The organism is bacterium (assembly GCA_014360495.1).
In the GTDB taxonomy this organism is placed as follows: domain Bacteria; phylum Armatimonadota; class JACIXR01; order JACIXR01; family JACIXR01; genus JACIXR01.
Genome location: JACIXR010000003.1, coordinates 1 through 57,671, shown reverse-complemented (window position 1 = coordinate 57,671; position 57,671 = coordinate 1). Strand labels below are relative to the sequence as shown.

The window sequence follows — 57,671 nt, the reverse complement described above, 5'->3', positions numbered from 1 at the left end:
ATCTCCATAAGTTTAGCTCCCTTAAAGAGGGTAACCTGCCCCGGTAGCCTTACCTCTCCAATAACCGATACAACTGCCGTGGGCACTATAATGGTATCTCCCGGGTTAAGCTTCATGTCTTCCCCACCCATTAAAATTTCGTCAAAATTTATTATTTCCTTTTTGCCTTCCTTATTTAAGAGGATGAGGGAACTCGTGTCGGCCTCGGGTTTCAATCCGCCAGCTAAGGCTATTGCTTCTCTCAAACCTATGCCGGGCACTAGGTCATATTCCCCTGGCTTAGCTACCTCCCCTAATACATAGAATTTATTGAAGCTGAATTTGACGATTGAAACAGCGACATTTGGCTCCTTGATGAATTCCTTAAGCCTCTCCCTCAACTTATTAGCAAGCTCCTGAGTTGTTAGACCAATAACATCTATTTCACCAATAAGGGGATAGGTTATCTTCCCGTCTGGAGGGACGACAACTTGCTTGGAGAGGTCAGGTTCACCCAAAACAGTGATGTCTATCACATCCGATGGCGATATTCTATAAGGCTCAACAGCGAACGCTCCGCCAAGAACCAAAAATAATAAGATAGATAAAATAAGCTTCTTCATCAAATAACACCTCCTAAAACTTAATAGTATTATTGTTGACAGTGCTAATAAAGTCAAGCGTAATTTTAGTTGCATTGGTTTTATATTTTCACAGAAGCATACGAATGGTGTTATAATTTAACTTGATGGATGTATACGAGAGAAAGCATCTCTTTAGAAGCTTATCTTTGGTACTGTTTGTCCTTTTGATAGGTACGCTTGGATATCATTTCATAGAAGGATGGGGTATTGGGGATGCCTTTTATATGACTGTTATAACCATAACAACCGTAGGATATAAGGAAGTTGCTCCTCTATCCGGTTTGGGCAGGGCTTTTACTGTTTTCTTAATATTCAGTGGTATGGGGGCGATATTTTATTTCGCCACTCTCCTTATTCAATTCACGATTGAGGGCGAATTATATGGAAGCATTAGAAGAAGGAGGTGGTTTAGACAATTGATGGAACTCAGAAACCATTACATCATCTGCGGTTTTGGTAGAGTAGGTAGCCACGCGGCGGAGGAATTAGCAAGAGCCGGTATCACCTTCGTCGTCATAGATACCTCCTCAGAATCTATCTCTTTAGCTCGTTCGCTTGGTTACTTGGCGATTCAAGGGGATGCAACCGATGAGGAAGTACTGAGATTGGCGGGAGTAGAGAGAGCAAAAGGAATGATAGCTTGTCTTCCTTCCGACGCTCTTAATCTTTACGCCATCCTCACTGCTCGCTTAATGAATCCAAACCTATACATAGTTTCCCGAGTGGAGCACGAGGAGGCAGAGGAAAAGTTCATCAAAATCGGAGTTAATAAAGTCGTGAGCTTGCACTCAACCGCAGGAAGGCATATGGCACGCCTAGCTCTCAATCCCTCAATAGAGGGAACAATGGATATATCAATCGGCCCAAATGTGAGAATCCTCCTTGAGAGAATAGAAGTCTTCCCTTCGTCATCATGTATAGGAAAGACAATTAGCGAAATTAAAAAGGTCTGTGGGAAAGATGTTGAGGTGATAGGTTTGAAGAAGGCAAAAGATGACAATGTCATTTGGAATCCACAACCTTCCACAAAAGTTGAGGCAAACGACATCCTCATAGTTGCAGGTTCAACTGAAGAATTGTTAAAATTTATGCAGGCGAAAGGTTAAAATGGGAAAGGAGTGAAAAATTATGGCTAAAAGCGCTTTGTTGGTTATAGATATGCTAAACGATTTTGCCCATCCCTCGGGCGTGCTTTATGCTTCCTCCGTGCGGGATATCATCCCTCGCGTAAAGGAGAAAATAGAAAAGGCGAGGGAGGCAAATACATTGGTTATCTATATATGCGATGCTCACCGCCCAGACGATAAGGAATTTGAGACTTTCCCGCCCCACTGCGTAGAGGGAAGCTGGGGAGCTGATGTAGTAGAGGAATTGAAACCCAAAGATGGAGATTACATAGTGAAAAAGAGAAGATATTCTGGCTTTTATGCCACTGACTTAGAGCTTTTATTAAGGGAAAAAGGTATAGAGGAACTCCATCTCACAGGTTGTCTCACGGACATCTGTGTGCTTTTTACCTGTGCAGATGCTTATTATCGTGGATTCAAGATATTCGTTTCAGAGGAAGCAACGGCTGCACTAACCCCTTCTGACCACAAAAATGCTCTCAATCTTATGAAGAAGGCTTTCGGAGTGGAGGTGGAAGAATAAGATGAAGCTTTTCCATACCGCAACAGACGAGGAGATAAGGAACGGCGAAGTCACGGATGTATATTTTGCCCGGACAATAGAGATTTTGCGGGCAAAGGGGATAAAAAAGAGGGTTGTGATGGAGGTAAAAGCGAATAGTTTGCCTGATGGATATGAATGGGCGCTTTTGGTGGGAGTGGAAGAGGTAGCTCGTCTTCTGGAGGGCATCCCGGTGGATGTTTGGTCTATGGAGGAAGGGGAAGTATTCAAGGGCGGGGAACCAGTGATGTTCTTAGAAGGTGAATACACGCAATTCGGGCATTACGAGACCCCTGTGTTAGGAATGCTTTGCCAAGCTTCAGGTGTGGCGACGAAGTCCGCGCGTTGCAAGAAAGCGGCTGGCGATAGACTCATACTCAGCTTTGGAGCGAGGAGAATGCATCCTTCTCTTGCCCCTATGATTGATAGGGCGGCATACATCGGTGGTTGCGATGGGATATCAGTGATAAAATCAGCCCAAATGTTGGGGCTAAAACCCTCTGGTACTATGCCTCATAGCCTTATTTTGATAATTGGAGAGCCCGTCAAAGCCTTTCTTGCATTTGATGAGGTTATGCCAGAGGATGTAAAACGAGTATGCTTGGTTGATACACTTTATGATGAGAAGCAGGAAGCGATAGCGGCTGCGGAGGCGCTTGGAAAGAGATTGTATGGGGTTAGATTGGATACACCCGAGTCAAGAAGGGGCAACATAAAGGAAATACTTAAGGAGGTTCGTTGGGAGTTGGATTTAAGGGGGTACGATTATGTTAAGATTTACCTCTCGGGAGGCGTAGACGAGAGGGAGATTGAAGAGACGAAGGAGTTGGTGGATGCCTTTGGAGTGGGGACGGCGATAAGCAATGCTCCCACAATAAACTTCGCTATGGATATAGTTGAGGTGGAGGGAAAGCCATTTGCCAAGAGGGGGAAATTGGCGGGGAAGAAGCAGGTGTGGGCTTGCAAGGAATGCGGAAATAGGAAAATCACAAGGTTTGATAGTCCCTCTCCAATTTGCTGTCAAAAGGAGATGGAACCCCTTCTTAAGCCTCTTTTGAAAGAGGGGAAATTGGTAAGAGAGCTTTGCTCACCTGAGGAGATTCGCTCTCGTGTCCTTGCTCGCTTAAAATCTATGAAAGATTGCTAAACTACAAATATTTACGAGGGTCGGTGATTTTTCCCTCTACCGCGGAGGCGGCGCAGGTTAAGGGCGAGGCAAGGTATATTTCAGCGTTAGGGTTTCCCATCCTTCCCTTGAAATTTCTATTCGCAGTGGACAAGACCCTTTCTCCATCGGCGGGGATACCTTGATGGGTCCCCACACACGGACCGCAGCCAGGCGGCAAAACAATCGCGCCAGCGGAAAGGAAAATCTCCACCAAACCTTCTTTTATTGTTTCCTGCAATATGCTTCTTGAAGCGGGAACTATTAGTAGGCGAACATCCTGATGAACTTTCCTGTTCTTGAGAATCTGTGCTGCGGAGCGGAGGTCGGATAGACGACCGTTGGTGCAAGTCCCTATGAGAACTTCTTGAATCTCCAAACCCTCTACTTCCTCAACGGGCACCACATTATCAACTCTATGAGGCTTAGCAACCACGGGTGTAAGCGAGGAAATATCAAATTCCCTTATTTCCTCGTAGATTGCGTCTTCATCAGCCCAAACGGGTGTGAAGGGACGAGAACTATGTTGTTTAGCCCATTCTATCGTTTGCTCATCCGGTGGTATAATCATAAATTTTGCTCCCATTTCCACTCCCATATTGCAGATAGTAAAACGTCCGTCCATATCAATATCCTTAATCACATCCCCATAGAGCTCAACTGATTTATAGGTGGCTCCGTCGGCTCCCATCTGTCCGATGAGATATAAGACCAGGTCTTTTGGTTGGGTTGTGGGTGGAGGATTTCCTTTCAAGATGATTTTAATCGTTTGGGGGACCTTGAACCAGAGCTTCCCACTGAAAGCGGCGGCAGCGAGGTCTGTTGAGCCTACCCCTGTTGAGAGAGCACCGAGGGCGCCATAGGTGCAGGTGTGGGAATCGGCTCCTAAAACAAGTTCTCCGGGGAGAACAAAGCCCTTTTCAGGAACCAATTGATGGCTGATTCCCTCGCCAGGCTCAAACAGAAGGCAGTTATGTTTTTTCGCGAAATTCCGCATCTTCTGATGGATATTGGCGACAGAAGCCAGCGGAGGCGGTGCATTGTGGTCTATGAACATAGCGAACTTTTGGGGGTTATGCAATCCGCCCAATTTGTTTAGTTCGTCTATGATGAGGGCGGAGGTGCCGTCTTGACCGAAGCAGAAATCCACCTCAGCAAGGATGACATCGCCAGCTGATACATCGCGCCCGCTTTTACGGGAAAGTATCTTCTCAGTTATAGTTTTACCCATGGGCGTCTATTTCAGCTTCCCTTCTTTGAATTCCTCGTAGATTTCAATGAGTTCCTTATCAAGTGGCATTCTCTTCAATTGAACAGTTTCCTTTCTCAGAATTGTGAGGAGAGCTCTCGCTTCCTCATCCGATAGATGGATGCCCAATAGGGAATATTTATATTTAACAGCGGCGATGCCGGAGTGCTTGGATATACCTATCTTTCTTTCAAACTCGCCGGTTTCACCGGGAAGGATTATCTCGTAATTGCGAGGATTCTTAATAACCCCATCGGCATGAATTCCGGATGCATGGCGGAAGAGGTTTTCGCCGACTATTGGCTTCCAAGGGGGGATATAACGTCCAGAGGCAAGCGCTACATATTCGCAAGCCTCCTTTAGAAGGGAAGTCCTAAACCCTAATTCCATACCAAAGGCAATCTTGAGAGCCATTATCACTTCCTCTAAGGGAGCGTTTCCTGCCCGTTCTCCCAAACCGTTGATGGTTACGCCCAACCATATATTTCTCTCGGGGAAATCCTCCGCCGCCTTGACACCCGCTAAGGTATTAGCGGTTGCCATCCCTAAATCGTTGTGGCAATGCATTTCCACATCTATCCCCTCGTTCATAATCATAGCAATGAGTTCTTTTGTCCTGAAGGGATGTAGGCAGCCCAAAGTATCGCAGAATCTTATTCTATCAGCGCCAGCGTCTCTCGCTGAGCGGACGAATTGAAGAAGGAATTCCTCGTCCGTGCGGGAGGCATCCTCAGCGTTGCAGGAAACATAAAACCCCTGACTTTTAGCAAACTCAATTGCCTTCGTTGTTACATCTATAACCCACTCGCGGGATTTCCTCAATTTCGTTTCAATCATAATGTCAGATGTTGAGATAGAAATAGCCACTGCATCAAGTCCAAGTTCAACGGAAGACTTTATTTCATCTACTATAGGTCTATGCCATCCCATAAGCAGGGCTTTTATTCTCCCCTTCCTTTTTTCCTCCACCAATTCCTTTATATATTCTCTCTCGTAGCCTGGTTCATCGGGGAAACCTACCTCTATCATATCTACCCCGATTTCGTCAAGGTAGCGGGCAATTCGTATCTTCTCCCTGTTTGAGAAGACGACACCATATGTTTGTTCTCCTTCTCTCAGTGTGCAATCGTTTATCTTAACCCTCTCTGACAATTGAGCCAAAGCTTTAAACCTCCTTTCAAATTTAATATTAATAATTTATACAAGTTTTTATTCCTTATGGCAAAAATCATATTGAAAGGAAGGCGTCTTTGATTTTTGCCAATCCTTCCTTAATATCCTCTTCCGAGACGGCGAAGGAGAGCCTCACATAACCACTCGCTCCAAAACCTTCTCCTGGAACGACAGCCACGCCAACTTTTTCCAATAGATACGAGGCTAATTCATCTGTTGAGCTTGCTCCCATCTTTTCCATATAATAGGAAACATTTGGGAACGCGTAAAAGGCGCCCTTGGGTGGCATGCATGAAACATTGGGAATTTTGCTTATTTCTTCCAGGAGAATCTCCCTCCTCCTCTTAAACGCAGACACCATTTCCTCCACTTCTTCCACCAAATCCAAAGCCTTGAGTGCTCCTATCTGGGCAAAGGAGGTCGGATTTGAAGTCGTGTGGTCTTGGATTCTACCCATAGCTTCAATTAGCTCTTTCGGTCCAGCTCCATATCCTATCCTCCAGCCAGTCATGGAATAGGTTTTTGACATCCCATTAACGACAAGGGTCCTCTCTTTCATACCAGGAAATGTGGCTATGCTTATATGCTCGGTATCGTAAACCAATTTCTCATATATCTCATCCGATATCACGAAAACATCGTTTTCTATACACCATTTCGCTATTTGCGATAGTTCATCTTTTTCATAAACTGCTCCTGTGGGATTGGAGGGAGAGTTGAGAATTAGGACACGAGTTCTATTGGTCTTTGCCCTCTCAAGTTCTTCTACACGCATTTTGAAGCCATTTTCCTCTTTAGTTTCCAGAATAACGGGTTTACCTCCCGCCATTCTTATTTGTTCGGGATAGGAAACCCAATAAGGGGAAGGAAGCAAGACCTCATCACCTTCATCTAAAAGGGCGAAAAGGGCGTTGAAAATGACGAACTTTGCCCCAGGAGAAACGATGACCTCCTTTTTATCGTAATCCAGTCCGTTGTCTTCCTTCAGCTTCTTGACTATCATTTCCTTTAGCTCCTCTATTCCCGTTGTTGGCGTATATTTCGTGAATCCCTCATCAAGAGCCTTTTTAGCTGCTTCTTTTACTGGCGATGGAGTATCGAAATCCGGTTCGCCGGCGGTGAAGCTTATGATTCTCATTCCCTTTTTTCTCAATTCCTTCACCTTGGCGGTGAGGGAAAGTGTAGGAGATGGAGCGATAGCTCTTGCCTTAGGGGAGATTTGCAAGTGGGTTCACCTCTCTTTAGGAATGAAATATTGACAAGGAACTTTATGTTGTTATAATATATTTTACAGCCTAAAAAAGGAGGTGTCAAAAAATTTGGAAGCAGTAAAGACAGAAGGTTTGACGAAGCACTTTTATGACCCCTTGCGGCGTCAAGAGGTCACCGCAGTTGATCACCTTGATTTAGTAGTGGAGAGGGGAGAGATATTTGGATTTCTCGGACCGAATGGAGCGGGGAAAACCACAACTATCAAGATGCTTTTAGGGCTTATTTTCCCGACCTCTGGACGGGCGTGGGTTTTAGGCAATCCCATAGGGGATAAGAAAACAAGGGAGAAAATAAGTTATATGCCGGAGAACCCCTATTTCTATGATTTTATGACGGGTGAGGATTTGCTGTTTTTTTATGGTAGCCTTTTCGGGTTGAAAGGAAAAGCTTTAAGGGATAAGGTGGATGAACTTTTGGAGCTTGTTGGGTTAAGTGAGCATAGGAAGAAGGAATTAAGGGGATATTCAAGGGGCATGTTGCAGAGGATAGGAATAGCGCAAGCTCTGCTTAACGACCCTGAGCTTTTGATATTGGACGAGCCGACCTCTGGGCTAGACCCGATAGCTCACAAGGAAGTGAGGGAGCTTTTCATCCGTTTAAAGGAAAAGGAGAAAACAATCCTGCTATGCTCTCACCAGCTTTCCGATGTTGAGATGGTGTGCGATAGGGTGGGGATAATGAATAAAGGGAAACTTGTGAAATTAGGTAGATTGGAGGAGCTTTTGAGGGTAGGGGAGATGGAGATAACTGTTGAAGGATTGGAACCTCAAAAGGTTGAGCAGATAGAGAAGGTAGCATCAAGGGTTTACAAGAAGGACAATGATTACCTTCTATACGCTGATGGAGACGAGAAGGCGCAGGAGATAATAGATTTTGTGCGCAATAATGGAGGCAAGGTCCTTTCCGTAGTGCCGTTAAGGCGCTCCTTGGAGGAACTATTTGTGGAAATAGTAAAGGAGGCGGGCTAAATGTCGGTTATTTGGAGTATAGCAAAAGCTACTTTCAAGGAATCAATGCAGAAGAAGATAATGTGGGTCTTCTTTGGCATCGCTCTTTTGATAATTGGTTTATCCTTTATCTTCTCCTATTTTTCCCCATCTGAAGAGTTGGTTCTCATAAAGTCAATCGGACTTGGAATCATTTATCTCTTTGGTGTTCTCATAGCTCTCATCATAACCGCAGGATTAATTCCCACGGAGATAGAGAGAAGGACTCTGCACACAGTTCTTTCCAAGCCGATTGAGAGATGGCAGTTTGTGGTTGGGAAATTTATTGGAGTTGCTCTTGTCCTTTTTATGAATATGATGCTGATGGCGATAGCTCTATTGATTGTGGTCATGAGCAAGGGGAGCGCGAGAGCGGAGGGATTCTTTAAAGCCCTCGTAACCAACTCAAGGATATTGGAGGCGACCCTCTTGCTTTTCTTCTACTTGCTCATCCTCTCCGCGTTCGCGATTCTTTTCTCTATCTTCTCAACTACGAACATCAGCATCACCCTTTCCGCATTCGTTTTCGTCATAGGTTCCCTATCAGATTATGTAGCGGATATAATAAAGCTCAGCCATAATCCCCTCACTAGCGTCGTCCTGAAAGCTCTCCATCTAATCGTTCCCAACTTTGGAAACGCCAGCATATACAACTCCGTCATACACGGCTACATCCCCGCAGGAGAAGCCTACTATGTTTTGATGGCTATAGCTTATTCCCTTGCCTATTGCCTCGTCCTTATGCTCCTTTCCACTTGGATTTTCGCTGGAAAAGAGGTTTAAGAAAAAAAATGAGCGGGACGGCAAAAAGAATAATACTGCTTGTTCTTTGTATCATCTTCATAATAATTCTTCAGACGAGGATAGATGTTTATCGCCAGCATTATAAACCCGGCGGGACAGCTTCTTTTGGCTATATTTCAAGAGAGGTATTGGCAACAGCTCTAATGGGCTTGAGGGAGGTTGCCGCTGGGCTGTTATGGTTGAAAATTGAGGATTATTTCCATAGCGGAGAACATGAGAAAATTCCTCCTCTCATAAGGATTATAACCTGGTTAGACCCCCATTTTATTGAGGCTTATAGCTCAGGCGCCTGGCAGCTCGCTTGGAACTCCGAGGATTGGCGATTGATTCCCTCAGCTGAGGAATTCTTGAAGGAAGGAATCAAGAACAATCCCGATAAATACGAGCTTTATGCAGATATGGGTTGGCTTTATTACGATAAGGTTAAAGATTACGATAAGGCTATAGAGTGGTATAGGAAAGCAGCCGCTTTGAAATCACCTCCTCAAGTGAGAAGGATGTTGGCTCATTCCTATGAGAGGGCGGGCAAGATTGACGAGGCAATAAAGGTTTGGAAGAGCTTAATAGAGGAAGGAAAGAAGGAGGTAGAAAGGAACCCCAACAATTTTGAAGCTATATTCAACAGGGATGTGGCAATTCATAACTATAATATGTGTATTATCAGAAAGGTTGATAGAGCAGCATTAGCGAAGAGACCGAAGCCTTATTATTTATCCTATCAAGTTTATCGCGTGTCCCCACGAATATTACAAGTGCGAGCTAAGACGAATCTCCCAGAGCTTTCCCGAATCCGTGTTTCTCTTGTGGACGCGGATATCGCTGAGAGAAAGAAAAAATCCCTCGGTTGGCAGCTGATGAATGTGACCGAATATATAGATGTTTGGCCACAGGTTAGGAAAGGAGAAATGAAGACCGATATAGACCTCTCCGATGCTTTGAAATATCCACTCAAGGGCGACCGATTCATATTGACTATTTCCTTGCTCCCCCAAACCCAACCAGTTGTTGTGCAGGATGTTTTAGGCTGGTTAGGGGAGGGCATGGCAGGGGGAGATGTTGTGCTTGTCCACTCCTCCCCTCTTAAAAAGAAGATAGAGAAATCCACAATATTAACTTTGGAGGATATAGCCGGTCAGCAAACTGCTCTAATAAAGGAAGTTAAATAAAGACAAAGGTTTAAAAAGCCAAAGTGAATCCCAGTGAATAAAATCCCCTTCCCATCAAGGGAAGGGGATTTTATTTTAGCTATGAGTCAAACAATTTTTATTAGAACTTTGGATTTTTGATTTTCGTCTATATTTATGGAGGTGATTGTCTATGAGGAATTGGAAACTTTTCCTTCTAACCCTCTGTTTGACGCTTTCGGTAATTTCCTCGGCTAAACCTCTCAGCGTAATCCTCATTGGCTGGGATGGTGTTCAAAGAAACCACCTTAAGGAGATGCTCTCACAAAACCAGCTCCCAAATCTCGCTAAGCTCATCAAGGAAGGGAAATTAATTGATATAGATGTGACCACGGGAGCTACGGATACTAAGGCGGGATGGACGCAAATCTTGACAGGCTATGCCCCGGAAAAAACTGGAGTTTACAGCAATGCACGTTATCAGGCAATCCCGGAGGGATTATCAGTTTTTGAGAGATTGGAAAAATTCTTTGGTCCCTCAAACATCTATACTGCGGCGATAATCGGTAAAAAGGGAAACGTTGATAACGACCCCGAAAGAAGAATACCCTATGAGAGGTGGCTAAACCAAAAACAAAAGGCAAAAGAGCTTGGGAAGCGCGGACCTGAGAAAGGAGAAATAATAGAGGAAAATGGAAGGAAGTTCGTTGTAATTCCTGCTAAGCCTTGGTTCAATGCAAGCAAGGTTATGGACTTATTTATCAATGGTCTTGGAGTAAACGCAAATGTTGGGAAAAGGGCTCTTGAGGAGATAGAAAAACACGCCCAAGAGAGATTCTTTTTCTTCATCCATTTCGCTGACCCTGATTCAGCGGGACATAAATATGGGGAGAATTCACAAGAATATAGCGATGCAATAAAATCCTGCGACTTATGGTTGGGGCAAATTATGGAGAAATTGAAGAAATTGGGAATCTATGAGCAAACTTTAATCTATGTAACCGCTGACCACGGTTTCGATGAGGGGAAAACAACCCATAGCTATGCTCCTTATATCTTCTTGGCAACCAACGATAAGAACATTATTAGAAATGGAGATAGAGCTGATATCGCTCCCACAATCCTTAAGAGATTCGGATTAGATGTAAAAAACCTTCAGCCGGCTCTGGATGGCATACCATTAGATGAACCAGCTCCAGAAAGGAAAGCGCCACCTCAGCCACCACAAAGAAAGGAAACAAAGCCGAGAAAAGTAAGGAGCGCCTCACTTATAACCGTGCAGTGACGATGGATTAGAATAGGGCTGGTTTTTGCTTAGCCAAGAACTCTCTAATCCTTCTCTCAGCCAGCCTTACATATTCCTCCTCTATCTCGTAACCGACGAAGTGCCTACCGCTCTTTAAAGCTGCTATAGCTGTTTGACCGCTCCCCATAAAGGGGTCTAAGATAATCTCGCCCTCAAAGGTGTAGAGTTGAATCAATCTATAGGGAAGCTCTATGGGAAAGGGAGCAGGGTGTCCAATTTTCCCTGCTGGTTCAGCAGGAAATCTCCAAACGCTCTTAGTAAACTCCAAAAATTCTTCCCTTGCATTAGTGCTCTTCCTATTTGTAGGTGTCTTTCGCGTGAACGTACCCTTAGAAAAGATGAGGATATATTCGTGGATATCTCTTAAGGTGGGATTTTTTGCTGACAGCCAGACATGTTCTCACTTGTTTTAAAGAAAATCTGGTCCAAAAGATTTGGTGGAATAGGATTTTCTACATATGTGATTTTTTCTTCTTTAGGAAGTCCTTCATATAGCCTACTTGAATAGAAAGGAGTGGAATCGTGATTTATCCTACCAGGTGAGCCAAAAGGGCTTGTCTTGGTTCTTTTCCTCCTACTATGTCTCATTGTCTTCCTCCCATAATTCAAGCCATCTTTTATATGGGTTAAACTTTATGTCAGATTTTTGCCAGTGGATTGAAATTTTTTTTCGTTTGAGGGTCGTGGGCAAGAAGTTCAAGCGGTGCTTTCTACTCCCAATTGATTTGTATTAATATAATATCACAGCTTGGATTATAAGTTTGTTTGAACTCTTCCGCTTTTTGGACATCCACAGTCCAGATGAGCTTGAGAACATTTCCTAAACCATCATCTTCAAAAACTGTGATAAAACGCGTAGGCATTTCCAAAATAAATCATATCATTCCCAAATGTATGGAACTTTTCTTGGGACCAGACATACTGTAGACGGTGCTTTTCAATATTATTAATTTTACGGAAGAAGCGACCTTGCGGATTTAAGCATTTCCCTGATAGGGAGTTTATAGGGACAACGTTCCTCACATACTCCGCATTCAACACATGAATCGGCTTTGACTGCTTGCTGAGCGTACATATTCTTTGCCCTTTCCATAAGATTAAACCGCTCAGCGTAAAGTAGAGCCTTTAAGATTGAGGGTATATCTATATTCTGAGGACAAGGCAGGCAGTAGCCACAGCCACGGCAGAATGGTTCAACGAGGATTGACTTCAACCTCTCAAAAATTTTCTTTTCTTCTTCCCTTAAAGCTCCGAATTCCTCTCCAGCTCTGACTGCTTCCTCAACCTCTTGAGGATTTCCAAGCCCGGGAATCACGCAGGAAACCCCAGGGAAGGAAAGTGCAAATTTCACGGAGAGCATTGCCATCTCTGCGGAGCTTTTCGCCCCTACGAGCGCCTGGACATCCTTATCACCCGTTACCAAGGAGCCTCCAGCAAATGGCTTCATAACTATAAAACCGATATTCCTTTCCCTGCAAAGGGGGAGGAGGTTGGCAGCATGACTTTGCTCAAGGAAATTCAGGGGAGACATAATCGTTGCAAAAGGATAACGATTTATCGCCTCTATGAGAACCTCTGCCCTATGCCCAGTTATTCCTATGTACCTTATATATCCTTTTCTTTGTGCTTCCTCTAATGCGGGAAGAGCACCGTCCTTAGACATCACTCTATCAAGGGTATGAATGTCATCCACGCTATGGATTTGATAGAGGTCAATATAGGAGGTGCGAAGATTTTTCAGGCTTTCCTGTATATGTCTCTCCGCCTCTTGCTTGGTGCGAAGGTGAGTTTTGGTGGCGTAGAAAACCTTATCCCGAACATCCTTTAGAGCATCGCCTATTTTCTCCTCGCTCGTGTTATAGGCACGAGCGGTGTCGTAAAAGTTAATCCCCAATTCGTAAGCTCTTCTAACAGTTTTCACGGACAGCTCATAATCTCTCGTGATTATGGGTATTCCTCCGAAGCTAACTATCGTTACTTCCATATCAGTGTTTCCCAGTCTCCTTTTTTCCATCTTGGATACCTCCTTTACAATTTTAATTACTTACTTCTCTTAAAATCTTCGCGGCGTCCTCTGGGGGAACAGTGTTAATATAAATTCCGCTCCCTAATTCGAATCCTGCAGGAGTGCTAATGCGTGGGATTATCTCCAAATGCCAATGAAATCCATCGTAGTTGCAGTTGCGAAGGGGAATGTTGTGGAGAGTGAAATTATAAGGAGGATTTTTAAGTGCTTTATCTAGCCGATGAATTATATCCCTTAAGAAAAAGGCAAATTCCTCAAGCATTTGCTCCGTTTCATCTGCGAACGAGGGATGATGTCGCTTTGGTAGAATGAGGGTTTCGAAGGGATATTTTGAGGCAAAGGGTTCAACGGCGAGAAAATTATCGCTCTCCCCTACCACTCTTTCTCCAAAGGATAGCTCTTCCTTAACCATATCGCAAAATGGGCATCTTTCACGGAAGGAATGATAGCGTTTCATCCCCTCTATCTCTAAAACAACCTCATGAGGAATGAAAGGCAACGCGATTAATTGAGAATGAGGGTGGCGAAGAGAGGCTCCTGCCTCCTTGCCTTCATTTCTGAATACGAGGATATAAACGAAACGAATGTCGTTTTTCAAATCTAAAATGCGTTCTCTATAGGCTAAAAGCACCCTCTTTACCTGTTCCCCTGGGAGGGTTGAGAAGCGGGCATTGTGAATAGGGGTCTCAATTATAACTTCGTGGGCTCCCACTCCATCCATATAATCAAACATACCCTTACCAAGCCTTTCAGTGTTTCCCTCTATTCGCAGGGCGGGAAACTTGTTTGGGACAACACGAACTAGCCATGTAGGTGACTCTTGTCCATTCCTTATTGCAAAAATTTCCGGTGGTGTTAGATGTTCGTTTCCCGGGCAGAAGGGACATTTGGGGTCATAAGCTGGAAATTCGCCGTTATCCCAGGTCTTGGAAAACTCGTGGGGGCGTTCTCTTCTTTCCCCTGCGATAATGACCCATTCAAAGGTAATAGGGTCTTTTCTCAGCTGGGGCATAGATTCTCAGCGAGGGGAAAATTTCTCGCAGATTTGTCCTTCTGCCGGGAGGAGGTATTTCCCTGCCCTCCCGTTATGCATTCTACAATAACCAAGAGAGCGATATATTTGGCTGGGGCAGAAATGGCGGCAATGCCCGCAAATCTCCTTCAGGATATCAACGTCCTTGTCCATGACCTTTGCTCCTTTCCTCTGAAATTTATAAATTTAAAAAATAGTATATCATTTAAAAGGCGATAGTCAAGTTTTCCAATCCTAAGGAGACCCCCCTTTTTCCTTTATCGGAGGAAGAGGAAAAAGGCAGAGTTGAACTGGAGGCTGAGGTTGTGGATGAGAGTCCTTTATATCCCTGTTTCCCTTGGAGGGAGATTTGAGAATGGAATTAGCAGTTGCAAGTTTATGGATTGTAGGGAAAAATTATTTAATAATTTTTTGGACATTCCAAACAAGTTGAGTTAAAATTAAATTGGAAAACACACTCTCCGGATTCCTCTGGGTGCCCTCTTGTGAGGGTTTGTGAGGAAATGAAGGAGAGGAGGAATAAAAACCCAAAAGGAGGTTGATATATTTGCCCGTCGTTACCATGAAGGAGCTTTTGGAAGCAGGGGTGCATTTTGGGCATCAGACGAGCAGATGGCACCCCAAAATGGCTAAGTATATCTATGGAGGTAAAAATGGCATCCACATAATAGACCTCCAACAAACGATAGAGCTCTTGGAGAAAGCCTGCGATTTTGCCAAGCAGGTAGTCCTTTCAGGAAAGGAAATTCTCTTTGTTGGAACTAAGAAGCAAGCACAGGAGCCGATAAGGGAGGCAGCGGAGCGTTGTGGGATGCCATATGTTGTTGAGAGGTGGATGGGTGGAACGCTTACAAATTTCTCCGTGATTATGGGAGGGGTAAAGCGGTTGGAGAAGTTGGAGAAAATGGAAGCGGAAGGAGAATTTGAAAAGCTCCCCAAGAGGGAGGCAAAACTTCTCCGTAAGCAACTGGAAAATGCGAGGAGAAACCTAAGCGGGATAAGAAATATGAAGGAGTTGCCCGGTGCGGTTTTCATCATTGATATCCGCAAGGAGGAGACGGCTTTAAGGGAGGCAAAAAGGTTAGATATCCCTGTGATTGCCCTCGTTGACACGAATTGCGACCCTACGCAAGTTGATTATCCCATTCCGGGAAACGATGACGCGATAAGGTCTATAAAACTCGTCGCGGATAAGCTGTCGGAAGCGATTCTGGAGGCGAAGGAACTCCTCGAGCAAGGGGCAATTGTGGTGGAGAAAAAGCCGGAGGTAGAGGAGGAAACTGAAGGGGAGAGAAGAGAGCTGCTCCAAAGGGCAATGATGTCTGATGAGGATTTTAGAGAAATAGAGGTAATGGAAGAAGAGATAGATAGATAAGAAAAGGAGTGATAATTTATGCCTATAAGTGCTGAATTGGTTAAGGAATTAAGGAAGTTGACAGGCGCACCGCTTATGGATTGTAAGAAGGCATTGGAGAAGACGGGTGGTGATATTCAACAGGCGATGAATGTACTCAGGGAGAAGGGGATAGCTGTAGCTACAAAGAGGAGCGGGAAAGAGGCAAGGGAGGGCATTATCGTATCTTATATCCATCATAGTGGGAAAGTGGGTGTTCTCTTGGAGTTGAATTGTGAGACGGATTTCGTCGCGAGGACAGACGAGTTCAAACAGCTTGCTCACGATTTAGCTATGCAGGTGGCTGCTATGGCTCCCACCTACATAAGCAGGGAAGATGTTCCCCCCGAGGTTTTGGAGCAGGAGAAAGAAGTGCTTCAGAAATGGGCGGAGAGCCAGGGCAAACCACCCAAGGCGGTTGAGAAGATGGTGGAGGGAAGATTGGAGAACTTCTTCGCCAATGTATGCCTTTTGGAGCAACCGTTCATAAAGGACGAAGAGAAGAAGGTAAAGGATGTAATCGCGGAAGCGATGGGGAAGATAGGCGAGAAGATAGCGGTGGGAAGATTTACTCGTTACGAGATCGGGGAGGGTTAGATGGGTAGACCGAAATGGAAAAGGGTGGTGCTGAAGTTATCTGGCGAGGCTTTCGCTGGTAAAAAGGGTTTTGGACTGGATTTGGAGGAGATAGACAGGATAGCTGAGGAAATTAAGGAGGTGTGGGAGAAGGGGGTGGAGATATCAATCATAACGGGAGGAGGCAATATAGTGAGGGGAGCGGAGGTAGAGGAGATGGGGATGGATAGAGCGACGGGCGATTATATGGGGATGCTGGCAACAGTGATAAATGCTCTTGCTTTACAGGATGCATTGGAGAAGAAAGGTGTTCCTACAAGGGTGCAAACCGCAATAGAGATGCGGGAGGTTGCAGAGCCTTTCATTAGAAGGCGAGCTATCGCCCATATGGAGAGGGGTAGGGTAGTGATATTTGCAGCGGGGACAGGAAACCCTTTCCTTTCCACGGATACCGCAGCGGCGCTAAGGGCTGCGGAGGTAAAAGCTGAGGTTCTCCTTAAAGCCACCAATGTGGACGGAGTTTATGAGGAAGACCCTCGCCTCAAGCCAGACGCTCGCCTCTTTAAGAAACTCAATTACCTTGAAATGGTAAAGAGGGGTTTGCGCATAATGGATTATACAGCGGTTATGATGAGCCAGCAGGTCAACATACCAATCGTCGTTTTCAATATGAGAGTGAGGGGAAATATAACAAAAGCAGCCCTTGGCGAGGATATAGGAACTTTCGTAGGAGGGATTGTGTATGAAGAAGATAGAGGAGATAGAGAAGCAGTGCGAAGAGAGGATGAAGAAAGCCCTTGAGGCTACCGTCTCCGACCTCGCAGGGATAAGGACGGGGAGAGCGAGTCCCGCCCTTGTTGAAAAGATAGAAGTGGATGTCTATGGTGGGAAATATACAATACAAGAATTAGCCGCTATAAGCGTGCCTGAGCCTCGCCTTCTTCTGATTTCCCCCTGGGATAAATCAACCATCTCAGCTATTGAGAAAGCGATTCTCAAATCCCCTCTTGGATTAATGCCGTCTAACGATGGAAATGTTATAAAGCTTCCCTTCCCACCATTGAGTGAGGAAAGAAGAAAGGATATACTCAAGCTCGTGGCTAAAAGAATTGAGGAAGGTAAAGTGGCGATAAGGAATGTAAGAAGGATGGCTAATGAGGAATTGGAGGAGTTGAAGGACAAAGGAGAAGCTTCTGAGGACGAGGTTTTTCGGGCAAAGGAACGAATACAAAAGTTAACTGACAAATATATTGAGCTATTAAACGAGGCACAAAAGGCAAAGGAAAAGGAAATATTAGAGATTTAGGATTGAAAATTTTATACTATTGCCCTATGAGACGTAGTCAGCCACTATAAGGAGGTGTCCGAAATGCCTGAGGTAGTCTGCATAGGCATCCTCGTCGCCGATATCGTCGCTAAGCCCGTTAGCCAATATCCCGAGAAGGGCAGATTGGTTCTCGTTGATACAATAGAGCTTCATACTGGAGGATGTGCTTCAAACACGGCTGTTTCACTCGCCAAAATCGGAGTAGATACAGCAGCAGTTGGAAAGGTAGGCAAGGATGCATTCGGAGATTTCGTCATTGATAGTTTGAAAAAGCACGGGGTTGATATAAAGTGGATTAAGCGGGACGACAAAGCTTTGACTTCAGCTACGCAAGTCTTTGTCCATCCCGATGGAGAGCGTTCATTTATCCATTATATTGGAGCTAACGCGAATTTCCGTGAAGAGGATATTGATGAATCAGTTTTAGAGGGAAGTCGTATTGTTCACTATGCGGGATATTTCGTCTTATCATCTCTTGATGGCGAACCTTGTGCAAGAGTGCTGAAGAAAGCAAAGGAATTCGGCGCATTTGTCTCGCTTGATACAGTTTGGGATTCCCAAGGCAGGTGGATGAGCCTTCTTGAGCCTGTCCTCCCTCATCTTGACTTGATCATTCCTTCCATAGAGGAAGCACGAATGATAACAGGGAAGGAAAAGCCAAGGGAGATAGCCAAGGTTTTCCTTGATAAAGGAGTGGGAATGGTCGTCTTGAAGATGGGCAGTAAGGGTTCTTATGTTAGGACAAAAAATGAGGAAATATACATGCCAAGATTTGAGGTCATGCCAGTGGATGCGGTGGGCGCAGGCGATGCCTTCGCTGCTGGATTTATAACTGGACTCTTAAAGGGTTGGGATTTGGAGATGACGGCAAAATTTGCAAACGCGGTGGGAGCTCTCTGCGTAACGGCAATTGGGGCAACGACAGGCGTCCGGAGCCTTGAGGAAACCCTCAATTTTATGGAATCAACCCCCTTAGCGAAGGAAAGCGTGGATTTGGGTTAGAATGATGACAAGCGACGAATTACGTTCATTATTCCTTGAATTTTTTGAGAAGAGGGGGCACAAGATTTTGCCCGGCATCCCCCTCGTTCCAACGGACCCCTCCCTCTTATTGACTGGAGCGGGAGTCGTTCCCTTCCGGGCAATAATTGAAGGAAGAGAAAAGCCGGAATATAGGAGGGTTGCCACCTGTCAGAGATGTGTTCGGACAAACGATATCGAAAAGGTTGGCTTTACCACGCGCCACTTGACATTCTTTGAAATGCTGGGCAACTTTTCCTTCGGCGACTACTACAAGAGAGAGAGCCTCCTATGGGGATGGGAATTCCTTGTTGATGTGGTTAAATTGCCCAAGGAAAGGCTTTGGGCTTCCGTTTACGAGGGAGATGAGGAAGCAGAGAGGATATGGCTTGAGGAAATTGGGCTACCGCCTGAAAGATTGGTACGGCTCGGTAAAGAGGATAATTTCTGGGGTCCAGTGGGGGTCACGGGAGCCTGTGGACCTTGTTCGGAGGTTTATTATGACTTCGGTGAGGAATTAAGCTGTGGCTCGCCCAATTGCAAGCCTGGATGTGATTGCGACCGCTTTATTGAGCTCTGGAACCATGTCTTCACAGAGTTTTATCAGGATGAAGAAGGAAATCTCCATCCCCTCCCGACGAAAAACATAGACACTGGAATGGGATTGGAGCGCCTAGCTGCCGCCGTTCAAGGTGGTAAGAACTGCTTTGATGCGGATGTATTTCAACCGATTCTGAATTACATCGGCGAGATGGCAGAGGAGGACGTCCCAATAGCGCGGAAAAGGATAATAGCCGACCACATAAGAGCGGGTGTTTTCCTCATAGCTGATGGAGTTCTCCCCTCAAACGAGGGAAGAGGTTATATATTGAGGCGTCTACTTAGGAGAGCGGAGGTGCAGGGAATAATTTCCGGTCTACCAAGATTGTTCCTTCATCGCTTAGTGCCCGTTGTCATTAAGGTAATGAGAGCGGGTTATCCCTTCCTTGAGAATTATCAGGATTTCATCCTTGAGGAGATTAGAAGAGAGGAAGAAAGGTTCCAGCGCACCCTTGATTCTGGTCTTATCCTCTTTGAGGAGATGACCAAATCCTCAAAATTCCTAAGCGGAGAGGATGTCTTCCGTCTCTACGATACATACGGTTTCCCACTTGAGCTCACCTTAGAACTTGCTAAGGAAAGAGGGGTTGAGGTCGATATAGAGGGATTTCATTCCTCAATGGAAAGGCAGAGGGAAAGGGCTCGCCTGGCTCTTGAGGAGGAAAAATTGCCTCCAATCTATTCAGCCTTGACCCAGAAGCTTTCTCCAACAGAGTTCATAGGTTATGAGACCCTTGAGGGTGAAGGGGAAGTGCTAGCCCTTCTGAGGGAGGGAAAAAAGGTGGAGGAGTTGGAGGACGAGGAGGGAGAGATATTGCTTGATAGAACTCCCTTTTACGCTGAGGCCGGAGGGGAAGTTGCTGATACAGGTTATATTCGTTCTCCGGAAGGGGAGGTAAGAGTTAAGGATGTGCAAAAATATGGCTCGCTTATTTTTCATAAATGCGATGTAAAGGGGAAAATAAGGGTGGGGGATAAAGTTAAAGCGATAGTTGATGGGGAAAGAAGAAAATCAATTCAGAGGCATCATACAGCAACCCATCTCCTTCATGCCGCCCTTAAGCGGGTTCTCGGTCCCTTCGTCAGTCAGGCTGGTTCATATGTCGCGCCTGATAGGTTGAGGTTTGATTTTTCCTGGACAAAAGCTTTAAGCGATGAGGAAATTCAAAGGGTAGAGGAAATGGTAAACGAGAAGATAGTAGAGAATATAAAAGTTGAAACCTCTTGGCATCCCTTTAGGGAAGCATTGAATATGGGGGCAGTAGCTCTATTCGGGGAAAAGTATGGAGAGGTAGTGAGAGTCGTTAAGATAGGGGATTACAGCATAGAGCTTTGTGCTGGATGCCATGCTTCGTCAACGGGAGAAATCGGCTTCTTCAAAATCCTGGAGGAAAGCTCAATAGGTGCGGGATTGCGGAGGATTGAAGCTGTTTGCGGGATGCCCGCTTTGCATTATGTTCGTCGCCTTGAGGCAACCCTTAAGAAAGGGGCTTGGCTCTTACAGGGTGGGGTTTGGGAGTTGCCTCAAAGGGTGGAGAATCTCCTTGAGAGACTGAGAGCTTTGGAGGAGGAAAAGAAGGAGTTGGAGAGGAAATTAGCTGTTCAAGAGGTTGAGGGTTTCCTTTCCAGGGCGAAGGAGATAAAGGGAGTAAATGTCGTCGCTGAGAAGGTGGATGGAGTAGGAATAGAGGGCTTAAAGGGATTGGCTGACTCCCTTCTTGAACGAATGGGAAGTGGGATTGTTCTCCTGGGGAGCGAAGTGAATGAGCGAGCGGTATTTATCTGCAAGGTTTCTAAAGATATTGTAGAGAAGGGGTTGGGTGCTGATAAATTGGTCCGTGAAGTGGCGAAAGTCGTTAGTGGTGGCGGTGGAGGTAGCCCCCTATTTGCTCAAGCTGGAGGTAAAAACCCCGAGAGATTAGAGGAGGCTTTGAGTTTTGCCCTCCAATTGGTGGAGAGCGCTATTCCTTAGCCTTCTCTGCATACTTTCATTTCCTCAGAAAAAGACAATAATTTTCATCACAGAGGACATTGATTTCTCTGAGATATACCAGCTAAATTATCCTGCTTTTTCCTTTCTTAAAGAGAAGGCGAGTTGGGGTTTGCTTACGAGAAGGAGAAGGAGTAGATTGGAAGTTATAATAAGTGGAATCTCCGCAGGGAATTATCCTTTAATTAAAACTTCCCAAGTTCCACTTGGTTTTAATGTTGATGAAGAGGTAGAGGGTGTAAAGGCGAAGTATCTTTTTTATACGAGAACAGGAATAATGCCGCCAGATAATGGAGTTGTGCAAGTAGCGATGCAGGCGATAAAGATGTATAACGAGGAAAGGCAAAGCGGTGCAACCGTAGGTCTCTTAGGCTCAATATTGAGAGGAGCGGGTTATAAAACGGCGATTGTGGGAAATTCTGATGGGCTAAAGCCTAGAAGATTGGCAGTTCTTGTCGCTTGCGATGAAAATGGAATCGTTGATATAGGCGATGTGGGAAGCGATTTGCTGAAGAAGGAGCCTTTATCTGTTGCAGGGAAAACGATGGATATTGAGAAATTCAGGCTTGAATTAAATAGGGCAAAAAACGCATCTTTTATAGTGATAGATAGCGGGGAAATGGGCAGGTTTGTCCAATATGAGGAATTCCTTTCCCCTCAAGCATATGAAATTTGGCGAAAGGATTGCTTGAGAAGAATAGACGAGCTTTTAAACGAAGCTTTGCGAATCTATGAAAAAGGGGACCTTTTCGTTTTCCTATCCTTGATAGGGACTAAAAAGGGGGAACCTGACCGTTTATCAACTATTGCCATTTTGAACGAGGGGCAAAGGGGAAAACTACTTGTTTCTCCCTCAACTCGCTGGAAAGGGCTCGTTTCACTCCAGGATATAGCTCCCACTGTCCTTTCCTTTTTTAATCTCGTAATTCCCTCTTCTATGCACGGAAAGCCGATTGAATCAGCAGAAGGAAATTTACAGGAACTCGCAAACCTTTTTTTGTCATCCACCCTTGAGGGAGCTTCCCAGCCCATACTTCTCGGGGTCTTTCTGTCTCTCTACCTTATCGGCTTTTTCCTAACTATCTTTCGCATCACTAAATATCCTTTTCTCTTTTCTCTCCTATTCCCTTCTTCTCTTCTACTCATCTCTCTCTTCTCGCCTTCTCATCTTTCATCCTATATTATCATTCCCATCCTCCTCACTATTTCCCTCTTTTTTCTACTCTGGTTTATCTCCCTCAAAGCAAAGTTTCCTTTATTCCGCTCCATAATTATCTTCTTAACCGGGTTGATAATTTTAGATGCCCTCACCGGCGGGAAACTTTCCCTTCACTCGCCTCTCAATGTATATTCCTTAGGAGGGTGCCGATTCTATGGGATTGGGAATGAGTATGGGGGGATTCTCATCGCCACCCTCCCTTTTGCCATCTTCTTTCTTTCCCAAAGGGAATTTTTCCTTAAAGCTGGAATCTTGTTTTCCGCCCTTTGTGTTCTTCTCCCTTTTTGGGGGTCAAATCTTGGTGTTTCCCTTTCTCTTTTCTTACTTTTCCTGTTGGTCTCCTATTATAGGGAAGGGAAAAGGGGGCTTTTCATTTCTTTCACTGTCCTTTTAGCTTTAACAATACCTTTGAGTGTAATAGCTTTGATTGGAGGCTCCCATATCGGGCAATTTGCTCGTCTTGTGATAAAAGACGCTTATCAAAGTTTTCTTCTTTTACACAACAAACTGCTCCTCAATTTCAGCATAGTTTCTGAGAGTGGTTGGAAGGCGGGCGTGTTGGTATTATGCGGACTTTTTCTTCTTGCTCTGTTGAGGGGCATAAGATTGGAAAGGGAAATAGCTGATTTATACCCTCCCACTTTTCTTGCTCTTTTCTTCGCCTTTATAATCAACGATACAGGGGCAATTCTTATTCTCTTAGCCTTTCTCTATCTTCTGGCTATTTTTGTATTAGAGGGGAGTATGAAATGAAAAAAGGGAAGGTGTTAGCTATAGATGTTGGAAAGAGGAGGATTGGCTTAGCGGTAAGCGACGAAGGCAGGCGCCTTGCATTTCCCTTGGGGTTTTTAGAGGTTGAAGGAGAGGAAGTTGCTGTGGAGAAGATAGGGGAGGTGGCGGTGAGGGAAGGGGTAAAGGAGATTGTGGTTGGGATGCCATATTCCTTGAAAGGCAATATTACTCCCTCTACAGAGCTTGCAATTAGGATTGCTGAGAGGTTAAGAGAAAGGGGATTTCTCGTTGAGGAGGTAGATGAGCGATTAACGACGAAGGAGGCGGAAAAGGTGTTGGGGTTAGGGAAGGGGAGAAGAAGAAAAGGGGAAGCTGACAAGATAGCGGCTGTCTTGCTTCTTCAGGTTTTTTTAGATAGGGAGAGGATATAAAAGAGTGCGTCGCAGGGCAACCGCCCTGCGACGCACTCCTCTTCTTCTCTTCTTAATCTCCCGCGAATGCCTTAACGATGTCCGCTCTGCTCACTATTCCCACGAGCTTCCCTTCTTTGAGGACGGGAACGCGCTTTATTCCCTTCTCGGCGAGTATCTTAGCTACCTCTTCTACGGGCGTGTCCTCACAAACGGAGATGACCTCCTTCGTCATCAGTTCTCCCACAGTTTGCCCAGGCTTTTGGAGAAGGTCAGCCTCCGTGACAACGCCTATTACGCAGCAACCTTCCTCGTCTAATACCGGAACCCCGCTTATCTTGTTCCGCGCCAGAATCTTCGCCAATTCATCCCTCGTCGTTGACGGCTTCACTGTGATGACTTCCTTCGTCATAATATCCTTCGCTGTCTTCATTATTCCACCTCCTTTCTTTTTTAAGGTATTTAAATTTTAAAACAAAATGAAAATCCTGTCAATAAAAATTTTTAGACTGAAGGGGAAATTTCAAATATGTTAAATTTAAATGGCGATGGAAATATCGCTGATTTATAATATCCAAAAATAGATCAAGTAACCAAAAGGTGATGAATATGCGTAAAATAAACAACAACATAACTTTGCTTATCCTCGTTTTGATTTTAAGTTCCCTCCCACAGTGCTTGGGAATTTCCCAGCTGGAGAAGGGCTTCCGCAATCCGCCTAATTGGGCGAAGCCATGGGTTTATTGGTTTTGGCTCAATGGCTACATAACAAAAGAGGGCATAACCGCTGACCTTGAGGCAATGAAGAGGGCAGGCATCGGAGGGGTTTTGATAATGGAAGTTGACCAGGGAACTCCTCCGGGTCCGATTTCTTTCGCCAGTGAAGAATGGCGGGAACTGTTTAAATTCGTCGTCAAAGAAGCTGATAGATTAGGTTTAAAAGTTAATATGAATAACGATGCTGGTTGGACTGGTAGTGGTGGTCCATGGATTCCTCCTGAGCTGGCAATGCAAAGGCTTACTTGGAGTGAAATAAAAGTTGAGGGACCAAAATCAACTAAGATTCAACTCCCTCAACCTCCAACAAATCTGGATTTCTACCGAGATATCGCCGTTTTGGCTATTCCAGATTATCCAAACCAAGCCGTCATCCCGAATTGGGAAGGGAAGGCGTCTTTCACATTTTATCCCCAACCCTTCATCTTACCTTCTCGCCTTCCAGATACTGGTCAAGCGATTCCTTTGAACAAGGTCATAGACCTCAGCGCTAAGATGACCTCTAACGGAGAACTGAGTTGGGATGTTCCGGAAGGGAAATGGAGGATTATTCGCTTTGGATATACTCCTACTGGAGCTCAAAACGCACCTTCTCCCACCTCGGGACGGGGATTAGAGTGCGACAAGCTCAGCAGAGAGGCTGTTGAGTTTCACTTCAATTCCTTTATCAAAAAGCTAATTGACGATGTGAGACCGCCCGCAGGAAAAAGCTTTGTAGCCACGCATATAGATAGCTGGGAAGTAGGGGAACAGAATTGGACACCGAGGATGAGGGAAGAATTTCTGAAGAGGCGCGGTTATGACCTCTTACCATATCTTCCTGCTCTAATCGGCTTGGTTGTTGAAAACAGAGAAGTCTCCGAGAGGTTTCTCTGGGATTTCCGCAGGACTATCTCCGAGCTCTTACTTGAAAACTACGCTGGTGGAATGCGTGAACTGGCGAACAGATACGGGCTTCGCCTCTCCATAGAGGGATATACTACTTCTTTAACGGATGAGTTCGCCTATGGAGGACAAGCGGATGAGCCGATGGGGGAATTTTGGTCTTGGGGAAAATACGGAGCGAGTCCAAGTTGCACTGAGATGGCATCCGCCGGGCATACTCACGGAAAAAGAGTGATAGGAGCTGAAGCTTTCACGGCGGATGCAGGCGAGAGATGGCTGGGCTATCCGGGAAACATCAAGGATTTAGCGGATTGGGCTTTTTGCGAGGGGATAAATAGGTTCGTTGTTCATCGCTATGCTCTTCAACCTTGGCTTGATGTGAAACCCGGAATGTCAATGGGTCCTTGGGGATTACATTACGAGAGAACCCAAACTTGGTGGGAACAGTCAAGGGCTTGGCACGATTACCTCGCCCGTTGTCAATACCTCCTTCAGCAAGGGCTCTTCGTTGCTGATATATGCCTCCTCGTTCCAGAGGGGGCTCCTCAATCGCTCGGTGGTCAAGCAATTCTTCCGAAGTTGACCTCGCCGGGTAGACCATTTGAGCGCCCCGGTTACAACTTCGATTTCTGCTCATCAGATGTGATTTATAAAATGAAAGTGAAGGATGGTAAGATTTATCTTCCCGATGGGATGAACTACAAGGTGCTCGTACTTCCCCGCTATCCAAGGATGACGCCGCAACTTTTGAGGAAAATAGGGGAATTGATAAAGGAGGGGGCAACTGTAATAGGAGCGCCGCCAATTAGCTCGCCAAGCCTTGGGAATTATCCCAGATGCGATAAGGAGATTTCCCGGCTTATAAGGGAAATTTGGGGTAGCGATATTGCTCCCAGAAAGTTGACGATGAGGAAATATGGAAGGGGTAAGATAATTTGGGGCGGAAATTTCTCACTTGGCGAGGGTAAAGGGCTATCTCCATTAATAGAAATGGCGAAATGGATTTGGTATCCGGAAGGCAATCCCTTGCAAGCTGTCCCTCAAAATATAACTCGTTTATTCCGCAAGAGCTTTGAAGTTGAAAACAAACCAATGGAATCAGCGCTATTAACTATTACAGCCGATAACGAATTCAAATGTTATATAAACGGGAAATTGGTCGGTGAGGGAAACAGGTGGGAGGAGATTTACGATTTTGATGTCAAACGCTTTCTCAAAGAAGGGAAAAATGAAATCCTCGTTTCTGCTCGCAACGGCGGCGATATACCCAATCCGGCTGGATTGATATGTGCTCTTTTGATCAACTATAAGGACGGGGAAGTAAAATATGTCGTTTCCGATGGAAGTTGGGAATCTGCTATCTCCGATGTGTGGGTTCACGCTAAGGAGTTGGGTCCTTACGGCGTTGGTCCTTGGGGGAATATCGGTTCTCCCCCTATTTATTATGATATAGAGGAAATTTGTCAACTTTTAAGGAATATGGGGATTCCTCCCGATTTTTCCTATGAGCCGAGAGGGACACCAGGGAGCATCCGCTATATTCATAGAAGCTTGCCAGATGCGGAGGTTTATTTCGTAGCCAATCAAGAACCCCAGGAGGCTCAGATAAATTGTTCTTTCCGCGTCAAAGGAAGATTACCCGAGATTTGGTTGCCGGAAAGCGGAAAGATTATGCGACCGGAAAAATTCAAAGAAACAAAAGAGGGTACCATAGTTTCCCTTTATCTCAAACCATTAGAGTCGGTTTTCGTCGTTTTCCCCAAAACTAGTTCAAGGTCAAGATGGCTATCTCTTGAGGTTAAAAGGAAGCTTGCACTGGAAAAAGAGGTTAAGATAGAAGGGGAATGGGAGGTTCGTTTCCCGAAGGGATGGGGAGCACTGCAGAGAGTGGTATTCCCCAAATTGATATCCTGGCATCAGCATAGCGATGAAGGGATAAAATACTTTTCTGGCACAGCGATTTATAAAAAGGCGTTTTCCCTTCCTCAGAATCTTTACAGGAAAGACAAAAGATACATCTTGAATTTAGGAGATGTGGAAGTGATAGCCGAGGTAATGCTGAACGGAAGATATCTTGGAACTCTTTGGAAGGTGCCATATGAGGTAGATGTTACAGAGGCAATTAGAGCGGGTGAAAACGAGCTTTTGGTGAAAGTTACGAATCTTTGGGTTAATAGGATGATTGGGGACGAATTTCTACCCGAGGATTCAGAGCGTTATCCCAATGGAACTCTTGTCCGCTGGCCTGATTGGTTATTGCAGGGGAGGAAAAGCCCCACTGGACGCTTCACCTTCACAACTTGGAGGCTATGGAAAAAGGACGACCCCCTTCAACCATCCGGTCTTTTAGGTCCCGTTAAGCTATCTATTTGCCATTAATATCTTCCTTGGAAGCCTTTCCCACTTGCTTGTTGCCTTTATTGGGAACTGGATGTCGGCAGCCTGCTTGGAGGAAATTCGCAGGGCTATCTTGTTGAAAGCGGAAATCGTTGGCTTCTGGGTTAACAAACTTTGGCTCCGCGAAGATGCTATGAGCATCAAAACCGGTCTTTTTCTGCCAAAGTTCAATATCTCCAATTTCCTCCGATTTGGGACGCCAGGGAACGCCATAGAGAAATAGCTTCTCTTTCCCCTGGGCGAAGTAAAGGTTGTAATCTATAAGCATTTCAACCTTTAATGGGTCATAGACGAGCTGGGGATTATCTTTTACCCACTTCTCATAGGCTGATTCCTCCTTGAATTTTTCCTTTTCCGCAGGATGCCAGCCAAAAAAGGGATTATCATACCATAATGCAAGCTGATATCCTCTATTTCTCGTAATGACATTCCTTAAAATCATATGTCCTTTATTATGAAAGGCAATCTCTCCGTCTTCCGTTTGCAAGTGGCGAGGTCCCTGCTCCCTAAGGGCTATTCCATCTTTGTTTTCGTAAAATGTATTGCGAACCACGATACAATTCTCGCTTTCCGCAATCGTCAAGCCAGCTATCCCCCAATCAGGCCATTCCACCCTGCCCACAACTCCCACTCCATTTCTTAAAAATAAACTATCAAGCACTGTTATATTTCTGCTTATCTCTATGAAAAATCCCATATGTTCGTTCTCCTCAAACCGGCAGTTTTTAACAACCACATCCCTAACATCAATATCAAACCACAAGCCCGGACCTCCGTTCCTTCTGAAAACGCATCTTGTGAAGAATCCATTTTTTGCCTGTGCTAATTTGAATCCTCCCGCATCCCAACCCCTATTTATCGGTTTCCAACTGTTCCCCTCCCAAATACAATCCTCATTTAGGAAATTTTCCCCTATTGCCCCTCCGCCCGTATGTCCGCACCTCCTGATGATACATTTCCTCATAACCCCATTCACTGCAACGCCGCCTCCCGCCATCTCCTCAATAATGCAATCTTCAAGGAGATTATCACTCCCTAATAGCCACACTGCAGCTCTTTGAGGAAATGTGGCTGAGTGGCGGAATACAAAACCACGCACTTGAACGAATTGAACACCTTGGGGATTCTCCCAGGGACTGAGCCCGAATAGCTCTCCTCTCGTAGCGCATTCCACTTGATGGAGATTGGGGTCGGAACCATCGGAAAGCCAAAGATAAAGGATTTGATTCTTAGTATCGGCACAGAACATCCCACCAAAAGGTCCTCCTAAATTGGGAAGCGGTGGTTGAAGCACCGGGGAGGGTTTATTTTCTTTAAGAGAGGAGCTATGGAGGTGCCAGGCTTCCCGCAAATCATCAAGGGTGAGAGCGGGGAGGCAAAGCTTTCCATCTACTACGACCAATTCCGCCCTTCCCCAGAGCTTGTGCTCCTCATCGTCTGGGTGATGTTCAACAAGGGAGCCATCTGGACGGACATTAATGATGAAACGATGTGTCCATTTGATGGAATAAATTGGTTCCTCACCCTCGACTTTTTGCCAGTCCTTAAATATATCCGCTCCGGTTATGATAACAGAATGGGGAGGGTCGGCGAGGAAAGTTATGGGAGCGCCAGGCTTTCCGCTTTTTCTCAGCTTTATATGTTCCCTGTAAATTCCCGGTTTAACTACGACTATATCCCCTGGCTCCACTATCTGGGCGGCTTTATCAATTGTTTTAAAAGGAAGCTGAGGGGTGCCGGGATTGTCATCGGAAGCATTGGGATTTTGGCAGTCAACGAAATAAACCGCTCCCAGCGAAAAAGTGGCGGAGAAAAGAAGGAAAAACATAAACTGGTTAATAATTTTTCTCATAGAATCTCACCTCCAAATCTGAGAATTTGACATCATCCCAAATGATGTGCTTAACGAGGTCTTTTAGTTCCTCAAACGCGTTTTTAAGCTCTGTGTGAACGGGGATTAGATATCTCGGTCGCATTTTATCAACGATCTCAAACAAATCGTCTTTCGTTGCGTGTCCTGATGAGTGATAGCCTTCAGGGAATGTGGGTTTTCCAGAAGATTCATCAACAGTAAACCCTTTTGGTTGGAGATTGAGGAATTCCAACCAATTTTTTAATCGGACGAAATCTATTTCTTGTTCTTCATTATACGCCTCGCTTGAGGAGTAGATGTAAATCCCACCATCTTCGCAAACGATATCCGTCATATGAATGATATCAAAGAAGCTCAAGCAAAGGATATAGTCTCCAGGGTTTTCCCTTATCTCGCTTTGTTTGACAAATTTTTCAGCGTGTCTTTCCTTTAGCTTCTTCTCCCAGTTATCCCTTCTATCTTTTAGTTTCTCAAAAATAGCCAGGTTTTTTTCTTGAAGATAATTCGTTCCTTCAACGCTATCAAATACTTCAAGGAGGTAGATATCGTTAGTGAGAACACAGAGCTTGCGGTTTGTCTCCTTCGCTATGTCCAAGAAAGAGAGGAGCCGCTCAATATCTCGTGGCGCGAAGTCGGCTACGACAAGTTTTCCTTTGGCATCCTTAACCACTTCAAGACATTTGCTATAGACCTCTTCCTCGCTCGTTCGCTTTGGTACATTCTCTCCCAGATGAGTCCCCTCTATGATTAGGGCAAGGGGTTGGAGAGAGCTGGCTTTTTCAATGAACTTTTTCGTCATGCATCCTTTCTTCCCGTGAAGGCGAAGGTCTCCAGTATAGACAATCCAGCCGGAATCAGTTAGCAAGGCAAAAGCAGTAGCCCCTGGGATTGAATGGTCCACGGGAAAATAGCGGAATTTGATACTATTTATCACATCACCAGCTGTGGATAAGGGGGGCATCTCAAATAGCGTGTTTTTACCGTAAGGCGAGTAGCGCCAGAAGGTTTTCATTGCCGGGGTTATTTCGTCAAAGACGAAGCACCTTTTGCCTATCTTTTTGCTTTCCTCTTTTTCTCTTCCTGTAACTAAAATTCTATCATCCAACATTCCGCCCTCTTCATAGTATTTCTTTTTTGTTACATACACCATTTCCTCAAACAAACGCGAACGGCTTGTATCCTGCATAGCCTTCATAATCATTGCGGTCAAAGGTGAGCAATAAATGGGAATATCTTCTCGTAGAAAACCGATATGTTGGCAGTGGTCTTTGTGCGCGTGGGTGAGGAAAACCGCATCAACTGGAAGCTCTATATTCAAAATGGAATCTTTATTAAAGTCGCCAGGGAAAACATCGTCTCTATATACTCCTTTTAGAGGCGGAAGAAGCCCCAAGACGAGGAGGTCGTTGATTCCCCTTGCGTAGCGAGGTTTAAGAAATTCCTCATAATACTTTCCCCATCTCTTGTAATTCATCCCGAAATCCAGGAGAATCCCCGCATCTTTCGTTTGTAAATGTATCTTTGAGCCTCCTATTGTCCGTGCCCCATCAAGGATTGTTAGCTTAGGCATAGATTTCCCTCCTTATTAAGTTTTTTAATGTTAAAAGCGGAGGGAGAGATTTGTCAATATTTGTATTTTTATTTAATCTTCAAGTTCCCAGACCGGCTCGTAAAGGGCAAGGACATTCTCGGTTGGGGTATCCGGTTGAAGAGTATGGCAAGGAGCGACTATCAAACCGCCATCTTTACCCACCACTTCTATCAACCTCTTAACATAATCCCTTACCTCTATCGGTTTTCCCCTGGGTAGAAGCTCTTGTTCATCAACTCCGCCGTGAAGCGTTATGTATTTGCCGAATTCCCTTTTCAATTCAAATGGGTCCATCCCCCTTGCTTTAGGCTGAACGGGGTTGAGGACATCAATGCCTATCTCTATCAAATCAGGGATAATTGCCCTGACGCTTCCACAAGAATGATATTGGACTTTAACTCCGTGTTTTTTACAGACTTCAACCTGTTTTCTCAGGCGAGGCTTGATATATTTTCGCCACATTTCGGGATTCATGAGTAAGGAGTTTTGTCCTCCAACATCATCATTTATCTCAAACATAGTAAGCAGTCCATTAGCTGAGGATAGCACCCTTTCCATCCTCTCCAAGAGATAATCCAACACCCTATCCATAAGTGCACAGGCAAAGGAAGGATTTAGGATGAGGTCGCTGAGGAAGTTATCCATTCCTCTTAGGAACCAGCTTATCTCAAAGAATCCCCTGCTATGACCGATTGTCGCGTAATCTAAATTCGCTTCGCATTGAGATTTTATCGTGGAATAATCCCACAAATCAGGAGAAGGCCAATAAGGATAATTCTCTAAATCCTCAAGGCCAGAGGCATTCCTTAATGGATTACGAACCAAATCCACATATCTGCCATTTCCGTATTCTACAAGGCGGAAATCCACGCCCCAGATATCTTTATAATATCCTTCTGAAGTTATCTCAATAGTGGGGTCAGCGTAGGCGATGGTGGATGCTTGTCTCTTAGGGAAAGGTCCTACCCAGACAATATCCCCACCGAATTTCTCTCTCATTCCCGCGTCGTCCAGCTTGAGGTCCTGTTTAAGACGTTCATAGAGCTCTGGCATAGCGGAGAATGTGAAAGGAGGGCGTCCCTTCGTCAGGCGATGTTCAATTGCAGATAAGACCCTTTCCTTGGATGTCATTAAATAAATGACATTAAATCCTTGCTTTACGCAACTCCTCTTCCCAATCGTTGATTATTTCCTCTATTTTATCCAAATCCTTTTGGGAAAGCTTTACCTCAGCAGATTGCAAATTCTCTTTTGCCTGCCTGGGATTTCTCGCCCCGACGAGGGCGGTTGTAACCCCATCCTGATGGATGACCCAAGCCACTGCCAGTGCGCCAAGGGTGCATCCCTTTTCGTCTGCTATCTCCTTCAATCTCAAGAGGCATCGTTTAGTTGGTTCAAATGCCTCTGGGGCGAGGGTGGGGTGGTTCCTTCGTAAGTCATCGGGAGGTTCTATTCCCCCAAGATGGAATTTACCGGTTAGGATGCCTCTTTCCATTGGGCTATAGGCGAGGATGCCGATGTTGTTTTCACGACAGTAGGGGAGAATCTCCTTTTCTATCTGTCTATTGAAAAGGCTATATGGAGGTTGAAGGGAAACTATCTTCGCATATTTCCTTGCCTCTTCCATCTGTTCAACATTATAGTTGCTAACGCCTATGTAGCGTATTTTGCCCGTTTGTCTTATTTCCTCCAAAGTTTCAAATGTCTCCTGTATAGGAGTGTTAGGGTCAGGCCAATGGACTTGATATAAATCTATTACCTCAACCCCGAGCCTCTCCAGACTAGCGTCTATTTCTTTTAAGAGGCTTTCCCTTTTCAAATTATGAAATATGTTACCCTTCTCATCCCAGGCAAGCCCGCATTTAGTCGCTACTATCACTTTATCTCTAACTCCTTTAATTGCCTTGCCAACGACTCTTTCCGCTCTTCCATAGCCATAAGCGGGGGCTGTGTCAATGAGATTTACGCCACCTTCTATTGAGACTTTTATAGCCTCTATTGATTGTTCGTCTTCCGGTTCCGCCCACCATACTCCACCCATTACCCAGGTTCCCAAGCCGATAACAGAAACCTCTAAATCGGAATCTCCTAATCTTCTATAAAGCATTTTTACCTCCTATAACCTAATCACTATTAATCGCTCGCACGATTTCCTCAGCGAGCTTGGGATAACGCTCAATATACTCCCTGCGTTCCTTTTTCAGCGTATTGACGAAATTTTCCATCTGCTCGTTTGTATAATAGCGTCTAGGGTCGAATTCGTTTATATCCATACCTTCTACCTCAACGGGAACATAATAGCCGAAATAAGGCTCTTTTTCCCATTTAATTGTTTCTCGGAAGATTGCCCTTGTTATCAGGGCTGTATCCTCTATCGTTATATCTCTTCCCTCCTGCACTATTATCTTTCTGCCTTCCTCGTCCTCGGCGAGGAGCTGACCTATTCTACCCGTGTTAATGAGATAACACTCAACCTTATTCTCATAATCTTTTATGAATTGATAAAAAAGATTTCCCTCCTCCGCCTCGTCTCCCACGATGAAGGGATTCGTCCCTAATACCCTTATGGATTCACCCGCCCTGCGTGGGTCGCCAGCGGTTGTCTCTATGCTTTCCCCTAATACGAAGGCAGCCGCCCCTTGCTCAGGCGTTAATTTAGCTGCGATGGGGATAACCGTGTTTCTGCGAGTGATGATGAAAAGGATAAGCTTATCAAGTTCTTCAATCGGCGGCAGATTGATGTCATCGCTAACCCTCGGTTTGAGGTCATCTCTTGGGAGGACGACCCTTCCATTGCTCGTTAAAATATGATTGCTGAAATCAACTCTCCCATCCCAGCTCACGAAGACATTCTCCATAGCGGAATTTCTGCTTTTCATTGCCTCTTTCAAGAAAGCTTGAGCTGGTTCATCAAGATTCTCCGTTTTGAGGAAGAAGGCGTTTTCTGTTCCCAAAATTGGTCCCTGCTTCTTAAGGGGAAGCATAACGAAATCGTCTTGAACTATTAAAGTCTTTTCCCCTTCCTCATTTAAGCCATGGTCGTGGCAGGTATGAATTGTCTTTCCCGTTCCGCTTAAACCGAAGGGAAGCATTCCATATAACCTAAGTTTTCCATCTACTTGTGACCTCGCATAAACGAGCTTTGAACCAGCGTGCACGCCAAGCCAACCTCTCTGCTTTGCAAACCACATTGCCATCCGCAGGAAGCCCTTCTTAACCTCGCCGAAATAATCGGTTCCCAAAACAATGGTTAGTCCTTCCTCAGGGAAGACGAGAATCTGTCTGTCTTTCTCTTGCCACTCGGGGATGTTAATCATCGTTAAGGTTGTGTCGCTTTCATAGCGAGGGTCGGGGTCGAAAAGGAGAATATCAAGCATATAAGCTAATCTTATATTGCTTCCCCGTTGGGTGGAGACATAAAGTTTGCAGGTGGGTGTATAATAGGAATTGTCAGCCATTCTTTTTGTTAGGGAAACCATCGGAGTGCCTGCCTCAATATATTTCTTCACCAACTCCAATGTCTTTGGAAGTTCCATGATGATGCGTTTCTGGTCTGGGTTGGGATTTTTTGTTTGCACTTTATCGCTTCCTATACAGACAGTAAGGCGAGCACTCCTGTTGCGGACATCAGTCATAAAGCGAACGCCGAAGGGGGTTTCATGTCCTGCCGCTCTCGCTTTTTGCTTCAACGGCTCGCCGGAAAGAGGTTGGACATTGGGCAAGTCGTCAAGCCGCTTAAGAAATTCCTTAAATTCCGCTAATTCCAAGGCAGATCACTCCTTTCCGATAAACAATTATAACGATTTTAACCTGTTAAATCAAAAAATTTCAAAATAAAAATTGATTTCCTTGGACTTGTTGTAAAATTTATTAAGTAACCCGATATACATCCGATTCATTATAAAACTCCTTTCCCTTACCTTTTGCTTTAGCTATGAAGAGCGAGAGATTATTTTATTTGCCAAGCTAACGAAAGCCTTGAAAATTAAATATAAATGGGATTGGACCAAGCTTTCCTATGATTTTCATCCTCGCATTCAAATCTAAGAAACCTGTTAAAATGCTTTGCTTCAAATTGAAAGTGTGTAGAATAGCCATTTTTTGAACACAAACAATAGCCCAAATGGTGAAACGATAAGAGGCAAGCGGAGATAACAGGAGTTGTTTCAATTTCAATAAGTGAATCGCTTATTTTAATCTCAAGGATGCGGGGACCGCTTGAGGCATAAAAAGCCCCTTTCCTTATTGCTTCCATAATGCTATCTTTTTCAAGTTTATCCGCTTCCACCTCTATCCACCCTCCACCCGCATCCTCAATCCTCCAGTGGGAATCATCTACCGCAAAACCATAGAGTCTTTTTCCTCTATTCAACAAATCATCCCAATGAACGAGGGAATATCCCTTCCTTACCTCCACTTCACAGCCGAAGTTGAATATCTCTATTCCTAATATACCCTCCAATGGATAGATATCCTGCCAGTAAAGTCCCGACCAATAGGGATGGGCGAGTATCACCTCTCCGCCGGCTTCCCTCATTTCGTCAATAAGTTTTTGAGGTGAATCCTTTCCCGAGGGAGAAAAACCGACGGGGAGGTTTAACCCTACAAAGTGCAAAGGTTCGTTCAAGTCTGTTCTCCCGGCTGTGAACTCCCCTCCATTTAAAACGAGAAAATCCTCACTGCTCAAGTGGGAAAAATCCGTTACCTTGTTATGGTCAGTTATAAAGATGAAGTCGTATCCGTGATTTTTATACCATTCAACAACTTCCTCTGGAGATTTCCTCCCATCGGATAATGTTGAATGAATATGCAATCCTCCTTTGAAAAATCTTTTCTTCAACTCTTTCCGTTCCATTCGTAGCATCATCTCCTTTCAGATTTTTATTCCGAGATAATCTACCTTTATTCCTATTCCCTTCAACGCCGTCTCCATCTCCTCAACCAAAATCCCCTCACCTTCAACTTCTCGTTCTTCGTCATCTTGGGTTATATGGGTTGATGTTACGCCACAAGAAGGCGAACCTTCAACTCCCAAAATCGCTTCAATCTCATATCCTGCTTCCACGAATCTCTTCAAATCTTCCGCTACTTCGTTGGCTATCTTCCTGCATATATCCCTAAAGGCGGGAACATCATAATCTGTTTTTGTCAGCGGCTTCCTCTCAGCGCCAAGGAAGCGAAGCTCAGGGCAGGGGATTTGATATATTCCCCTATCTTTATACTTCTCAAATATCTTCTCAATAACTCCCTTGCTTTTAGCTAAACCTTTCGCTCTGGCGTTCTGGTTAAGAAGGCAATGATGAACTACTATAATTCGTTTGCTTCTAAGCATATTTTTTAAATATAATTTATTTTCCAGGACTTTCAAGGAAAATTTCTTCTTTAAGGAGGCTTCTATGGACTTCAGAAAAAGATTAATGGAAGAAGAGGTTATAGTCTGCGATGGGGCTATGGGGACACTTCTTTATTCACTGGGTGTTCCCTTGGGGGGTCCAGTTGAGGAAGTAAACCTATCAAATCCTAAGCTCGTTGAGGATATACATAGACAATATATCTCGGCAGGAGCGGAGGTAATTGAGACAAACACCTTTGGGGCTAACCGTTTAAAGCTTGGGAAGCATGGATTGAAAGATAAAGTTGGAGAAATCAATATGAAGGGGGTTGAAATCGCAAGAAGGGCAAGTGAAGGCAAAGTTATGGTGGCTGGTTCTATTGGTCCACTTGATAAACTTTTGGAACCATTTGGAGAGCTGAAGATGGGAGAAGCAAGGGAAATCTTCCGGGAACAAGCGAGCTATCTTATTGAGGGAGGGGTTGACCTCATAATCCTTGAGACATTTCACAGTCTTCTGGAGCTGAAAACAGCGGTATTAGCGGTGAAGGAAGTGGATTCTTCTCTCCCGATTATCGCTCAAATGTCATTTTCCCAGGAAGGAAGAACCTCCATGGGAGTTACCCCTTCCTCGCTTGCAGTTGTAATGGAAGGTTTAGGAGTGGATGTTGTAGGGGCGAATTGTGGAAGTGGTCCCGAGGGGATTTTGGAGGCATTGGACGAGATGTCCAAATCCACAAGCCTTCCTCTTTCCGCCCTTCCCAACGCTGGTTTCCCGAGCTATTATGAGGGAAGGACTATCTTTCCTTCTTCCCCTCGATATTTTGAAAGGTTTGCCGATGAGGCGTTAAAGAAAGGAGCGAAGCTAATCGGCGGATGCTGTGGGACGACTCCCGAGCATATAAAGGCGCTAAGCAAGGTGGCAAAAGGCAAGAGGGTTCAGAGGAAAATCTATTCCTTTCCTCCCAGGGTGGCAAGTAAGGGGAAAATAGTTTCCGTAGGGGAGGGCGCTCCGGTTATAATAGGTGAGAGAATCAACACCTTCAATAGGCCAGCCTTGCAAGAAGACATAAGCTCAGGAAGAATGCAGATTTTGAGGGAAGAGGCGAGGAAACAGGTTGAGTCAGGAGCAAAAATCCTTGATGTGAACATTGAACTACCTCATACAAGCCCTGAGCTGATGAGGAATGTTTTGCTCAGAGTAAGCGAGGTCGTGGATGTACCGGTTGCGATTGATACACTAAATGAGGAGCTTATGGAGGAAGGGTTAGCAACGGCGGAAGGGAAGCCAATCTTGAATTCCTTTACAGCGGACGAGGCATCGGCAAGACGAATGCTTCCCTTGGCTAAGAAATACGGAGCTCTCGCAATCGGTTTGACTATGAGAGAGAGGAGGGTGCCATTGAAAGCGGAGGACAGATTGGCTTTGGCGAGGGAATTATGGGAGGAAGCAAAAAGATATAATTTAGAGAATTCCCTCCTTATAGACCCGGCGGTTTTATCCTGCGCCACTTCCCAAGAACATATTCTGGAAATTCTCAATTCAATAAAATTGATAAGGGAGAAAATAGGTGTTCCCGTGGTTATTGGGTTGAGCAATGTCTCATATGGGTTGCCTCGCAGAGCGCTTCTGAACGCCTCCTTTCTCGCAATGGCGATGTCTTACGGACTATCAGCTGTGATAATGGACCCTTTGAGCGAGGAAGTTAGGAACGCTTATCTGGCAAGCTGTGCCCTTCTCGGCTATGACGGGTTTTGCCTAAACTACATCTCCGCATTCAGGAGCAAGAAATGAGTCTGAAGGATAAGTTGTCAAGCTCCAGTGGAGCTATGATTTTGGAGGTGTCTCCACCCAAAGGGGTGAACATAGAGGAGATAATAGAAGAGTTGAAACCGTTGCTTGAGCGATTGGATGCGATTTCCATACCGGAAAATCCTAGAGGGAGGGCACGTATGGACCCTTTGGCATTTGGACACATCATCCAGGAAAGAACCGGGAAGGATGTTATATTACATATCACCTGCCGGGATAAGAACATCATTGCCCTTCAATCGGAGCTCTTGGGAGCTTATGCTCTGGGAATTAAGAACTTCCTCCTTCTTACGGGAGACCCACCCTCTGTGGGAGATTACCCATCGGCTAAGGCAGTTTACGATGTGACATCGGAGGGATTGATTAGCATCGCAAATAGAATGCGTGAAGGATTTGATTTATCGGGGAGGGAATTGGGAGAGAGGTTGGACTTATTCATCGGAGCGGGCTTCAATCCCTTTTCCGCGGAAGAGAAAGAGATGGAGAAAACGAAGAGAAAAATCTCCCTTGGCGTTGATTTTCTCGTTTCCCAGCCGATATTTTCCCTTGAGAAATTTCGCGAGTTTACATCTCGACTGCCTTCAAATATATATATCATCGGAGGCATATGGATTTTAAAAAGCTTTAGAATCGCTAATTTCCTACGCAACGAGGTTCCCGGAGTCTTCGTCCCCGACGATGTGATGGAAAGGATGGCAAAAGCAGAAGAACAAAGAGAAGAGGGGATAAAAATTGCCCGCGAAATAGCAGAGGAGCTTCTCAGGGAAGGGAAAGGGGTGATGCTTATGACGGGCAACGATTTTTCCCTTACGAGGGATTTTTTGGAGGTGTTAAATGAGAAGTATTAGATATCTTCTCTTTTGCTTCATACTTTCAATTCAATTGTTCGCTGGTGAACTTTTTCGCGTATCCATACAAAATATAGACAATGGAGAGATAAAGGTTAGCATAGACGAGGGGAAAAGCTGGGTGATAGTGGGGAGTGTTCTAAGAGCGGGTAAGGGAGTAGAGGAAAACGGCTTTACCGCTTGCAAATTTGGGAAGTTGGGAACAGTGGTGGCGGTTTCCTCTTACGCTATACACATCAAAATCGGGGAACCTCGTTCCATCTTTTCCATTCTCGCGAAGGAGATGGAGGAGATACCAAATGGGTTTGGGGGGCAAATCACGGGGCAAGCTGGGATTTTGACTGATATAAAGGCAGGAACTTCCATTTTCAAGGACCTCTCACCTACCGTGAGTAGCAAGGTATTCTTAAATAGAGATGATAAGTTATACGAGCTTCCACCTTCCTATAAGATTGGAGAAGGAGAGGAGTTCGTAATCTTAGTTGAGGAAAAGGAGTTGCCAAGATGGATAGTATTTGAAAATAAAGAGGGAGGTAATGTATATCTTTTTAAAGAAGGCAGAAGGGAAGTTATAGCACAAGTTAGGAAGGCGATAACTGGTATCGGTCGTTTTGATGGAACGGAATTCACTGGCATAGGGAAACTGAACACCGTTCATCCAGGTGCGCTAACAGTATCAACGGTTCCCGGGGGCGCGAGCAAGTTTGATTACACTCTTTCCGGTGGATTTCAGATAGTCCCCCTCTATGAAGAATTGCCAAGTTATGTTTCAACTTCACCACCGTATCTCATAGTTTCCTCTTCGCCGGGAAGTTATCCCCTATTTGATGGCGCGATAGGGCTTTGGGATTGGAAAGGGCAGGGTTTCAAAGTTGATGTCAGTGGGGATGGGATGAAATGGGAGGAAATACCAAATCTCAAGGGAAAGATTGACGATATTTCGTCCTATTTATCAAAACAGTCAAAAGAAAAAAATAAAAATGATGTTATAAAGCTCATAAGGATTTCCTTTCCTCAGGGAGATTTGAAGTTTAAAATAAAGGAGGTGTTGCGGGGAATCATAACGATGAGGGATAAAATCGTGAGGGGAAAGTTGGATATTGATGTAAGGATTAAGGGAGAAGGAGCGAGTATCGTAGAGTTAAGGATTGATGGCAGATTGCGAGGGATAAAGAATTTTCCTCCATTTGTTTTCAGCATAGATACAAGTGAGTTAATGGATGGGGAGCATATAATAGAGGTCATAGCTAAGGATATCAACGGCGATATCCTCGCCTCCCAAAAGGAGGTAATCTATGTTGATAATGAAGAAAACTTTAAACTTTAAAGAAAGGAGGAGAGCTCTTAAATGGCTGAAAAGGTGAAGATTGGTTTCGTTGGAGCAGGCTTTATGAGTCAAATGGCGCATCTTCCTTCCTTCACGGAAATAGATGAGTGCGAAGTTGCCGCCATAGCCGAGCTCCGCCCTATGCTTCGCGAGAAGGTTGCGGATAAATATCGCATCCCGAAACGCTATTCCTCCCATAAGGAACTCGCAGAGGATGAGGAAGTGGAAGCTGTCGTTGCCCTTCTTCCTTACCTCCTAAATCCCGATATTGCTACATATCTTTTGGAAAAGGGAAAGGATGTTATGGTGGAGAAACCTATGGCTTTTAACTCCCAGCAGGCAAAGGCTATGGTGGAGGTAAGTAGGAGAAAGGGACGCATTTTGATGATTGGATATATGAAGAGGTATGACCCAGGGGTTCAACTTGCCCGCAAAATTATTGATGACTTTCTCTCCTCAGGCGAGCTTGGGGAACCGACCTTCGTGAGAGTTCATATCTTCGGTGGAGATTGGGTATGCAATGTAGGCTTACCAATAGCCACGGATGAGCCCTATCCACCGCTTCCGGAGAGGAGGTCTGACGAGGTGCCGCCGGAACTTTTGCCGATGTATGACGAATTCATCAATGTGGCTTCCCATAACACCAATCTTCTCCGCTTCCTTCTCCCTGGAAGCTGGAAAGTTGAAGGCGCGGTTCTTAAGGGTTCCCAGCTTCTCGCCATTTTGAGCAGAGAGAATTTGCTTTGCTCCCTTGAATATGGGAGGCTTCCCGCCCATCGCTGGGACGAGGATTTAACGATTTACTTCCAAAAAGGTTGGATTAAAGTAGAGACTCCGCCGCCTCTTCTCAAAAATGTTCCGGCAAGGATTACTGTTTATAAAACGGGAGCGGAACCCCAAATATGGGAACCCATTGCTCCCTGGGGTTGGGGCTTCAAAAAACAAGCGGAGCATTTCGTAGCATGTGTTAGGGAAAGAAGAATTCCCCTTTCCTCAGGAGAGGATAGTATGAAGGATATCCTTTTGGCGGAGGAAATTTTCAAGAAAATTTAGTTATAATTGAGGTTGACAAACGCCTTTTTTCTTGTTAAATATTTTTAAAGTTTTGAAAGGGTGATGAGAAAAGGGGGCAGCGATTTTTTTCTTTTAATTAAAAATTTAGATAAGGAGGTGTTCACGAGATGAACAAGTTAAACCTCGAGATATTGGAACAGCCGAGCGTTGAGGAACAGGCTCGGGAAATCGTTGAACGCAAGGGCTTGGGACACCCAGATAGCCTGGCGGATGGGATTGCCGAGGCAGTATCAAGGGCTTTGTCAAGAGAATATAAATCTCGTTACGGGGTCATTTTGCATCACAACACGGATAAGGTGCAGATAGTGGGTGGGCAATCATCTCCTCGCTACGGTGGAGGGGAGATGCTGAGACCGATATATATACTTCTTTCAGGAAGGGCTACATCCATTGTTCAAACGGAAAATCGTATTGACCATTTTCCTGTTCATACCATCGCCCTTCGCGCAACGAGAGACTATCTTTCCTCCATCTGTAGGAATTTAAATCTTCACAAGGATGTGATAATAGATTCCCGAATAGGGCAGGGAGCTTCCAATCTCCAGAGGACATTGCAAGAAGAAATTCCCGAGGCTAATGACACATCGTTTGGAGTGGGACATGCGCCCCTATCTGAAACCGAGCAGGTTGTCTTGGAAGCTGAGCGCTATATGAACAGTCAGGAGTTTAAGGAGAGGCATCCAGAAACTGGGGAAGATATAAAGGTGATGGGTTTGAGAGAAGGTGATAAGATAACCCTAACTATTGCCTGTGCATTCGTTTCAAAATTCGTTAATGACCTTGACCATTATTTAACCCTTAAAAAGGAAATCACAAACGAATTGAAGGAGCATCTAAAGAGATTTACGAGAAGGGAACTGGAGATTCACATCAACACAGCGGATAAGCCAAAATCATCTGACGATGTGGAGCACATTTACCTCACGGTAACCGGATTATCAGCGGAGCAGGGAGACGATGGCTCGGCGGGAAGAGGAAACAGGGTAAACGGCTTGATTACCCCGGGAAGACCGATGTCTATGGAAGCAGCAGCGGGAAAGAATCCCGTTAATCATGTGGGCAAACTTTACAATATAATAGCTTGGGAAATGGCAAAGGATATTAAAGCAAAGGTTAGAGGCGTGAAAGAAGTTACGGTCAAGATTTTGAGCCAAATAGGGACACCCATAACCAATCCCCAAAGCATCAGCATTCAGCTCATTCCCGGAAACGATTTCACCACTAACAAGGCGGAAGAGGAGATTGAGGAAATCGCAAAGCTCCATCTTTCTGCGGAAAATCTCAGAAATCTAACCGAGCGCTTTTTAAGGGGAGAGGTTCCCGTATTTTGAGTTTTGAGAGTCCCATTATAGTTGCGCTTGACCTCTCTGAGAGGGAGAGGGCAATCCTCTATGTGGAGGAGCTTAAGGATTTAGTGGCAGGATTCAAGGTCGGCTTGGAATTAATCCATTTTGCTGGTTTTAGGATTATTGAGGAGATAAGAAGGAGGGGAGGGAGGGTATTTTACGATGGGAAATTCCACGATATACCAAATACGGTAGCGCGAGCCGCTAAGGCTTGTGTTTCGCTCGGGGTTTGGATGTTCAACATCCATTCCCTTGGCGGTAGGGAGATGATGGTGGAAACAGTTAAAGCGGTGAAGGAAGAAGGGGAAAGGCTAGGCGTTAAACCGCCTTTGGTTTTGGCGGTTACGATATTGACGAGCTTGGATAGGGAGGGATTGAGGGAAATGGGTATAGACCTGGAAGTTGACGAGATGGTAGGCAATCTTGCTTCTTTAGCGAAGGAGTGTGGATGCGATGGAGTTGTTTGCTCACCGAGGGAGATAGAATTGGTGAGGGAGAAATGCGGCGAGGATTTCCTCGTTGTTTGTCCCGGCATCAGGTGGGAGGAAGGGGTGGAAGACCATAGACGCTTCGCCTCACCTAAGTGGGCGCTGGATAGAGGAGCTAATTACCTCGTCATCGGTCGTCCCATCCTACGGGCGGAATCGCCCCGTAAAACCTTGTTTAAAATATTGGAAGAGATAAGGTCTATTTAAAGGGTTTGCTTAAATAAAAACTACATTCTCTCCGGGGCTTCCACTCCCAATATGTTTAGACAATTCCGCAAAACCTGAAGGGTTGCAAGCATAAGATTGAGGCGTGCCTCAGTTAAATCTTTATCATCGGCAACTATTACCCTGTGGGCTTCATAAAAGTTATGGAATATCCTCGCCAGCTCAAGGGAATAGCGGACGATATTATAGGGCTCAAGGGAGGAATAAGTTGCCTGAATGAGGGTGGGAAATTCGCCTAGCTTTTTAATCAAAGCTCGTTCTCTTTCCTCTTTGAGCAAATCAAGATGGGAGGTGGAAAGAGAAGATAACTCCAATCCTCTTTTTTCCGCCTCCCTTAAAATGCTGACTATTCTCGTATGGGCATATTGGACATAGTAAACGGGATTCTCGGGCGCTTGTTTCACCGCAAGCGTCATATCAAAGTCCAGAGGCGAATCTATTGTGCGAAGAAGATAGAAAAACCTCGCTGCATCTTTTCCGACCTCGTCTATCAATTCGTCAAGCGTTACGAATTCTCCCTCTCTCTTAGACATCATTATCAGTTCTCCTTCCCTCACCAACCTAACCACTTGGAAAATCAAAATCCTCAACCAATTCTCACCAAATCCCATTGCCTTAGCAGCTGAAAGCATACGCCCAACATATCCATGATGGTCAGGTCCCCAGATATCAATGACTTTGGAGAAGCCTCTTTCGTGTTTATTCAAATGATAGGCTATATCCGAGGCGAAATAGGTAGGAGTTCCATCCGAGCGCACAAGCACCCTGTCCTTGTCATCTCCGAAAAGGGTTGAACGGAACCAGAGAGCATCGTCCATCTCGTAGAGAAGCCCCTTTTCCCTTAAGAAATCAATCGCCTTTTTCACTTTGGAACTTTTATGAAGGGAACTCTCCTTGAACCAGCTGTGGAAATTAACGCCAAAACGGGAGAGCGTTTTCTTATGATTATCCACCATCAACTCCACCCCCTTCGTCTTAAACAAATCCATTCTCTCTTCGCCAAGCGTTAGAAGGCTATCCCCAAACTCCTCTCTTATCTTCTCCGCTAAATCCCTCACATATTCTCCCTTATAGCCATCCTGAGGAATTGGTAAATCCTCTCCGAAGAGCTGGAAATATCTTGCCTCTATTGATTTTGCAAATGCATCTATTTGGGAGCCGTAATCGTTTATGTAAAATTCCCTTGTAACATCAAATCCTAATTTGGAATAGAGATTTGAGAGAACATCCCCAATCACCGCTCCTCTTCCATGGGCAACGCTCAAAGGACCAGTGGGATTCGCGCTCACGAATTCAATTTGTATTTTCTCTCCTTTCCCGATATCTGGGAATCCAAATCTATCCCCTTCTTTCAGAACCGTCCCCACAACTTTTTCCAGTATCTTTCCCTTGAGGAAAAAGTTCATAAAGCCTCCCTTTGCGACATCACATCTCTCTATTATTTCCTCTTTTTCCATAAAAGGGATTAGCTCTTCAGCTATTTTCTCCGGCTTTTCCTCCAATAATTTACCCAATAATATGGCTGCGTTTGTTGCGTAATCGCCCAACTTCTCGCTCGGCGGAACCATTATTTCAAAGGAAGGGACCTTATCCAAGGGGACCCTTCCCCAGCGCTCTATTGCCCTTAACAACATCTCCTTTAAACTGTTGATAAGCATATCAACATCACCTCACCATAATGAGAACCAATTGGTATATCGTGAAAACCGTGCTATATCCGGCTATTATATGGATTAAGCCCATATTGAATATCCTTTGGAGAACACTGGGAGGCTTATAGGGAGCTTCTCTAAACTTTTGTAGTAATTCCCTACCAGCCTCAATTGCTTTTAGGAGGTATTTATCTGAAGGTTCCTTTGTGGTGATATATTTCTGCACAATCATCCCTAAATACCGCCAACTTAATAGTGAGATGACGAGCGCAAGGAGTATGCTATGGAAGATTTCGTAAATAAGAAAGGTGAGAAGGAGGAAAACGGCGAGATTGGTTCCACAGCGGGGATGTTCCTTGGGCATCCTTCTGGCCACTTCTAATTCCAACGGCTCTCCCGCTTCAATTGTATTTACCACCTTGTGTTCCGCTCCGTGATAGGCTGCTAAGGGGGAAATGCGAAGAAAGAGAAGGAAAAGCCCGAGCTCGAAAGCTCCCATAAGATAATATATTACATCAAATGGATTGAAAGTGCCGATTGGTGGAGAATTTTTTATAGCATATAAGGGTAGGGGAGTGTAGAGCTGAACAAGATACGCCAAGCCATCGGTTAAGTATATAGCGATTAAGATGAAGACAGCGAATACTGAGCCGGTTAAGAAAAGCCCTAAATCGCTCGCACCTGCCCTAAGGGTTCCCGTCGTGAGGTAGACGCCCAAGGGGGTTGCCATTCCCCCAACGGTGCGCGGTCTAAACGAGCCAAGTATATACCTCATCAAATCCCTTTTGAAAATCACGCCTAAGAAACGTCCCTCAATGCCAATAACGGGCACGGCGGGATATGGGTGGGAATCTAAGAAATAAGCGAGAAAGTCAATGGGTGTATCTTCCCTGATTATGGGTATATCCGTTATCATCAAATCCCTCGCGGTTAAATGATGGGAAAGTTCCGATAGTTTAACGAGGGAAACGACCCTCTCCTCAAAAATCAAACCGACCAATCTCCCATCCTCCAATACTCCCAGGGCTTTATCCCTTCCCATTTTCTCCAAAAGGGTGGGAAGAGGAGCTTCGGCATCAACAACTTCAACATTTTTAATCAGGCTTCGTATTGACATATTTTAGAATTTTAACTCCTTTTCCGAAAATGTTCAAATCCTTCTCTTGCCAGTTTCCTCCTTTTCCCTTCCTCCACCAACCAAATACCCTTTTCCTCAATGATTTCCCCTATTTCGTAAATTGGGAAGCTGATTTTTTCCTTTATCCCTGCTTCGCCTGTGAAGAGGAGCTCGTAGTCCTCCCCGCCGAAAAGGGCGAAATCAAGTGGGGAAAGGTTTTGGGATTGGCAAAGGGAAAGCAAATGTGGGGAAAGAGGGATTTTTTCTACGAAAATTAGGGCGCCTTTTCCACTCTCCTCACAGATATGTTTTAAGTCGCTCGCCAATCCGTCTGATATATCAATCATTGAGTGGACTCCCGGGATTTTTCCAATCTCCAATCCTTCCATCACACGTGGGAAGGGTTTATTATGCTTATTTATGAGGGAAGGAAAATCCAATCCCCCTTGGAGGCTCAAGAGACCACCCGATGAATCGCCGAGATAACCCGTTACGAATATCTTATCTCCCACCTTTGCTCCGCTTCTCAAGATGGGCGATTTGGCTTCCCCCAAGACAATGGAATCTATCGCTATTCTTTCCCCCTCGCTCATATCTCCTCCCACGAGGGAGACCTCAAAGATGTCCGCCAGTTCCTCCCAGCCCGAGAGGAAATCGTTCAGCCATTTATCGCTTAAATGAGAGGGAAGGGAAAGGGAGAGGAGGGAAAAGAGGGGTTTTCCTCCCATTGCGGATATATCGCTTAGGGAAACTGCGAGGGCTTTCCACCCTAAATAACGAGGGTTAACATCCGGGTAAAAATGAACCCCCTCAACGAGCAAATCGGAAGTGAGGAGGAGGTTTGCGTTATCGCCAACCCTGAGAACAGCGCAATCATCCCCAATCCCAACAATAACTCCTTCTCTTGTTCGCGCCCTTTTTCTAATCTTCTCTATTAGCTTAAACTCGCCGATTTCGCCGAGCTCTTTTTTATTCATTTACCCTCAATTTAAGAAATTCTTCCACTGTTTTCATGGCGCAGAACTCGCCACACATCGTGCAGGCACCGGAGAAGGATAGCCCGTGATTTTCCCTTACCTCCTTCGCCTTCTTCTTATCTATCGTGTATTCAAGCTGCTTAGCCCAATCCAGTTTGTAGCGAGCCTTTGACATCTCCTCGTTTCTCCGTATCGCCGAAGGAAGCCCCCTCGCAAGGTCAGCCGCGCTCGCGGCAATCCTCGCTGCGACTACTCCCTCGTATACCTCCTCAGGAGTGGGTAGGGCAAGGTGTTCTGAGGGGGTCACATAGCAGATGAAATCCGCTCCCGCGAGGGCAGCCACAGCAGCGCCTATAGCAGAGGCTATGTGGTCGTAGCCAGCGGCGATATCAACAACCAAGGGACCGAGTAGGTATAGGGGGGCATAGTTGGTGAGATGTTTAGTTATCTTTACTGTCGGTTCAACAAGGTGAAGAGGGATATGCCCTGGACCCTCTACCATCGCCTGAACTCCTGCTTCCCAACACCTCTTGACCAATTCCCCCTGGATAATCGTTTCCTGAAATTGAGCTCTATCATCTGCATCCGCTATTGAGCCGGGTCTCAGAGCATCACCAATGCTGATTGTGATATCGTATTGGCGGAGGATATCCAATAAATCGTCAAAATGCTCATAAAATGGGTTTTCGCTTTTGTTTTGCAACATCCAACAAAGAAGGAAGGCTCCACCCCTGCTCACTATTCCAGTTGTCCTCCCCTGCTGGCGAACTCTTTCAATCGTGGAAAGGGTTATCCCTGCGTGAATGGTCATAAAGTCAACTCCCTCTTTCGCTTGCTCCTCCACTACCCTGAAAATATCATCAACACTCATATCAAATATGTTTCCCTTTTTTCGTGCTGTCTCCACCGCCGCCTCATATATGGGGACGGTCCCCACAGGAATAGGGGATTTGGATATAATTCTCCTCCTTATCTCCTTCAAATCACCACCGGTTGATAAGTCCATTACAGTATCCGCTCCCGCCTCAACAGCGGAGCGGAGCTTCTTTTCCTCAAGGGAAATATCCGCTATGTCTGGAGAAGTGCCGATATTCGCATTGACCTTAACCCTCACTCCCTCTCCAATTCCAACTATTTTAGAATCCTTTCTTAGGACATTTCTGGGAATCACCAGACGCCCACTCGCTATCTTTTCCCTGATTAGCTCCGCATCAACGCCCTCCTCCTTGGCGACCTCTATCATCTCTTCCGTGATAATTCCTTTTCTTGCCTTCTCAAGTATCGTCATAATATCACTTCCTTTGAATTAATTAAAGCTTTTCTATTATCACAGTATCTCCTCTTTTCACCTTATTTAAGGGCTTAAGGTCCCCGATTGCCTTCCCGAACACCTCAACTGGGCTATCGGGTATGATTTCTCCCTCCTTGCTTATGGGCGTGGGACCGAAGAATATACACCATGCGTTTTCTGGCGGCCAATATCCCATATCGCCCAATTCAACCTTTTCCTGCAGATTCTCAGGCTGGCATTCAACTCCCGTTGAGAAGTAAATCTCTTTTCCCCATTTATCAATTTCAGAGCGAATGGGCAAGGCATCAAATAGCGCCCTCCCTATTTTGGTGTCAAAAAGCTCTCCCTCTACCTCAATCTTGCTTTTCTCAAATTTTATTTTGACCTTCATCCTGAATTCCTCCATTGCTTTATTAAACAAGCTGATCAGCTCCTCAACTGCTTGGCGGGGGGAAGGAGATTGGGAAACAGCAGAGATGACCGCCACAGCGTCAGCGCCATTCTTTACTACTTCAATTAAATTATATCTATTGAGTCCACCTATGGCAACGAGCGGGATGTGAATGCGATGTCTAACATTTGCCAATTCCTTCAAACCAACGGGCTGACCAGCATCCGCTTTGCTTGTCGTGGGAAAGATTGGTCCGAGCGAGACATAATCCGCCCCTTCACTTTGTGCTTTCAACGCTTCCTCAAGATTATCAACAGAAAATCCGATTATCCTCTTCCCCATAAGCTTTCTCGCAACAGGCAAGGGCAAATCTTCCTTCCCCAAATGGACCCCATCAGCTTCGCAAGAGAGGGCTATGTCAATCCTATCATTGATGATGAGGAGGGCATTGTATCTGTTTGTTAGCTCTCTGAGCTTCATAGCCTCCTCATAGAGCTGGAGTGTGGATGCTCTCTTATTCCTCAGCTGAATGATTCGGCATCCGCCTTGGAGGACTTCCTCAGCGAAAAGGGAATTCTCCAGTATTACATAAAGACCCTTGATTTTCATTAGCAAAAATTAAATCTAATTTTTTCTATTTAAAATGTCAAATTTAGAGACAAGAGGGGTTCAATTCTTAAATTGTCCGATTTTTCTTGACTTTTATTTCCAAGGGCGTTATCTTTTATAAGAAAATCAAAAAAAGGAGGTATGTGTTATGGCAACTAGAGTAGCAATTAACGGTTTCGGCAGAGTAGGAAGACAGGTGCTCAAAGCGATGTTGGAAAACTACCCGGACAAGTTCGATGTCGTTGCGGTTAACGACCTCGCTGATGCGGAGACAAACGCTCACCTCTTCAAGTACGATTCCAACTACGGTCGCTTCCCTGGAACAGTTGAGGTTAAGGATGGGCAGTTGGTCATCAACGGGAGGGAGATAAAGGTCTTCGCCGAAAAAGACCCCGCAAACCTTCCCTGGAAGGATTTGGGCGTTGAGATAGTCATTGAATCAACTGGCGTCTTTACCGATGCATTGAAGGCTAAGGCTCACATTGATGCGGGTGCGAAGAAGGTCATAATAACAGCTCCCGCCAAGAACGAGGACGCTACTTTGGTTATGGGTGTTAATCACGAGACATACGACCCTGAGAAGCATCACATCGTCTCCAATGCTTCCTGCACGACGAACTGCCTTGCCCCTGTTTGCAAGGTTCTCAACGATAAGTTCACAATAGTAAAGGGTTTGATGACCACCGTCCACGCCTATACAAACGACCAGCGCATCTTGGACCTCGTTCACAGGGACCTGCGCAGGGCGAGGGCGGCCGCTCTCTCAATCATCCCCACAACAACTGGCGCAGCAAAGGCGATTCATCTCGTTATTCCCGAGCTGAAGGGCAAGATGCACGGCATAGCCTTGCGAGTTCCCACCTCCACTGTCTCAATCGTTGACCTCACAGTTGAGGTGGCAAGAGAGACCACCGTTGAGGAAGTCAACGCCGCCTTCAAGGAAGCCGCTGAAACCTATTTGAAGCCTTATCTCGTTTATTGCGAGGAGCCCCTAGTTTCCATTGATTTCAAGGGAGACCCTGCCTCTGCCATCTTTGATTCTCTCTCAACGACGGTTATTGGAGGAAATATGGTTAAGGTTCTCGCTTGGTATGACAACGAGTGGGGCTATTCCTGCCGAGTAGCTGACCTCGCCGCATACATGGTGGATAAGGGAATTTAGGAGGTGTTTTATTGATGGAAAAGAAAAGCGTAAAGGATATTGATGTAGCGGGAAAAAGGGTTTTGATGAGGGTGGATTTCAATGTCCCATTGGCTGAGGACGGCTCAATTCTTGATGATAGGAGGATAAGGGCTGCTGTCCCCACAATAGAGTATCTATTGGATAAAGGGGCGAAGCTCATCCTCGTCTCCCATCTGGGGCGTCCGAAGGGTGTCGACCCCGCTTTAAAGATGGATAATGTAGCTCGCCGCCTCAGCGAGATTTTGGGGAAACCGGTTCTCAAGCTGGACAGCTGCGTCGGTCCCGAGGTCAAGGAAGCTGTGGATAAGATGAAGCCTGGCGACATAATAATGTTGGAGAATGTTCGCTTCTACGACGGAGAGACGAAGAACGACCCCGAATTCGCTCGCCAATTGGCTGAACTCGCCGATATCTATGTCAACGACGCCTTCGGGACAGCCCATAGAGCCCACGCTTCAACAGTAGGCGTTGCTCAATATCTTCCCGCCGTTGCGGGATTCCTTATGAAGAAGGAATTGGAGTTCCTGAGCAAGGTAATATCCGCTCCAGATAAGCCATTCGTGGTGATATTAGGAGGAGCAAAGGTAAGCGATAAAATCGGCGTTATTGACAATCTTCTGGATAAAGCCGATAAATTGCTAATCGGTGGAGGGATGCTCTTCACATTCCTCAAGGCTAAGGGTTACGAGATAGGCAAGAGCCTTCTTGACGCTGAGCATCTTGATTATGCGAAAAAAGTGTTAGAAAAAGCTGGTGATAAGATAGTTTTGGCGGAGGATGTGGTCGTTGCGGATAAAATCGCTCCCGATGCATCCTACAAGGTCGTCCCAGTTGACAGCATTCCTCCCGACTGGATTGGCGTTGATATAGGACCTAAAAGCGTGGAGACTTTCTCTAACTACATAAAGGAAGCAAAGACGATTTTCTGGAATGGACCGATGGGAATTTACGAGATTGAGATATTCGCTGAGGGAACAAAGGGAGTAGCGAAGGCTGTCGCGGAATCTCCCGCCCTCTCAATAGTTGGAGGTGGTGATATAGCCGCCGCTCTGGAGGAACTTTCCTATGCGGACAAAATCTCCCATATCTCAACGGGCGGAGGTGCATCATTAGAGTTCATAGAAGGGAAGGAACTGCCCGGCGTAGCCGTCTTACAGGATAAGTGAGGTGAAAATATGCGAAGACATTTAATGGCAGGTAACTGGAAGCTTTACAATGTAACAACTGAGGAGTGCGAAAAAGAAGCGAAGGGGATAGCGGAAGCGGCAAAAGATGCTGATTGCGAAGTCGTTCTCTGCCCGCCATTCCCCTTCCTACCGATAGTTAGGAAGGCAATAGAGGGAACGAATGTTAAGCTGGGTGCTCAGGGAGTCTTCTGGGAGGAGAGGGGAGGTTTCACCTCCCAGGTCTCTCCCCTGAGTCTAAAGGATTTAGGTTGTGAATATGTGATAATAGGGCATTCTGAGACGAGGGGAAGGTTCGGTGTTGGCAGCGTCAAAGAAGAGTTCCTTTCCTATTTCAGCGAGAGCGATGAGACGGTGAATTTGAAGGTTTTAGCAGCTTTAAAGGTGGGATTGAAGCCGATAATCTGCGTTGGCGAGACGATTTCGGAGAGGAAAGCGGGAAGGCAGGATGAGGTAGTTAGCTACCAAGTGGAAAGAGCTCTCGCTAATGTTGGAGATATAGAGGGGGTAGTTATAGCTTATGAGCCCGTTTGGGCGATAGGGACGGGAGAGTTTTGTGACCCTGACGAGGCGAACAGGATAATTGGGTTGATAAGGAATAAAGTGAGGGAGTTATTCGGGGATAAGGCTGAGGAGATGCGAATTCTTTATGGCGGGAGTGTGGACCCTGGCAATATAAAGAGCTTTATGGAGAAGGAGGAGATAGACGGAGCGTTAGTTGGGAGGGCTTCGGCGAAGGCGGAGAGCTTTGGAAAGATAATAAAATACAGATAAAAAAACAGGGCGGGGGTTCCGAAGGAACCCCCGCCCTAAGTCTAAAGGAAAACACATCGCCACCTCTTGATTCTCCATTTATCAATTTCCCCTCTGCACCCCTAAACGTTAATCGTTAAACTGTAGAGTTAAACGAAAATTTCCCTTGCATACTTTTTCAAAATAATATAAAATGTTAAAAAGGGTGAAAGCGATGGGTAGGTTGTTTTTGAAGGACTACATTCTCTCTCTCGTAGGACTATTGTTCCTCTATGGAGCAAGTCTTCCCGATTTCCTCCAGACCCTAAAATCCCTGAACCTCGCATCTAAAGACACATATTTAGGCAAGCCAGAGAAAGTAAAATCCTCCCTCCTAAAATATCCCATCCTCTCAAATAAAAGGGAAACAGGCTATTTAATCTGCGATGGGAACGGGAGCATTGAAGAGTTCAGCCTCCCCTCGCTTGAGGGAATCGCAAAAATAAAGGATTTTCCTCGCTTCTCCTTCTTCCTCAACAGCCACGCCACCGCCTCCGCCATCATGATGGCTAAGCTGGGCTTCAAGGGAAACGAACCAGAGAAAGCCTTCATAGCTTCCCTGAATGTCTTCATAGAGAAATGCCTTTGCAATCTTCCCGGAAAGCCCCTCATCCACGATATAAAGCAAGGTTTGGAAGGCTTCGCAAAATATAAGGGCAGGAATTTAGAGGTGAGGGAATTATTCTCATCGGAGGGAAAGGACAAAGCATTTGATTTCTATAAGAGGGAAATGGATTCAGGAAGACCCTTAATAGTCAGCTTCATAAACGATAAAGAGGGAAGAAATCCTCAAAGGGCAAGGGAAAGAAGGGATGCTGATTCCTATCTCGGAACAGGCTATCTTATACTTTCAGGAGATAGGAAAGCGGTAAGCCTTTTTGGCAAAAGGAATGTCGGTATTGGCGATGTGGTATATCTCATTCTCTACGATGGCAAACAAATCGTAGCTAAGAACTATATGGGAAACTACCCAAACATAATAATCCTGGGGGCAAGGGTGAAATGAAAATCCTCATCTTAACAATCACAATCCACATCTTTTACAGCCCAACTTGCAACGACTGCCAAAAAGCTCTGAGATTCCTCTCCAAATTAAATAATAAAGAGATAAAAATTCTAAAATACGACCTCTCCAATCCCCCAAACATAGGAAAGCTCCTCCAATTCTACAAGGCTTACAAAATCCCAGAGGATAAATGGGGAGGAACGCTCGCCCTATTCATCTCAAATCATTGCCTAACTACCCTGAGGGATATAAAGGCGAGGCTTCCCGAAATCCTTAAGGAAAAGGAGAGAGCCCCTCCCATATCTGTGGCAAAGCCACCACTTCCCTCCCTCTCCATCCTCGCTGTTCTCTCGGCTGGTTTTCTTGACGGAATTGACCCTTGTGCATTCTCAATAATCGCCCTCCTCTTTTCCCTCTTAGCTTCCGCATCAAGAAAGAGAATCCTCTCACTTGGCTCATCCTATATACTCGGCTCCTTCATCGCCTATGCCCTTCTGGGAATGGGACTGCTCCAGATTGTAAAGGGAATATATGCGATTTCCCTCCTCTCCAGCATCTTCAATCCCCTGATGGCTGTCTTGATGCTCCTTTTCCTTTTAGTCACCCTCCGCCATCCATTAATCTGCAAAGCGGACGGCTATCTCTTTCCAATTTTAAATAGGATGAGGCAGAGCTCCTCAATCCTTTTCTTTTTTTAGCGGGAGCTTTCGTGTCATTTGTTGAGCTCTTCTGCACGGGACAGGTCTACTTCCCCACCTTGGTCTATATTTGGACAGAAAGCTATCTCCGTCCAAGAGCCCTTCTCTTATTTCTCTTTAGGACGGTGGAGGGATTTCTATGAGGGCTTATGATTTTCTCAAAGAGAAATACGATTTGAGCGATGATTTAGCGGGTGAGCTTGCGAAAGAGCTTGAGGGGAAGGAGGAGGGGAAATGGGATTACCATTGCATAAAATGGTTAATAGAAAGGTTTGGGAAGAAGGAAGGTTGGGATTACATCCATAATAGATGTTTCAGGATAATAAGGGGAATAGTGAAGAGGCTATTGAGTGGGGATGGAGCGATTACGGAGGATAGGGAGGATTTTGAGATGGAGATAGAGTGGGAGCTTTACAAGTGCATAGAGAAATACAAGGGAGAAGGAAGTTTGGGAAGATATATCTATGCTATAGGAAAGAGGATTAGGAAGAAAATTATAAGGGTAAGGAATGTGGTTTATGGAGGGTTTATGGATGAATATGGAGATGATGAGGAAGATGGAGAGGATTTGTGGGATGAAAGGGAGAGCTTGAGGGGGGCTATCTCCCTACTTCCCAAGGATTTGAGGGAGCTTTTCCTATATCGTTCGCAGGGATATCTATGGAAGGAGATAGCGAACTTCCTCCAATGCCCAGAGGGAACGGTTAGAAGAAGATTTTGCGAGGTGAAAAGACAGCTCCGCAAATTTTTGAAATAATGAGCGAGCAAAATTCGCAAAAATAGACACATATATATATGGAATACAATGAATGGAATCATTTCAAAAGGAGGCGAGATGATATTGACAGATAGGCAAAATTATTATATCATTTGTATGGTTTTCAAGGCAGGTTGGTCCAAGTGAGGGATTCCTTGAACAATATAACCCAGTATCAATACGATGCCAATGGCAATCTGACGAAGGTCATTGATGCCAATGGCAATCTGACGAAGGTCATTGATGCCAATGGCAATGCAACGAACTATACCTACGATTCCCTCAATAGGCTCATCCAAATCTCCTACGCCGATGGAACCTCAGAATCCTATGAGTACTGGGCGGATGGGAAATTGAAGGTCAAAACCGACGGAAGGGGATGGAAGACATATTTCTTCTACGATTCGGTAGGAAGGTTGATGCATAAGCTCTACGATAACGGAACGGGGGTGGGCTATAACTACGATGCAGTGGGAAGGATGACATCGGAATACGATTTAACCTGGACGGGAACCCCTCCAAACTACACAATCACTTGGGCGGGAAACACGATAACATATCAATACGACTCGGCGGGAAGATTGACGAGAAAGACCTTGCCAAACGGAAGATATATATCTTATACTTATGATAGCGCGGGAAGGCGAGTGCAAATGACCGACTATTTTGGCGGTCAGACAAGTTATAGCTATGATGCTCTGGGAAGATTGACTTCCCTCACTAATCCCGTTCTTGGCGAGCTCGGGTATTATGGCGATGGAGATGCAGAAATGTATCTTTTGACTCAAAGATGGTATAATCCTATGATTGGAAGGTTTGTCATGAGGGACCCGCGCCCAGAGGATTTAAATTTCTACAATTATGCCTTGAGCAACCCTGTTTCACAGGTTGACCCTGAAGGTACAATCAGCATAGGTGCTGTAGCCTGCATAGTATGCGGGGGCATAATAGACTTGAAAGGGCTAGGCATTATTGCCGGTTGCATAATAGGATGCCGGCGTGCTATATTCCATCGAATAGACTGCATCAAGCATTGTTTGAAAGAGGAACTCGGTGATCTTCTGGATATACCAGAGAGTATAAAAGAATTTTTTAAATGCCTCAAGAAAGACCCTGTAAAAGCTGGACCCTGTTTTGCTTGTGCTGTCTGGTTCTTAGCAAAGTTTGGTGAGATACTAATTAAACCCGTGAAACCTTCCCCAAAACCGATTGTGGTGCCTATGCCACCACGACCTCCTAAAGTTCGTAAACCGGGGAAGTGTTTTAACTATCAAGGGATGGTGCTGTGAGCAGTGCTGAAGGCCATGTTAGTCCCTACAAGCGTATATGGACCTTTGTTAATACTTCTCGTTGTGGCCGCACTTTCAGCGGTTATCGGCTGTGAGAGAACATCCAGGGGTTATTGGAGATTAAGAGTGGAACAAATGCCCTTTATTTTCTTCGGAGCGTGGGGGCTTCTACTTATAGAGACAGTGAGCTATGTTTGGGGGTACCTCTCCTCCAAATTTCCTCAAGTAAACGAAGCTTGTTTTGATGTTATTCCTTGCATAGGATTTGCTATTGGCTACGGTGCATTACTCCTACTCCCGAAAGGCTGGTTTAATGAATTCGCTAGCCCACTAGTTCCACTTTTTATATCAGCGTCTTCTATCAGAAAATTTGTGACTTCTTTAAACCAACCCCTGAATAAATTGTCAGATTCATTAGCAGGAGCAACACCTAGGCAAGCGATAATCAATCTCATAAAGACAATGTTAAAATTTGCATTATTTCAATTCCCTGCCATTCTATATCTCGCTTTCTTTACGTCTTCGCCGCTCGCTGAATTATGGGTCCATATTTTAGCAATTGCCTGTTTTTTATTAGGGGGTAGTATAAGCTTTTTTTCTATTGGAATTAGCATTTGGCCACTAAGGACAAGGTTATTTCATAAGCCATAAAATAAAGAGCTATGACACCAAGAGTCTTGACAAATGGCAGGTATAAAGTTTAGGATAGCGCTGGTAGGAAAACCCAAATGACCGACTATTTTGGTGGTCAGACAAGTTATAGCTATGATGCTCTGGGAAGATTGACTTCCCTCACTAATCCCGTTCTTGGCGAGCTCGGGTATTATGGAGATGGAGATGCAGGAATGTATCTCTTAACGCAGAGATGGTATAATCCTATGATTGCAAGGTTTGGCGTGAAAGATCTCGTAAATTTTGGGAAACTTCATGCCTCGGAGGGATATCGTTATGTAGCTAATAACCCAGCCTCTAGCGTTCATACTTATGGGCGTATCCCAATACCACCTTTTATCTATAAGCTTCTTAACTTGGGGGCAGCTGTATCATGTTTAG

The 57,671-nt window shown here is 45.2% G+C and carries 52 protein-coding genes and 1 pseudogene (1 of these 53 running past the window's edge); 30 read left to right on the top strand and 23 right to left on the bottom strand.

The annotated features are described in order from the left end of the window. On the bottom strand, positions 1 to 602 hold the 5' portion of the coding sequence (locus H5T88_03095) for an SLBB domain-containing protein (protein ID MBC7329324.1). It extends 493 nt beyond the left edge of the window; only the first 602 of its 1,095 coding nucleotides appear in the window; it begins with the start codon at positions 600 to 602; its stop codon lies beyond the left edge, outside the window. 125 nt (positions 603 to 727) lie between these two features. Here H5T88_03095 and H5T88_03090 point away from each other — a divergent pair, with 125 nt between their 5' ends. Genes H5T88_03090 through H5T88_03080 form a run of 3 tightly spaced genes read left to right on the top strand, consistent with a single transcriptional unit; the run spans position 728 to position 3,438 of the window. Then, positions 728 to 1,729 (top strand): potassium channel protein, encoded by a 1,002-nt coding sequence (locus tag H5T88_03090; GenBank protein MBC7329323.1) that lies wholly within the window; start codon positions 728 to 730, stop codon positions 1,727 to 1,729. A 22-nt stretch (positions 1,730 to 1,751) separates the two neighbouring features. Further along, entirely contained in the window at positions 1,752 to 2,273 is a 522-nt protein-coding gene (locus tag H5T88_03085; GenBank protein ID MBC7329322.1) for a cysteine hydrolase, read from the top strand. Position 2,274: 1 nt separating this feature from the next. Then, positions 2,275 to 3,438 carry a nicotinate phosphoribosyltransferase gene (locus tag H5T88_03080; protein MBC7329321.1) on the top strand — a complete coding sequence of 388 codons (1,164 nt, stop codon included), beginning with the start codon at positions 2,275 to 2,277 and terminating at the stop codon, positions 3,436 to 3,438. Between the two features lies 1 nt (position 3,439). Here the strand turns inward: H5T88_03080 and H5T88_03075 are convergent, their stop codons facing one another. The 3 genes from H5T88_03075 to H5T88_03065 form a co-directional block, all read right to left on the bottom strand. Next, positions 3,440 to 4,687, bottom strand: coding sequence for a 3-isopropylmalate dehydratase large subunit (locus H5T88_03075; GenBank protein ID MBC7329320.1), 1,248 nt, complete (start codon positions 4,685 to 4,687; stop codon positions 3,440 to 3,442). 6 nt (positions 4,688 to 4,693) lie between these two features. Then, complete coding sequence (aksA, locus tag H5T88_03070) at positions 4,694 to 5,866, bottom strand: homoaconitate hydratase (GenBank protein MBC7329319.1); 1,173 nt, start codon at positions 5,864 to 5,866, stop codon at positions 4,694 to 4,696. Positions 5,867 to 5,933: 67 nt separating this feature from the next. Continuing rightward, positions 5,934 to 7,103: a pyridoxal phosphate-dependent aminotransferase gene (locus H5T88_03065; protein ID MBC7329318.1), complete on the bottom strand. Its 1,170-nt coding sequence runs from the start codon at positions 7,101 to 7,103 to the stop codon at positions 5,934 to 5,936. Positions 7,104 to 7,197: 94 nt separating this feature from the next. Here H5T88_03065 and H5T88_03060 point away from each other — a divergent pair, with 94 nt between their 5' ends. From H5T88_03060 to H5T88_03045, 4 genes are all read left to right on the top strand, one after another. After that, positions 7,198 to 8,118 (top strand): ABC transporter ATP-binding protein, encoded by a 921-nt coding sequence (locus tag H5T88_03060; GenBank protein ID MBC7329317.1) that lies wholly within the window; start codon positions 7,198 to 7,200, stop codon positions 8,116 to 8,118. Beyond that, positions 8,119 to 8,919 (top strand): ABC transporter permease subunit, encoded by an 801-nt coding sequence (locus tag H5T88_03055; GenBank protein ID MBC7329316.1) that lies wholly within the window; start codon positions 8,119 to 8,121, stop codon positions 8,917 to 8,919. Positions 8,920 to 8,927: 8 nt separating this feature from the next. Then, the gene (locus tag H5T88_03050; protein ID MBC7329315.1) at positions 8,928 to 10,106 is read left to right on the top strand and encodes a hypothetical protein; all 1,179 of its coding nucleotides are present in this window, start codon (positions 8,928 to 8,930) and stop codon (positions 10,104 to 10,106) included. A gap of 151 nt (positions 10,107 to 10,257) precedes the next feature. Then, positions 10,258 to 11,349 carry an alkaline phosphatase family protein gene (locus H5T88_03045; GenBank protein MBC7329314.1) on the top strand — a complete coding sequence of 364 codons (1,092 nt, stop codon included), beginning with the start codon at positions 10,258 to 10,260 and terminating at the stop codon, positions 11,347 to 11,349. Between the two features lie 7 nt (positions 11,350 to 11,356). Here H5T88_03045 and H5T88_03040 read toward each other — a convergent pair. The 6 genes and pseudogenes from H5T88_03040 to H5T88_03015 form a co-directional block, all read right to left on the bottom strand. Then, positions 11,357 to 11,958, bottom strand: a pseudogene (locus H5T88_03040) (site-specific DNA-methyltransferase). Next, a complete protein-coding gene (locus H5T88_03035; GenBank protein MBC7329313.1) occupies positions 11,948 to 12,070 on the bottom strand; it encodes a ThaI family type II restriction endonuclease in 123 nt (40 codons plus the stop codon). The pseudogene H5T88_03040 and the gene H5T88_03035 overlap by 11 nt, the downstream one beginning before the upstream one ends. A 10-nt stretch (positions 12,071 to 12,080) precedes the next feature. Further along, positions 12,081 to 12,233: a ThaI family type II restriction endonuclease gene (locus H5T88_03030; GenBank protein ID MBC7329312.1), complete on the bottom strand. Its 153-nt coding sequence runs from the start codon at positions 12,231 to 12,233 to the stop codon at positions 12,081 to 12,083. Positions 12,234 to 12,322: 89 nt separating this feature from the next. Beyond that, positions 12,323 to 13,384 (bottom strand): aldo/keto reductase, encoded by a 1,062-nt coding sequence (locus H5T88_03025; protein MBC7329311.1) that lies wholly within the window; start codon positions 13,382 to 13,384, stop codon positions 12,323 to 12,325. Positions 13,385 to 13,406: 22 nt separating this feature from the next. Continuing rightward, positions 13,407 to 14,408 carry a galactose-1-phosphate uridylyltransferase gene (galT, locus tag H5T88_03020; GenBank protein MBC7329310.1) on the bottom strand — a complete coding sequence of 334 codons (1,002 nt, stop codon included), beginning with the start codon at positions 14,406 to 14,408 and terminating at the stop codon, positions 13,407 to 13,409. Positions 14,409 to 14,414: 6 nt separating this feature from the next. Next, positions 14,415 to 14,582, bottom strand: coding sequence for a hypothetical protein (locus H5T88_03015; GenBank protein MBC7329309.1), 168 nt, complete (start codon positions 14,580 to 14,582; stop codon positions 14,415 to 14,417). A gap of 394 nt (positions 14,583 to 14,976) precedes the next feature. On the opposite strand from H5T88_03015, the gene rpsB reads away from it, so the two are divergent. The 8 genes from rpsB to ruvX all read left to right on the top strand — a co-directional run bounded on the left by rpsB (position 14,977) and on the right by ruvX (position 23,717). Continuing rightward, positions 14,977 to 15,804, top strand: a complete 828-nt coding sequence (gene rpsB / locus H5T88_03010; GenBank protein ID MBC7329308.1) for a 30S ribosomal protein S2 — start codon at positions 14,977 to 14,979, stop codon at positions 15,802 to 15,804. An 18-nt stretch (positions 15,805 to 15,822) separates the two neighbouring features. Continuing rightward, positions 15,823 to 16,419, top strand: coding sequence for a translation elongation factor Ts (gene tsf / locus H5T88_03005; GenBank protein MBC7329307.1), 597 nt, complete (start codon positions 15,823 to 15,825; stop codon positions 16,417 to 16,419). Beyond that, on the top strand, positions 16,420 to 17,199 hold the full coding sequence (locus H5T88_03000; GenBank protein MBC7329306.1) for a UMP kinase: 780 nt from the start codon (positions 16,420 to 16,422) through the stop codon (positions 17,197 to 17,199). Continuing rightward, positions 17,141 to 17,704 carry a ribosome recycling factor gene (gene frr / locus H5T88_02995; GenBank protein ID MBC7329305.1) on the top strand — a complete coding sequence of 188 codons (564 nt, stop codon included), beginning with the start codon at positions 17,141 to 17,143 and terminating at the stop codon, positions 17,702 to 17,704. The genes H5T88_03000 and frr overlap by 59 nt, the downstream gene beginning before the upstream one ends. Positions 17,705 to 17,767: 63 nt before the next feature. After that, a complete protein-coding gene (locus tag H5T88_02990; GenBank protein ID MBC7329304.1) occupies positions 17,768 to 18,727 on the top strand; it encodes a sugar kinase in 960 nt (319 codons plus the stop codon). A gap of 4 nt (positions 18,728 to 18,731) precedes the next feature. Then, positions 18,732 to 21,317 (top strand): alanine--tRNA ligase, encoded by a 2,586-nt coding sequence (gene alaS, locus H5T88_02985; protein MBC7329303.1) that lies wholly within the window; start codon positions 18,732 to 18,734, stop codon positions 21,315 to 21,317. After that, positions 21,283 to 23,307, top strand: a complete 2,025-nt coding sequence (locus H5T88_02980; protein ID MBC7329302.1) for a hypothetical protein — start codon at positions 21,283 to 21,285, stop codon at positions 23,305 to 23,307. Before alaS ends, H5T88_02980 begins: the two co-directional genes overlap by 35 nt. Next, entirely contained in the window at positions 23,304 to 23,717 is a 414-nt protein-coding gene (gene ruvX / locus H5T88_02975) for a Holliday junction resolvase RuvX (protein MBC7329301.1), read from the top strand. The genes H5T88_02980 and ruvX overlap by 4 nt, the downstream gene beginning before the upstream one ends. Before the next feature lie 52 nt (positions 23,718 to 23,769). Here the strand turns inward: ruvX and H5T88_02970 are convergent, their stop codons facing one another. Further along, positions 23,770 to 24,129, bottom strand: a complete 360-nt coding sequence (locus H5T88_02970) for a CBS domain-containing protein (GenBank protein ID MBC7329300.1) — start codon at positions 24,127 to 24,129, stop codon at positions 23,770 to 23,772. A gap of 176 nt (positions 24,130 to 24,305) precedes the next feature. Here H5T88_02970 and H5T88_02965 point away from each other — a divergent pair, with 176 nt between their 5' ends. Next, positions 24,306 to 27,737 (top strand): hypothetical protein, encoded by a 3,432-nt coding sequence (locus H5T88_02965; protein MBC7329299.1) that lies wholly within the window; start codon positions 24,306 to 24,308, stop codon positions 27,735 to 27,737. On the opposite strand, the gene H5T88_02960 is transcribed toward H5T88_02965, so the two are convergent. The 7 genes from H5T88_02960 to H5T88_02930 form a co-directional block, all read right to left on the bottom strand. Beyond that, on the bottom strand, positions 27,724 to 29,607 hold the full coding sequence (locus H5T88_02960) for a right-handed parallel beta-helix repeat-containing protein (GenBank protein MBC7329298.1): 1,884 nt from the start codon (positions 29,605 to 29,607) through the stop codon (positions 27,724 to 27,726). The two genes, H5T88_02965 and H5T88_02960, sit on opposite strands and share 14 nt — an antisense overlap. Then, positions 29,591 to 31,198 carry a hypothetical protein gene (locus H5T88_02955; GenBank protein MBC7329297.1) on the bottom strand — a complete coding sequence of 536 codons (1,608 nt, stop codon included), beginning with the start codon at positions 31,196 to 31,198 and terminating at the stop codon, positions 29,591 to 29,593. Before H5T88_02955 ends, H5T88_02960 begins: the two co-directional genes overlap by 17 nt. Positions 31,199 to 31,270: 72 nt before the next feature. Further along, entirely contained in the window at positions 31,271 to 32,350 is a 1,080-nt protein-coding gene (locus H5T88_02950) for a hypothetical protein (protein ID MBC7329296.1), read from the bottom strand. 13 nt (positions 32,351 to 32,363) lie between these two features. Next, the gene (locus H5T88_02945) at positions 32,364 to 33,326 is read right to left on the bottom strand and encodes an aldo/keto reductase (protein ID MBC7329295.1); all 963 of its coding nucleotides are present in this window, start codon (positions 33,324 to 33,326) and stop codon (positions 32,364 to 32,366) included. A 16-nt stretch (positions 33,327 to 33,342) separates the two neighbouring features. Next, positions 33,343 to 34,986, bottom strand: a complete 1,644-nt coding sequence (locus H5T88_02940; protein MBC7329294.1) for a phosphoenolpyruvate carboxykinase — start codon at positions 34,984 to 34,986, stop codon at positions 33,343 to 33,345. 218 nt (positions 34,987 to 35,204) lie between these two features. Further along, entirely contained in the window at positions 35,205 to 36,074 is an 870-nt protein-coding gene (locus H5T88_02935; GenBank protein MBC7329293.1) for a CehA/McbA family metallohydrolase, read from the bottom strand. An 18-nt stretch (positions 36,075 to 36,092) separates the two neighbouring features. Further along, on the bottom strand, positions 36,093 to 36,551 hold the full coding sequence (locus tag H5T88_02930; protein MBC7329292.1) for a DUF523 domain-containing protein: 459 nt from the start codon (positions 36,549 to 36,551) through the stop codon (positions 36,093 to 36,095). A 64-nt stretch (positions 36,552 to 36,615) separates the two neighbouring features. Here H5T88_02930 and H5T88_02925 point away from each other — a divergent pair, with 64 nt between their 5' ends. The 6 genes from H5T88_02925 to pyrF all read left to right on the top strand — a co-directional run bounded on the left by H5T88_02925 (position 36,616) and on the right by pyrF (position 43,654). Further along, positions 36,616 to 38,346 (top strand): homocysteine S-methyltransferase family protein, encoded by a 1,731-nt coding sequence (locus tag H5T88_02925; protein MBC7329291.1) that lies wholly within the window; start codon positions 36,616 to 36,618, stop codon positions 38,344 to 38,346. Further along, positions 38,343 to 39,212, top strand: a complete 870-nt coding sequence (locus H5T88_02920; protein MBC7329290.1) for a methylenetetrahydrofolate reductase — start codon at positions 38,343 to 38,345, stop codon at positions 39,210 to 39,212. The genes H5T88_02925 and H5T88_02920 overlap by 4 nt, the downstream gene beginning before the upstream one ends. Continuing rightward, complete coding sequence (locus tag H5T88_02915) at positions 39,199 to 40,539, top strand: Ig-like domain-containing protein (GenBank protein MBC7329289.1); 1,341 nt, start codon at positions 39,199 to 39,201, stop codon at positions 40,537 to 40,539. Before H5T88_02920 ends, H5T88_02915 begins: the two co-directional genes overlap by 14 nt. Before the next feature lie 21 nt (positions 40,540 to 40,560). Next, positions 40,561 to 41,592 (top strand): Gfo/Idh/MocA family oxidoreductase, encoded by a 1,032-nt coding sequence (locus tag H5T88_02910; protein ID MBC7329288.1) that lies wholly within the window; start codon positions 40,561 to 40,563, stop codon positions 41,590 to 41,592. Between the two features lie 128 nt (positions 41,593 to 41,720). Then, the gene (locus H5T88_02905; protein ID MBC7329287.1) at positions 41,721 to 42,944 is read left to right on the top strand and encodes a methionine adenosyltransferase; all 1,224 of its coding nucleotides are present in this window, start codon (positions 41,721 to 41,723) and stop codon (positions 42,942 to 42,944) included. Then, positions 42,941 to 43,654: an orotidine-5'-phosphate decarboxylase gene (gene pyrF / locus H5T88_02900; GenBank protein MBC7329286.1), complete on the top strand. Its 714-nt coding sequence runs from the start codon at positions 42,941 to 42,943 to the stop codon at positions 43,652 to 43,654. The genes H5T88_02905 and pyrF overlap by 4 nt, the downstream gene beginning before the upstream one ends. 20 nt (positions 43,655 to 43,674) lie before the next feature. Here pyrF and H5T88_02895 read toward each other — a convergent pair whose 3' ends face one another. The 5 genes from H5T88_02895 to thiE are packed head-to-tail and all read right to left on the bottom strand — an operon-like array spanning position 43,675 to position 49,709. Further along, positions 43,675 to 45,330 (bottom strand): arginine--tRNA ligase, encoded by a 1,656-nt coding sequence (locus tag H5T88_02895; GenBank protein ID MBC7329285.1) that lies wholly within the window; start codon positions 45,328 to 45,330, stop codon positions 43,675 to 43,677. Positions 45,331 to 45,337: 7 nt separating this feature from the next. Next, positions 45,338 to 46,441 (bottom strand): DUF1385 domain-containing protein, encoded by a 1,104-nt coding sequence (locus H5T88_02890; GenBank protein MBC7329284.1) that lies wholly within the window; start codon positions 46,439 to 46,441, stop codon positions 45,338 to 45,340. An 11-nt stretch (positions 46,442 to 46,452) separates the two neighbouring features. Next, entirely contained in the window at positions 46,453 to 47,418 is a 966-nt protein-coding gene (gene thiL / locus H5T88_02885) for a thiamine-phosphate kinase (GenBank protein ID MBC7329283.1), read from the bottom strand. Next, positions 47,411 to 48,706, bottom strand: coding sequence for a phosphomethylpyrimidine synthase ThiC (gene thiC / locus H5T88_02880; GenBank protein ID MBC7329282.1), 1,296 nt, complete (start codon positions 48,704 to 48,706; stop codon positions 47,411 to 47,413). The genes thiL and thiC overlap by 8 nt, the downstream gene beginning before the upstream one ends. Before the next feature lie 22 nt (positions 48,707 to 48,728). Next, positions 48,729 to 49,709 (bottom strand): thiamine phosphate synthase, encoded by a 981-nt coding sequence (gene thiE / locus H5T88_02875; GenBank protein ID MBC7329281.1) that lies wholly within the window; start codon positions 49,707 to 49,709, stop codon positions 48,729 to 48,731. Between the two features lie 148 nt (positions 49,710 to 49,857). Here thiE and gap point away from each other — a divergent pair, with 148 nt between their 5' ends. From gap to H5T88_02835, 8 genes are all read left to right on the top strand, one after another. Then, positions 49,858 to 50,871: a type I glyceraldehyde-3-phosphate dehydrogenase gene (gap, locus tag H5T88_02870; GenBank protein ID MBC7329280.1), complete on the top strand. Its 1,014-nt coding sequence runs from the start codon at positions 49,858 to 49,860 to the stop codon at positions 50,869 to 50,871. A 14-nt stretch (positions 50,872 to 50,885) separates the two neighbouring features. After that, positions 50,886 to 52,058 carry a phosphoglycerate kinase gene (locus H5T88_02865; protein ID MBC7329279.1) on the top strand — a complete coding sequence of 391 codons (1,173 nt, stop codon included), beginning with the start codon at positions 50,886 to 50,888 and terminating at the stop codon, positions 52,056 to 52,058. A gap of 9 nt (positions 52,059 to 52,067) precedes the next feature. Further along, positions 52,068 to 52,850 carry a triose-phosphate isomerase gene (locus H5T88_02860; protein MBC7329278.1) on the top strand — a complete coding sequence of 261 codons (783 nt, stop codon included), beginning with the start codon at positions 52,068 to 52,070 and terminating at the stop codon, positions 52,848 to 52,850. A 172-nt stretch (positions 52,851 to 53,022) separates the two neighbouring features. Beyond that, the gene (locus tag H5T88_02855; GenBank protein ID MBC7329277.1) at positions 53,023 to 53,874 is read left to right on the top strand and encodes a hypothetical protein; all 852 of its coding nucleotides are present in this window, start codon (positions 53,023 to 53,025) and stop codon (positions 53,872 to 53,874) included. Next, complete coding sequence (locus H5T88_02850) at positions 53,871 to 54,572, top strand: hypothetical protein (GenBank protein MBC7329276.1); 702 nt, start codon at positions 53,871 to 53,873, stop codon at positions 54,570 to 54,572. The genes H5T88_02855 and H5T88_02850 overlap by 4 nt, the downstream gene beginning before the upstream one ends. Before the next feature lie 139 nt (positions 54,573 to 54,711). Beyond that, the gene (locus tag H5T88_02845) at positions 54,712 to 55,329 is read left to right on the top strand and encodes a sigma-70 family RNA polymerase sigma factor (GenBank protein MBC7329275.1); all 618 of its coding nucleotides are present in this window, start codon (positions 54,712 to 54,714) and stop codon (positions 55,327 to 55,329) included. Between the two features lie 113 nt (positions 55,330 to 55,442). Beyond that, positions 55,443 to 56,618: a hypothetical protein gene (locus H5T88_02840; GenBank protein ID MBC7329274.1), complete on the top strand. Its 1,176-nt coding sequence runs from the start codon at positions 55,443 to 55,445 to the stop codon at positions 56,616 to 56,618. A 728-nt stretch (positions 56,619 to 57,346) separates the two neighbouring features. After that, the coding region (locus tag H5T88_02835) for a hypothetical protein (protein MBC7329273.1) at positions 57,347 to 57,671 on the top strand (325 nt) is incomplete at its 3' end.

Bases quoted from the DNA above. Each gene is read 5' to 3' on its own strand.
- H5T88_03090 (MBC7329323.1), top strand. From the start codon at position 728: ATGGATGTATACGAGAGAAAGCATCTCTTTAGAAGCTTATCTTTGGTA.
- H5T88_03085 (MBC7329322.1), top strand. From the start codon at position 1,752: ATGGCTAAAAGCGCTTTGTTGGTTATAGATATGCTAAACGATTTTGCC.
- H5T88_03080 (MBC7329321.1), top strand. From the start codon at position 2,275: ATGAAGCTTTTCCATACCGCAACAGACGAGGAGATAAGGAACGGCGAA.
- H5T88_03075 (MBC7329320.1), bottom strand. From the start codon at position 4,687: ATGGGTAAAACTATAACTGAGAAGATACTTTCCCGTAAAAGCGGGCGC.
- H5T88_03055 (MBC7329316.1), top strand. From the start codon at position 8,119: ATGTCGGTTATTTGGAGTATAGCAAAAGCTACTTTCAAGGAATCAATG.
- H5T88_03050 (MBC7329315.1), top strand. From the start codon at position 8,928: ATGAGCGGGACGGCAAAAAGAATAATACTGCTTGTTCTTTGTATCATC.
- H5T88_03045 (MBC7329314.1), top strand. From the start codon at position 10,258: ATGAGGAATTGGAAACTTTTCCTTCTAACCCTCTGTTTGACGCTTTCG.
- H5T88_03030 (MBC7329312.1), bottom strand. From the start codon at position 12,233: ATGCCTACGCGTTTTATCACAGTTTTTGAAGATGATGGTTTAGGAAAT.
- H5T88_03025 (MBC7329311.1), bottom strand. From the start codon at position 13,384: ATGGAAAAAAGGAGACTGGGAAACACTGATATGGAAGTAACGATAGTT.
- galT (MBC7329310.1), bottom strand. From the start codon at position 14,408: ATGCCCCAGCTGAGAAAAGACCCTATTACCTTTGAATGGGTCATTATC.
- H5T88_03015 (MBC7329309.1), bottom strand. From the start codon at position 14,582: ATGGACAAGGACGTTGATATCCTGAAGGAGATTTGCGGGCATTGCCGC.
- tsf (MBC7329307.1), top strand. From the start codon at position 15,823: ATGCCTATAAGTGCTGAATTGGTTAAGGAATTAAGGAAGTTGACAGGC.
- H5T88_03000 (MBC7329306.1), top strand. From the start codon at position 16,420: ATGGGTAGACCGAAATGGAAAAGGGTGGTGCTGAAGTTATCTGGCGAG.
- frr (MBC7329305.1), top strand. From the start codon at position 17,141: ATGAAGAAGATAGAGGAGATAGAGAAGCAGTGCGAAGAGAGGATGAAG.
- H5T88_02990 (MBC7329304.1), top strand. From the start codon at position 17,768: ATGCCTGAGGTAGTCTGCATAGGCATCCTCGTCGCCGATATCGTCGCT.
- alaS (MBC7329303.1), top strand. From the start codon at position 18,732: ATGACAAGCGACGAATTACGTTCATTATTCCTTGAATTTTTTGAGAAG.
- ruvX (MBC7329301.1), top strand. From the start codon at position 23,304: ATGAAAAAAGGGAAGGTGTTAGCTATAGATGTTGGAAAGAGGAGGATT.
- H5T88_02970 (MBC7329300.1), bottom strand. From the start codon at position 24,129: ATGAAGACAGCGAAGGATATTATGACGAAGGAAGTCATCACAGTGAAG.
- H5T88_02965 (MBC7329299.1), top strand. From the start codon at position 24,306: ATGCGTAAAATAAACAACAACATAACTTTGCTTATCCTCGTTTTGATT.
- H5T88_02960 (MBC7329298.1), bottom strand. From the start codon at position 29,607: ATGAGAAAAATTATTAACCAGTTTATGTTTTTCCTTCTTTTCTCCGCC.
- H5T88_02955 (MBC7329297.1), bottom strand. From the start codon at position 31,198: ATGCCTAAGCTAACAATCCTTGATGGGGCACGGACAATAGGAGGCTCA.
- H5T88_02950 (MBC7329296.1), bottom strand. From the start codon at position 32,350: ATGACATCCAAGGAAAGGGTCTTATCTGCAATTGAACATCGCCTGACG.
- H5T88_02945 (MBC7329295.1), bottom strand. From the start codon at position 33,326: ATGCTTTATAGAAGATTAGGAGATTCCGATTTAGAGGTTTCTGTTATC.
- H5T88_02935 (MBC7329293.1), bottom strand. From the start codon at position 36,074: ATGGAACGGAAAGAGTTGAAGAAAAGATTTTTCAAAGGAGGATTGCAT.
- H5T88_02930 (MBC7329292.1), bottom strand. From the start codon at position 36,551: ATGCTTAGAAGCAAACGAATTATAGTAGTTCATCATTGCCTTCTTAAC.
- H5T88_02925 (MBC7329291.1), top strand. From the start codon at position 36,616: ATGGACTTCAGAAAAAGATTAATGGAAGAAGAGGTTATAGTCTGCGAT.
- H5T88_02920 (MBC7329290.1), top strand. From the start codon at position 38,343: ATGAGTCTGAAGGATAAGTTGTCAAGCTCCAGTGGAGCTATGATTTTG.
- H5T88_02915 (MBC7329289.1), top strand. From the start codon at position 39,199: ATGAGAAGTATTAGATATCTTCTCTTTTGCTTCATACTTTCAATTCAA.
- H5T88_02910 (MBC7329288.1), top strand. From the start codon at position 40,561: ATGGCTGAAAAGGTGAAGATTGGTTTCGTTGGAGCAGGCTTTATGAGT.
- H5T88_02905 (MBC7329287.1), top strand. From the start codon at position 41,721: ATGAACAAGTTAAACCTCGAGATATTGGAACAGCCGAGCGTTGAGGAA.
- H5T88_02895 (MBC7329285.1), bottom strand. From the start codon at position 45,330: ATGCTTATCAACAGTTTAAAGGAGATGTTGTTAAGGGCAATAGAGCGC.
- H5T88_02890 (MBC7329284.1), bottom strand. From the start codon at position 46,441: ATGTCAATACGAAGCCTGATTAAAAATGTTGAAGTTGTTGATGCCGAA.
- thiL (MBC7329283.1), bottom strand. From the start codon at position 47,418: ATGAATAAAAAAGAGCTCGGCGAAATCGGCGAGTTTAAGCTAATAGAG.
- thiC (MBC7329282.1), bottom strand. From the start codon at position 48,706: ATGACGATACTTGAGAAGGCAAGAAAAGGAATTATCACGGAAGAGATG.
- thiE (MBC7329281.1), bottom strand. From the start codon at position 49,709: ATGAAAATCAAGGGTCTTTATGTAATACTGGAGAATTCCCTTTTCGCT.
- gap (MBC7329280.1), top strand. From the start codon at position 49,858: ATGGCAACTAGAGTAGCAATTAACGGTTTCGGCAGAGTAGGAAGACAG.
- H5T88_02865 (MBC7329279.1), top strand. From the start codon at position 50,886: ATGGAAAAGAAAAGCGTAAAGGATATTGATGTAGCGGGAAAAAGGGTT.
- H5T88_02860 (MBC7329278.1), top strand. From the start codon at position 52,068: ATGCGAAGACATTTAATGGCAGGTAACTGGAAGCTTTACAATGTAACA.
- H5T88_02855 (MBC7329277.1), top strand. From the start codon at position 53,023: ATGTTAAAAAGGGTGAAAGCGATGGGTAGGTTGTTTTTGAAGGACTAC.
- H5T88_02850 (MBC7329276.1), top strand. From the start codon at position 53,871: ATGAAAATCCTCATCTTAACAATCACAATCCACATCTTTTACAGCCCA.
- H5T88_02845 (MBC7329275.1), top strand. From the start codon at position 54,712: ATGAGGGCTTATGATTTTCTCAAAGAGAAATACGATTTGAGCGATGAT.